Genomic DNA, 57,671 nt, shown 5'->3' with positions numbered 1-57,671 from the left:
CACGACAGGCCCAATCCGTTCACGTAACTTGAGCGATCGATGACTGATCCAAACGCAGTACAGGAACGAATCCGACAGCGGTGGATGTTCGATGAGCGAGACTAACGGGCAGCGGAGCGAGGGCGCGCCTGCCTCGACCGGTTCGGGAAGAGCCGATCTTCTATGGAGGCGGTTACCCTATGTCGTCGCACTCGTGCTCGCCATCGCAGGCGTCGCCTATACCAATATCTCGCATCAGCCGCTTGTAGGTTATTGGGAGTTCCTGGCGCTTGCCGTCGCTGTGGTCTGCGTCGTGACCAAATGGCCCGAGCTCGGCAGCAAGCAGGCTCAGTTTCGGTTGATCTGGACCCAGGCGCTTCATTGGGTGGCCGTCCTGGTGACGATGAACATCATGCTTGTCTCCGGCGTTCAACAGCTGCTCCCCACGCCGGCTACCAGCCTGGTGCTTCTGACCCTATTGGCGCTCGGCACCTTCCTCGCCGGCCTTAGCCTTTTGTCCCCGCAGATCTGCTTCCTCGGCATCGCCATGGGTGCCGCAGTTCTGGCGCTCTCCTGGCTGAAGCAGTCGGTGATCTTCTTCCTGCTTGCGGCCGTATTCCTGGTCGGCATCGGCATGACGTTCTGGCTTAGCTATGGCCGCGCGGCCGCACCTCACAACACCGAAGATCAAGTCGAGGCCTGAGATGCAGACGATACGGTTGCTTGGCGCCTTGTGCGTTTTCGCTTCAATTTCCACCCTCGCAACGCCGGCGCAAGGCGAGATATTCAGGGTCGGTCGGCTGTTGTGTTCGAGCAGCCCGCGGATTGGATTCCTTGTGGGATCGACGCAATCACTACGTTGCGTATTCTACCGGCGAGGTTCGTCGCAACGCTACATTTACGCAGGACGGATAAGGCGTGTCGGCCTTGACCTCGGCGTCACCGGAAGTGGCGTTCTATCCTGGGCCGTCTTTGCCAAGAACTCGCGGATTGGTCCCGGCACCATGCGCGGCAGCTATGTGGGAGCCAGCGCCAATGTTGCGCTGGGACCCAGCTTTGGCGCCAACGCGCTGATCGGCGGCTCGCGCCGAAGCGTCGTCCTGCAGCCGCTTTCCGTCGAGCGTGCGATCGGCGTCAATCTCGCGGCGACGGTGACCCATTTGACCCTTGGCGAAAGAGGGCTGCGATAGCGCAGCCGCGAAATCTTCCTATCGAAGCAATTCGGAACATTGCTGAGCTTTGGCTCAGGGTTTTGTCGGATGTCGGTGTTGGCGGATGGGAGCTACGATCAGTCTTGATACGGTTCCCAATGGCGGCCGGGTGAACAACGGCTCGGCGCGCGCGACCTCTTAGCGCGCCGGCAATGGACCATGTGTCCAGATGTAATGGATGAGGTCCGTCGGCAATGAGAAAAGGCCGAAACCGCTGGCTGATCATCCTGCTCGCCGTACTTTTGGCCGCAGGTGGCTACTACGCCTGGCAGAGGCTCGCGAGCGACAATCTCCCGCCGGGAATCGCCAGCGGTAACGGCCGCATCGAAGCGGTCGAAATCGATATTGCCACCAAGACGCCGGGGCGCATCCAGGAGATCCTGGTCAGAGAGGGCGATTTTGTCACAGTCGGACAAGTGCTCGCGCGCATGGACACGACGCAGCTCCACGCCCAGCTCCGTCAAGCCGAAGCGCAATTGCGCCGCGCGATCATCGGTGTCGATACCGCCAAGAGTCTCGTCGCCCAGCGAGAAGCCGAGCGAAAAGCCGCCACCGCAGTGATTGCGCAGCGCAACGCCGAGCTGGATACGGCCGACCGAAGGCTGCGGCGATCCGAGCAATTGATCAGAACCAACGCCGTGCCTCAACAGACGCTCGACGACGATCGTGCGGCCGCCGAGGGGGCGAAGGCTGCGGTGGCCGCGGCCGAGGCTCAGCGTGCGGCGGCGGAGGCCGCCATCAGTTCTACCCAGGCGCAAGTGGTCGACGCCGAAGCATCAATCGACGCGGCAAAGGCGGCCATCGAGAGTATCAAGGCCGACATCAACGACAGCACCTTGATAGCACCGCGCGACGGGCGCGTGCAGTTTCGCGTGGCGCAGCCGGGCGAAGTCCTTGCCGCCGGCGGTCGCGTGCTCAATCTCGTCGATCTCGGCGACGTCTACATGACCTTCTTCCTGCCCACCGCGCAGGCCGGGCGCGTCGCAATTGGTGCAGATGTCCGCATCGTGCTGGATGCCGCGCCCCAACATGTCATTCCCGCCAAGGCGAGCTTCGTCGCCAACGTTGCGCAGTTCACGCCCAAGACGGTGGAAACGGAGGAGGAGCGTCAAAAGCTCATGTTCCGCATCAGGGCGCATATCTCGCCGGACTTGCTGCGCAGAAACATCGAACAGGTCAAGACCGGGCTTCCAGGCAGGGCCTTTGTCCAGCTTGACCCCAAAGCCGAGTGGCCGGCGCGGCTTACTGAGAGACTCGTCCAATGAGCGATCCGTCGACCGCAGGGGAGACCCGCCCGTCGCCAGTGATACGCCTGGATGCGGTCGAACTGTCCTACGGCAAGACGCGCGCACTTGCTGGCATCACGCTCGATATTCCTGCCGCGCGCATGGTTGGCTTGATCGGACCCGATGGCGTGGGCAAGTCCAGCCTGCTGTCTCTTGTCGCCGGGGCTCGCGCGGTGCAGCAAGGGCGTGTAGATGTGCTCGGCGGAGACATGAGCGATGCCGCGCACCGGATGCTGACGTGCCCCCAGATCGCCTACATGCCGCAGGGTCTCGGCAAGAACCTTTATCCGACGCTGTCGGTGTTCGAGAATGTCGACTTCTTCGGCCGCCTGTTCGGCCACGGCAAAAGCGAACGCGAGGAGAGGATCGATCAGCTTCTGAAAGGAACGGGGCTTGCTCCTTTCGCGGATCGGCCAGCAGGCAAGCTGTCGGGCGGCATGAAGCAAAAGCTCGGCCTTTGCTGCGCGCTGATCCATGATCCCGACCTCCTGATCCTGGATGAGCCGACCACCGGCGTCGATCCGCTCTCGCGCCGCCAGTTCTGGGAGCTGATCGATGAGATCCGCAAGAGCCACCCGGGCATGAGCGTCGTTGTCGCGACCGCCTATATGGAGGAGGCGGCGCGTTTTGACTGGCTGGTTGCAATGAACGAAGGCCGCGTGCTCGCTACCGGCGCGCCCGCCGACCTGCTGCGGCAGACCGGTGCTGATAATCTCGATGCCGCCTTCATTGCGCTGCTTCCGGAGGAGCAGCGGCGGGATCACACGGAAGTGGTGATTCCGCCTCGATCAAGCGAACACGCGGACGACATCGCGATCGAGGCCGAGCAGCTTACCGTGAAGTTCGGCGATTTCACCGCCGTCGACAATGTGAGCTTCCGCATTCCCCGCGGCGAAATCTTCGGCTTTCTCGGCTCAAACGGTTGCGGCAAGACCACGACCATGAAGGTGTTGACCGGACTGTTGCCCGCCAGCGAAGGCACCGCAAAATTATTCCGCCATGAGGTCGACACCAACGACATGGATGTCCGGCGCCGCGTCGGCTACATGTCGCAGGCCTTCTCGCTCTATTCCGAACTGACGATCCGGCAGAACCTTGAGCTACATGCGCGACTGTTCCGGCTTGCCCCTGACACGATCGAGGGACGTGTCCAGGAGATGACGCGGCGGTTCGACCTCGTCGACGTCATCGACGCATTGCCCGATGCGTTGCCCCTTGGTGTCCGCCAGCGCCTCTCACTTGCAGTGGCGATGATCCATGCACCCGACATCCTGATTCTAGACGAGCCGACATCCGGCGTCGATCCGGTGGCGCGCGACGGCTTTTGGCAAATCCTGTCGGATCTATCCCGCAAGGACGACGTCACGATCTTCGTCTCGACCCATTTCATGAACGAGGCCGAGCGCTGTGACCGCATCTCTCTGATGCACGCGGGCAGGGTGCTGGTCAGCGACACGCCGGCCAGGCTTGCCGAGCAGCGCGGCGGCGGCAGTCTCGAAGAGGCTTTCGTCGCCTATCTGCAGGACGCGATCGGCAGGACGGATGCCAGGCTGCAGGTCGCCGCACCGGCCGCGGCTTTGCCGGGCGACCAAACCGGTGCGGCACACCACCGGCTTATGCGCTTCTTCGACCTGCGGCGCGTGTTCGCCTACACCCATCGGGAGGCGCTCGAACTGCGGCGCGACCCGATCCGCGCCACGCTGGCCATTCTCGGCAGCCTCATTCTGATGTTCGTGATGGGCTACGGCATCAACATGGATGTCGAGAACCTGTCCTTCGCCGTCATGGACCGCGACGAAAGCGGGATCAGCCGTGATTATGTCCTGCAGATTTCCGGATCGCGCTTTTTCACCGAATTGCCAGCGATCACCGACTACGACGATCTCGACCGCCGCATGCGCAGCGGTGAGCTGAGCCTGGCGCTCGAGATCCCGCCGGGGTTCGGGCGCGACGTGGCGCGCGGCAGCAACGTTCAGATCGGCGCGTGGATTGACGGCGCCATGCCTTCGCGGGCGGAGACGGTGAGGGGCTATGTGCAGGCGATGCATGCCCAATGGCTGACGGAACGGGCCCGGCTGCTATACGGCAACGCCGCGGCGTCCGGCAATTTCCAGATCGAGACACGTTTTCGGTACAACCCCGACCTCAAGAGCATTGTGGCGATGGCTCCCGCCGTGATCCCGATCCTCCTGCTGATCATACCTGCGATATTGGCGACGCTAAGCGTCGTGCGCGAGAAGGAGCTTGGATCGATCATCAATTTCTATGTGACGCCAGTGACACGGCTGGAGTTTCTCGTCGGCAAGCAGCTTCCCTATGTGGCGCTCGCCATGCTGAATTTCTTCCTGTTGACCGCCTTTGCCGTGTTCGTCTTTCGCGTTCCATTCACGGGCAGTTTCCCGGCGTTCACCGTCGCGGCGCTTCTCTACGTGACTATTACGACGGCGATGGGGCTTGCGATATCGGCGTTCATGACCAGCCAGATCGCCGCGATCTTCGCGACTGCGCTGCTCACCATGATTCCTGCCACCCAGTATTCGGGCCTGGTCGATCCGGTGTCGTCCCTCCAGGGCGCTGGCGCCGTCATCGGGCGGATCTACCCGACCGCGCACTTCGTCACCATCACGCGCGGCACTTTCTCGAAAGGGCTCGATTTCGGCGACCTGTCGGCCGAGTTCATTGCGTTGCTCATAACCATCCCGGTGCTGCTTGGTGTCGGCGTGGTGCTCTTGAAGAAGCAGGCGAGCTAGACATGGATATCGCCAACGTCGTCCAGCTCGGCATCAAGGAATTGCGGGGTCTTCTGCGCGACCCGATGCTGATGATCCTGATCGTCTATGCCTTCACGATCTCCATCTATACCGCTTCCAGGTCGCAGCCTGAGACCTTGAACCAGGCTGCGCTCGCCATCGTCGACGAGGACAACTCGCCGGCATCGACGCGCATCATCACGGCGTTCAATCCACCCTATTTCACGATACCGCGCCTGATTCCGCAGTCGGACGTGAACATCCGCATGGATGCGGGTCTCGACACTTTCGCGCTCAACATTCCGCCGAACTTCCAGCGCGATCTACTGGCCCAGCGATCGCCGGCCATCCAGCTCAACGTGGATGCGACCCGCATGTCGCAGGCCTTTACCGGGAGCGGCTACATCCAGACCATCGTGAACGAGGAGGTCAGCGAGTTTCTGGCCCGCTATCGCTCGGCCGCGCCTCTGCCAATCGAGCTCGCCCTGCGCGCGCGTTTCAACCCGGAGCTCAACAAAGGCTGGTTCGGCGCCATCAACAACGTCATCTCCTCCATCACCATGCTGTCGATCATTCTGACCGGAGCCGCGCTGATCCGCGAGCGCGAGCACGGGACCATCGAGCACCTGCTCGTCATGCCGGTGACGCCATTCGAGATCATGGCGAGCAAGATCTGGTCGATGGGACTCGTCGTGCTTCTGGCCTCCAGCGTTGCGCTCGTGTTGGTGGTGCAGGGATTGCTGTCGGTCCGGATCGGAGGCTCGATTCCGCTTTTCCTGTTCGGCACCGCGCTCTACATCTTCGCCATGACCAGCCTGGGCATCTTTCTGGCGACGGTCGGCGGAACCATGCCGCAGTTCGGCCTGCTGATGATGCTGGTGCTGATGCCGCTGCAGATGTTGTCAGGCGCAACGACGCCGCGCGAGAGCATGCCCGAGATCATCCAGAACATCATGCTCGCCGCGCCCAACACTCACTTCGTCATTCTCGCCCAGGCCGTGCTGTTCCGCGGCGCCGGATTCGACGTCGTCTGGCCGCAGATCGCCGCGCTGCTGGCCATCGGAGCGATTTTGTTCGGGTTCTCCCTCTGGCGATTCAGACAGTTCTTGCGATAGCGAAGCAGCTTCGTTGCCACGCGGTGGCTGGAATAGGCCGGGCTGAGGCCTGCCAAGCAGGGCGGATCGTAATTTGTTCTGAGTGGCGCGCCAAATTGCCATCATTCTAGTAAGAATTGCAGAGCCGGACTCGCGTGGATCTTCTTGGGTTCCGAGATTCGGGGGAGAAGCCGAGGCGTACGGTGAATCCGCTGGAGTTCGAAAATGAATGCGCGCTACTCCACCCGATCATGTCGTCGGCTTGGGCAGGAAGCGTCGCTGCCGTGGTGAACGTGAAGAGCGGCGACATCGGCACCCTCAAGGCGAACCAGTGATTTTGTCGCTTCGATCGGTTCTGACATGTCTCTTACCGCTGGCGATCCTTGCGCTCGTCTGCAGCGCGGTCCGCGCGCAGGGCATAGCCCCTGACAAAGAATTGGTGGTGGCGACCAAGGAAGCCCCGCCTTTCGCGATGAAGCAGCCGGACGGGACTTGGGGCGGTATCAGCATTGAGCTCTGGAGACGAATCGCTGATCGGGCGCATCTTAAGTTTCGCCTGGTTGAGACGCAGAGTGTGCAGGATCTGTTGGATGGCGTCGCGAAAGGCACCTTCGACGCCGGCGTCGCGGCCGTAACCGTGACCGCTGCACGTGCACGCGATGTCGATTTCACCCAACCTTTCTACAACACCGGACTCGGGATTGCGGTGGCTCTCAACGAGAGCCCCTGGGTCTCGATCGGACGGGCGCTTCTCTCTTTCGGCTTCTTCCAGGCTGTCGGTCTGCTGCTTTGTTTTGCGATGGCGGTGGGCTTCATCATTTGGCTGCTGGAGCGGCGGAAGACGGAACATTTCGGCGGGGGCGCCAAGGGGCTCGGCTCCAGCTTCTGGTGGTCGACCATTGCCATGACGCAGGCCGGAGCCGCAGCGAATGCACCGGCAACGCTTCCCGGGCGGATCGTCGCGACCGGGTGGATGATCGCTTCCGTGATCGCGATAGCCGTGTTCACCGCCGGCATCACCTCCACCCTCACGCGCAGGGAACTGCAAGGCGCAGTCCACAGCTTCAACGACCTGCGATCCGTGCGCGTCGGCGCCGTCGCGAACTCTCCGACAAGCGACTACCTCACGCGCCAGCAGCTTTCGTTCCGAGCATTTCCCGACGCTCAAAGCGGCCTGTCCGCACTGAGCCGCGGTCAGATCGATGCCTTCGTGCATGACAAGCCGCTGCTGGCCTGGATCGTTCGTAACGACTTCTCAGGCTCGATCCGAGTCGTCGATACCAGCTTCAGCAGCGAGCGATATGCGATCGTGCTGCCGAAAGGCAGTGCCTTGCGGCCGATGCTCGATCTTGCCGTGCTCGATCAAATCGAAAGCGATCGGTGGCAACAGACGCTGTTCCTGGCTCTTGGAAACGCGCGATCGCCCTGACTCTCGCGTCGGCTCAGCCGGCGCTCGTCAGCGCTTGGCGCGATGAATGCTGCGCCGCTTTGAGGAAGATCAAGAAGCGATCCAGATGACGTCCGCTATGCGCAGGGGCGGTCGGCTTGGCGTGCAGAGGGTGACGTGCTCCCAATTGCGCTCGTCGGAAGTCGCCAGAGCATGATCCGGAAAAGTGGGCAGCGTGAGACGATTCGAAGAAACGTCATCACGCTCTAAGTAGGTCGCGGTTTCCGCTCAGACGGCAGTCCCTGTTCGATGCTTTGAAACCGCAGCGGTGCGAGGGCGACGGCGCGTTGCCACCAGTCCGTCACGCGTTCGTCGAGCGCGGTTCCGCCTCGGCCTTTGCCCGGGATGATCCTGATGCCCCTGACGACTTCGGCCTGATAGCAGCGGGCGAGGCGGGTGATCTTGATGACGATGCCGGCCCGGCCCCGCTTGGTCAGCGGGACCAGCAGGCGGCCGTTGCGGCGGAGCGATTCGATCCACAGCGGATGCGGATGATTGAAGCCGGCATGGACGACGATCACATCGGCCGGGCCGCCGACGTCGTTGCAGCCGTCGCCGTGGATCACCTCGACATTGCTGTATCGCCTCAGATTGGCGGCGGCACGGCTGGCCAATGTCTTGTTACAGTCGATGGCAAGGACCATGCCTTGCGCGCCGACGATCCTGGACAGGATCGCCGAATAATAGCCGAGCCCGCAGCCGATCTGCACCACGCGCTCGTTCGCCTTGATGTCGAGAACATCGAAGAAATGCGCCCACAAGCTCGGCAGTCCGGTGTCGAGCTTGCGCCGTTCATCGATCGCCACCAGCGCGTCGTCGTAGAGATGAACGGGATCGGCGTCGGCGGTGGAGCTGTAGCCGCGTCCGACCTCGCGCCGGATGCGCCAAGGGCCATCGCCCGCAAAGTGCTCGCGCGGCACCGTGGCGAAAGCCCGCAGCAGGCGCGCCGACGAAATCTGCTCGCGTTGCCGGATCGCTTGCGCGTAGCGTCGTCTTGCCGCCGCCAGATCGCTCATCCGGCCTGGTGTAGCCCTGTCTGGTTGGCCCATGGATGCTGCCTTGACGGATTCGCGCCGAGTTCCTCCATCAGATTCCACGCGTCCTTCAGGTCCGGCGTAAGGAAGCCTTCCGCGAACTGCGCTGTAACAGGCACGAGCAGTTCAACGGCCTGCTCGCGCCTGCCGGCATCGCGCCAAAGGCGTGCCAGGCTGACGACCGATCGCAATTCCCATGCAAGCGCGCTCTGCTCGCGGGCCAGCTCGATCGAACGGCGGAACAGCTCCTCGACGTCGTCGGCCACAGCGAGCCCGCCTTGAGCAAAGGTCGTTTCACCCTGCAGGCGATAGACCTCGGCGAGGAAGAAATGGTCACCGGTGCGCCTCGCAACCGCGAGTGCGCCGTCCAGCGTCCGCAGTGCCGCTTCCAGGCGGCCGACTTTCGCATAGGCAGTCGCGAGCAGGCTCCTGAACCAGCAGGTCGCCAGCCAGGCCTCCATGGCTTCATAGCCCTCCAGTCCCACCCGCATCTGCTTCAGCCCTTCGTCGATATCGCCGAGTTCGACCATCGCCCATGCGCGCAGAATGCCTGCCTGCTGCTTCCAATGCTGGAAGCCATGATCCGACGAGACCACCATGGCGCGGTCGGAATAGTTCATGGTGCCCTCGACATCGCGCAGGTGCTGGCAAAGATAGGCGCCGAACTCGAGGGCAAAGGCGAGCGTGAACGGATGACGCAGCTGTTCGGCGTTGACGATCGCATCCTCGGTGTGCTGGCGCGCCGCATCGGGACGGCCGAGAAACCACTGGAGATATCCGAGATAGGACAGCGACACGACGCCAGGATCGATACCGTGCCGCTCGGTCAGTTCGCCGTGCCATTCGGGCGTGTAGAGCCCGATGCAGCGCTGCAGATGATAGTGCGAAGCCGCAAATCGCCCGCGATAGAGCATGGTCATGGCGATCGACCTGTGGGCCTCGATCAGATATCCGGCATGCTGCTGCATCGATTGCGCGGTTGCGTTCGGGCGTACGCGCTTCGCGAATTGCAGGAGTTCGACGCTGAGATCATGGGCGCGCTTCAGATCGGCGCGGATGAAATGGTACACCCAAAGCCCGCGGGTCGCCGCGAACACATTTGCCTCATCGTCAAGCTGACGGCCGAGCTCGAGCGCCTGGGCGTAGTTTTCCTCGACCTCCTGCGCGGCGTAGCCCTTGGCGGCGATCAAGGCGTTGCCCAGCGCGGTGCGAAGCTCCAGCTCCATTTCGTCGCGTCGCATCATCTTGGGATGGCTTTGGGTGACGCCGAGGCCGCGCCGGAGATGGCTGATCGCTTCCAGATTGGCGCCCGCCTTTGCGGACTGCCTGCCCGCCTTCAGCCAGAAACCAACGGCAGGTTCGGCCTGGCCGGATTCGGTCAGGTGATAGGCGAAAAGCTCGGGCTCGCGCTCGGTACGTTCGGGATAGAGATCCGCAATCACCTCAGCGATCCGCGAATGCAGCCTTCGTCTTTCGCTGTGCAGGAGGCTCGAATGCGCCGCGTCCTGGATCATCACATGCTTGAAGGCATAGATCGCATCCGGCGGATGACCGCGGCAAACGATCAGTCCCGCTTGCTCGAGATGATCAAGCGCTGCCTCGATCTGCTCCGCCGGAGCTTCGGCGACCGCGCGAAGGATCTCGTAGGAGAACTCGCGGCCGATCGTGGCTCCGATCTGGGCGATCTTCTTGAACGGCCCCATGCGATCGAGGCGCGCCATCAGCGAGTCGGTCAGGGTGGCCGGGATCGAGAGCTGGCGCCATGGTCCGGTGAAGACGTAGCGCCCATGCCGCTCGGTGAGCAGGTTGGATTCGATGACGGCCTTGGTCAGCTCTTCCAGGAATAGCGGCACGCCATCGGTCCTGACGATGATCTCCTCGACCACTTCCCTCGGCAGTTCCCGCCGGCCTGCGACCCGCTCGACCAACGTCGTCCGCAGTTGCCGGCTGAGCCGGTTGAGCGTCAATGCCGTGATGTGGCGATGCGCATTCCAGCTCGGCTTGAATTCCGGGCGGCAGGTGACGATCACGAGGATGGCTGCGTTCTGAGCCCGCTCCACCAAGAGATCAAGCACTTCCCGCGAGGTCGGATCGATCCAGTGGGCATCCTCCAAGGCGATCATCAATGGCTGGTCGCGCGCGAGCCCGACCAGATGGTTCACCAGCGCGGCGACCGTCACATCCTTGTGCTGCTGCGGCGAAAGCTCCGGCAGCGCATGCCGATCGCCGGTCGAGATCGACAATAGCGCAGCAAAGATCGGCACCACCTGCTGCACATTGCCCTTTGCGGCGATCACGGCCGCTTCGAGGCTTGAAAGCGCCAGCACCGAAGAGCCTTCGCGATCGAGTCCGATCGCGAATTTGAACTGCTCGATAAACGGATAGAACGCGGTGCCGGTGTAATAAGGAGAACACTGGAACGACAATTGCCCGTGATGCTCGCCCGCGATCCGCTCGTGAATCTCCTGGAAAACGCGCGACTTGCCGATTCCGGGCTCGCCCGACAGCAGCACGACCTGGCCATGACCCCGCTTGGCCTGTTGCCAGCGTCGCATCAGCAGGGCGATTTCTTCCTCCCGGTTGACCAGCGGCGTCAATCTAGGACCCATTGCCGCGGCGAAGCGTGTTTCCGTGCGCGCGCGGCGGACCACGCGCCAGGCCTGGACTTTTTCGGATATCCCCTTGAGCGCGTGAATGCCGAGGTTCTGGTAGTCGAACTTTCCCCTCAACAGCGATTGCGTCGAGGACGCGATGACCACCCCATTGACGGGGGCAAGCGGCTGCAGCCGGGCGGCAAGGTTCAGCGTTTCGCCGACGGCGGAATCGCGCTCCTCGGTGCTCTGCCCGATCAGGTCTCCGACGACGGCAAGGCCGGTCGCAATTCCGATCCGAACCGCAGGCGTATAGCTGGACGCCGCTCGCTGCTCGCCGCCCTGCGCCGATGACAGCGCCTCGACGATCTCAAGCCCGGCGCGCACCGCACGCTCGGCGTCGTCTTCATGCGCGTGCGGGTAGCCAAAATAGATCAGGATGGCGTCGCCGATATAGCGTGCGGCGAAGCCGTCATAGTGCTTCACGATCCGGACGCAGGTCTCCCTGAAACGGCCGATGATGTCGCGCACATCCTCGGGATCGAACTGCTCGGAGAGCGAGGTGGAGCCGACCATGTCGCAGAACATGGCGGTGAGCTGGCGCCGCTCGGCGGCGTTGCCCGTTCTCGGCGGGACGCTGCGATCCGCTACCGGATTGCTCGGTGCGATCGGGACGAGCGAGCCTATCGCGCGCTGCAGGCGCCTGCGATCGCCCATCGGCAGACCAAGCTTCGCCAGATCTTCTTCGGTCAGATCGGGGATGACATCGAGGCCGATGCGGTGCTGGATGAAAAGATCGGCGTATTGGCCGAGGCCGGCCTCCTCGAGCCAGTGCTTCAAGCCATCTGTCGTTTCAGAACCCGGCTTATTCTCCGGCATGATTATCCGTCGAGCTGCATCTCAGGAGAAAGGACGTGTCTCCGTTCGGTTGCGCACATTTTGGGGACTTTTGCCCGACCTCGGTCTGGACGGATCTGCGAAGTTCGAGAACAATAGCTCAACTCGAGCAAAAAGGCACGAGCTTGTCGGACATCGCAGCCACACCGTCGCAAGGATCGGCCGGCCGCAGCACCGGAGGCCAAGCCGTTTCGTGCATCCAGGCCTTTTCGAGCATCGGCGATATGCTGGATTTTTATTCCCGCAATGCGCCCGATCGGCCTGCGGTGCTTGCTCCCGGGCGGGACGCGGTGACCTATGCCGGGCTTGCCGCGCGCACCAGTGAGACCGTCCATCAATTGCGCAGGCTCGGCATCGCTCAGGCCGATCGCGTCGCCGTGGTATTGCCGCGGGGCGTCGATAACGCGCTGGCCCTCATTGCGGTCGCAACAGCAGCCGTCTGCATCCCGGTCAATCCGGACCTGACCGGGGATGAATTTCAGCGCTATTTCAGCGAGCTGGAGCTTGCCGCTCTCGTCACGTCTACGGAAGCGGGGTCTGCAAGCCGGGCCGCCGCGCACGCGCTGGGGGTTGCTGTGATCGATCTGTCGCCCCGGGGCGGCCAGGGTCTTGGCGCCTTCGAATTGGCAGGCCCGTCGGTTGGGCCTGCCGTTGTGGGCGGGGCTGCGCGCGGAGAGGATGATGCCTTTATCCTGCTGACCTCGGGCACGGCGTCTCGCCCTAAGATGGTGCCGCTGACACATGCGAGCGTGTGTCTTTCGGCCTACAATGCTGCGGTGGTCTTCGCGCTCGGGCCGCAGGATCGCCTGCTCAACATGCTGCCGCTGTTTCATGCGCATGCCCTGATATCCGGCCTGCTCACGGCGCTCGCGGCCGGATCGAGCGTTATCTGCACCGCGGGCTTCGACCCCGTTTCCTTCTTCGCCTGCCTGAAGGAGTTGAAGCCGACCTGGTATACTGCGGTGCCGACCATCCACCGCGCGCTGCTATCCGCTTCAGAGCATGACACAGAGATGACGCGGGGCTCTTCGCTGCGCGTGATCCGCTCGGCATCGGCTTCGCTGACCCCCGACATTCTCCAAGGGCTGGAAGCGCGGTTCGGCGTGCCCGTGATCGAGATCTACGGCATGACGGAAGGCGCATCCCAGATCGCCGCCAACCCTCGCCACCGGCGCAAGCCGGGCTCGGTCGGCCTGCCCGCCGGCCCCGAGATCGCGATCATGGATAATGAAGGCCGGCGGCTGCCGGCCGGCGAGCACGGCGAGATCGTGCTGCGCGGCCCGACCATCAGCCGGGGCTATTACAACGATCCCGAGGCGACCAGAGCCGCCTTCCGGGATGGCTGGTTCAGGACCGGCGACCTCGGCTATTTCGACCCCGACGGTTATCTGTTCATCGTCGGCCGCATCAAGGACGTCATCAACCGCGGCGGGCAGAAGATCTCGCCGTTGGAAGTGGAAGAGGCGTTGTTGGGCCACCCCGATGTGCTCGAGGCCGGCGTCTTCGGCATTCCGCACCAGAAGCTCGGCGAGACCGTCGGCGCAGCGATCGTGCTGCGGCCGCAGTCCGGCGCGACAGCGCATCAGCTTCGGCAATTCGCGCGGCAGCGGCTCGCCGCCTATAAGGTGCCTGGCCTGATCCGGATGGTTCAGGCGTTGCCGAAAGGGGCGAGCGGCAAACTCAAGCGAAGCGCGCTTGTCGAATTGGTGTCGGCCGGACCGGCAAGCGAGGACACCGAACACAAGCGTTTGCCTCGCTCCGAATTGGAGCGGCAATTGGCCGAGATCTGGGCGAGGCTCCTGGAGGTGGAGCGGGTCGGCGTCGATCAGGACGTCTTCGCGCTGGGCGCGGATTCGCTCGGCGTGACGCAAATGCTGTCGCGCCTGCGCGAACAATTCGGCGCTGATCTGTCGTTCAAGGAGATTTTCGAGGCGCCGACGGTCGCTGAGCTTGCCGGGCGACTGCAATCGGGCGCGGCGGGCCGCGACCTCGTGATGCCGGGATGGCGCAAGACCGCAACAGAGTCAGGCCGCGCGCCGCTCTCGTTCCAGCAGCAGCGGATGTACGTCCTCAGCCGGCTGGATAAGACCAAGTACAATTACAATGTCGTCGAAGTGGCGCGCCTGTCCGGCCGGCTCGACGTCGCCGCGTTCGAGGCTGGTATCGCAGCGCTTTGCGAGCGGCACGAGGTCTTGCGTTCGACCTTCTCCGAATGGCTGGGCGAGCCGGTGCAACGCGTCGATGCGGCGATGCCACGGCTCGAACACGTGGACTTGAAGGGATGCGCCAAGGGCGAGCGCGAAAGGGCGATCCGGCGGGAAGCCCTGAGATTGGCGCATCACCAATTCGATCTCGAACATGAACCGCCGCTCAAAGCCAGGCTGCTGCGCTTTGGTGCGACCGATCATGCGCTGCTGATCAACATCCATCACCTCGTCACCGACGGTTGGTCACAGCGGTTGTTCTGGCAGGAGCTTCAAGCGCATTATGCGGCAAGCCGCGCGGCCGCGTTGCCTCCGCTCGCGTTCCAATACCGCGACTTTGCCGCGTGGCAGCAGGATTGGGCGGCGACGTCGGCGGCAAAGGAGCAGTTGAGCTACTGGCGCAGGCAGCTTGATGGCGTCACCACGCTGCCGCTGCGCACCGATCGCCCACGCCCACAGATCTGGAGCGGGCGCGGCGCCCGGCATTACATCGAACTGCCGCAAGGCTTGTCGGCGCGGCTGAGGGCGCTGAGCCAGGCCAAGGGCGTCACGCCGTTCATGACGCTGCTCGCGGCGTTTCAATGCCTTCTCCATCGCTACACCGGCCACGACGATGTCGCGATCGGCTCGCTGATCGCGAACCGCAATCAGATCCAGACCGAACGCCTGATCGGGCTGTTCGCCAACACCGTGATCCTGCGAACCGACTGCTCCGGCGATCCGACCTTCGGCGAGCTATTGCGGCGGGTGCGGCATGTCACGCTCGACGCCTATCGCAACCAGGATCTGCCGATCGAGGAGGTGTTGCGGGCGCTGCAGGTGTCGCGCAGCCGCGACGGCAACCCGCTATTTCCGGTGATGTTCATCCTGCAAAGCGCTTCGATCGAGGCGGCGACGTTTCCGGACTTGTCGACGCAGCGCCTCGAGATCGATCCCCAGATTTCGCGCTTCGACGTCACGCTCGAGCTGGTCGAGGCCGATGGCCGTTTTTCGGGTTTCTTCGAATACAGCACCGACCTGTTCGACGCTTCGACGATTGCGGGAATGGCTGTGCATTTCGAGCGGCTCCTGAAAGCGGTCATTGCCGATCCCGAGGAGCGAATTTCGCGCCTGCCGCTGCTGTCGCCGGCAGAGCGCCGCCGCGCGCTGGCGGCTTGCAATGGGGTCGAAGCCGATTTCAGCGCCTTCGATCTCTGCGAGCGGTTCGACCAGCAGGTCGCGCGTGCGCCGGCAGCGGTCGCGGTCTCCGCAGGCGAGGTGCGTGTGAGCTACCGCGAGCTCGCCAGCCGCAGCGCGGCAATCGCCGCGCGGCTCGCGCAGGAGGATATCGGCGACGAGACGGTGGTCGCGCTATTCGCCGAGCGAAGCCCGGATCTGCTGGCTGCGATGCTCGCGGTACAGCGCGTCGGGGCGGCCTTTCTCTGCCTGGACCCGACCCAACCCGCTGCACGGCTGGCCGCGATTCTCGCATCCAGCGGGGCACACTTGATATTGGTCGGAGCAAGCAGCTCCTCGGCCTTGCAGGAAGTGCTTTCCAGCTCGCTTATTCAGCGCTCGATGCCCATCGTCCAGCTTGAGGGCCTGACCGCTGCCAATCCGGTAAAGCCGGCGCGGCGCACGCCATCGAATCTCGCCTATGTCATCTACACCTCCGGCTCGTCGGGGACGCCCAAGGGCGTGATGATCGAGCAGCGGGGATTGTCCAATCATCTCGCGTCCCTGATCTCCGAGCTTGGCCTGTCGTCCGCGGACGTCATCGCGCAGACCGCGCCGCAGAGTTTCGTGATCTCGGTCTGGCAATTTCTCGCCGGTATCGTCGCCGGCGCACGCGTCCACATTTGTGCCGACGAGATCGTGCGCGATCCCGAACGGCTGGCGCAAGAAATCGAGCGGGCAGGGGTCACGGTGCTGCAGATCGTGCCGTCGCTGCTGCGGGTTATCCTTGAACAAGCCGACGAAGCGCCGGTGCGGCGCGCCTTCTCCCGACTGCGCCTCCTGATCTCGACCGGCGAGCCGCTCGCCGTCGATCTCTGCCGCGCCTGGTTTCGGCGGTTTCCCGAGGTGCCGTTGGTCGACGCCTACGGCGCATCGGAATGCTCCGATGACGTCGCGCTCTATCGCCTTACTGCGCCGCCGGCGCTCGCGACCAGCGTTCCGATCGGCCGCCCCTTGCCAAATACGCGCCTTTACGTGCTCGATCCGCATCTGCAGCCGGTGCCGGCCGGGATGGTGGGGGAGCTCTGCGTCGGCGGCGCCGGGGTCGGGCGCGGCTACATCAATGATCCCGGGCAGACGAATGCACGTTTCCTGTGCGACCCCTTTTCGCAAGATGCCGACGCGCGTTTGTATCGGACCGGCGATCTCGCCCGGCGCCGCTGCGACGGCACGATCGAATGCATGGAGCGCATCGACGATCAGGTCAAGATCCGCGGCTATCGGATCGAGCTGAAGGAGATCGAGCATGTTCTGCTTGATCATCCGGATATCCGTGCTGCCATCGTCGAGCCGCGCGACGCCGGCGGCGAGACCCGGCTGGTCGCGCACATCGTCGCGGCTCCGGGCAGCCGGCCGGATGCCGGTGCGCTACGCGATTTCCTCAAGAGCAGGCTGCCGGGCCACATGGTGCCCGCAGCCCTCCTGTTCCTTGAACGCATTCCGCTCAACAGTCACGGCAAGGTCGACCGTGCCGCGCTGAGGGGGGTACATCAATCCGAACCGAAGGCCAGCGGCGTGACGGCGCCGGCGCGACGCGGCACCGAGAAGACGCTGACCGATATCTGGATCGATCTGCTGAAAGTCCCCAGCATCGGCATCGCCGACAATTTCTTCGACCTTGGCGGCCATTCATTGTTGGCGGGCCAGGCGATGGCGCGTCTCGCGCGGGCGTTCGGGGTGTCGTTGCCGATCAAGACGATCTTCGAGGCGCCGACCGTAGAAGAACTCGCGCAGCGCATCGACGATGCGTTGGCAAGGAAACCGCAGCAGGTTCTGCCGATCATTCCGGATCTCGTGGAAACGGGCCCGCGCCTGCCGTCCATCGCGCAGGCCCAGATGCTCGGCATCGAGAGCGCGCTTCCGGGGCTTCCCCTGTTCAACCTGCCCTTTGCACTGCGGCTGCAGGGGCTGCTCGATCTCGCCGCACTAAAGAAAAGTCTTGGTGAGGTGATGCGCCGTCACGAGTCGCTGCGCACCGCCTTTGGCTGGGATGGCGACGAGCCTGCGCTCGTGATCACGCCGCCCGGCAAGCGCGCCGCGCCATTGAACGTTGAAGATCTGACGGTTCGGGCGCCGTCGGGCGACAGGCGCGCCAGCCAACTGCAATTAAGGAAGGCCATGCTTCGCGCCGAGCAGGAAGCCCGGACGCCATTTGAACTGACACGCGCGCCGTTATGGCGGGCGCGCCTGTTGCGATTGGGGCCGGACGACCATGTGCTGCTGCTCACGATTCACCACGCCATCGCCGATGGCTGGTCAATCGGAATCCTCTTTGACGAGATCTCGCAACGCTATGCGTCGCTCGTCGCTCGTCGTTCGGGACCGGCGCTGCAACCGGCGTTGCCGTTCTCCGATGCGGCGCGTCGTCAGCGCGGATGGTGTGCGACCGACGCTGCGGCGCAGCAGGCCAGTTATTGGAAGGAGAATTTGCGCGGCGCCACTCCGGTCTTTGGTGACATTGCCGGCGTCGCGCCGGCCCCACCTAGCGATCATCAGCCGGTGCGCCTGTCGGGCGATCTGGTCGCAGCGGCGACCGCCTTTGCAAGCCGAGAGAATGGCACGCTGTTCATGGCGCTGTTGGCCGGTCTGAAGACACTGCTCGCGATACAAACCGGCCGCGATGACATTTGCGTGGCCACTGCGATGGCCAATCGTTCCCGGCCTGACACCGAGCAAGTGATCGGACCGTTCGAGAACACCGTAATCGTCCGCACCCGCATCGATCCCGGCCTTTCGTTTCGACAGGCATTCGCCCGCGTGCGCGACAGCGTTCTCGAAGCCCATGCCCGACAGGAATTGCCCTTCAACATTCTCGCCGCGCGGCTCGCAGAAACGGGCATCGATCCAGCCTCCCTGATCCAGGTCTACTTCACCTTGCAGAATCCGCTGCGCCAGCCGCTGAAGTTTTCGGATGTGAAGATACGCACGCTTGGAAGCGCCTACCGCGAAGGACAGCCCGTGCTGCCGGTCAATCAGACCTGGCTCTCGCTGATGCTGAAGGAGCGGCAGACTGGCATCACCGGCTCGTGCAGTTACAAGCGCGAGCTGTTCGGACACCATGTGATTCCACAATGGATGGAGGATCTTGTTGTGATCCTCACGCGTGCTGCAGCGCAGCCTGATGCGCCGTTGCAACGTTTGCTCCGTCGCCGCGCCGCATGAGATGCGCAGGCGTCGATTACTCCAGGCTGTAACGAGTGAGAAAACTACCTTGATTATTTGTCGCTTCGCGAGCAACATCGTTCCCGCGCCTGGCAAGGGGCGGCGGGAAACCCGGGGTATTTACTATGGGATTTGTTCCGTATCTTGATTTCGATAAGCTGACACCCGACGAAAAGAAAAGTCTGAGGGATCTGCTCAAGCGCGAGCGGGATCAGCTCAGAGATGCGTTGGCCCTCACGGAAAAGGGCTTGGCGAAGTTAGGCAAGGCCGCCAAAGCCAAGAAGGCCAAAAAGAAGAAAAAGAAGAGCAGGTAGAAGCTGCGCGACATCGATGCCATGCGCGTCAGCGCGAGAGGCCGCCTTGCCATCCTGCATCGCGCCTGGCCGCTCGTGCGTGGCATTGGCGCGGCATTTTGGCGAACAAGCGCAGATCCCGATCGTCGGAGCTATCGGCGATGAAAGCCAGGCTCCGCGTATTCCCTGCCGTTTCGCGCAACCGCGATCCTGCAAAATATGCCGACGAGCTGATGCGGGTCGCGCATTTCGCCGACCGCAACGGCTTCGAAGGGATCTTGCTGTTTGCCGGCAATGACGTGTTCATCGAGCCGTGGTCGATGGCCCAGCATATCCTCGCGCGCACGCAACATTGTGCGCCGCTGATCGCGGTCAATCCGGTCTATCTGCATCCGTTCACCGCGGCAAAACTGATCTCCTCCTTTGCGCTGCTCTACGGCCGGAAAGTCTACCTCAACATGATCACGGGGACTGCGCTGAGCGATCTGCAGGGCCTGGGCGACGAGCAGTCCCACGCCGAGCGATATGCAAGGCTAGGCGAGTTCATCGCTGTGGTACGCCAATTGTTCGCGAGCACGCGGCCCGTTAGTTTCCGGGGCAGGTTCTACACCACGAATAACCTGCAGATCTGGCCGCGCCTGCCGAAGGAATTGATCCCGGAATTTCTGATCGCCGGCCAATCGGACGATGCCCGCCGCGTGGCGACGGAGATGCAATGTCTGATGATGCAGATGCTCCCGCCCGATCTCGAGCAGGGAATAAAGGCTCCCGGATTGAATTTTGGGATCTTTGCGAGGGAAAGCCGCGCGGAGGCGAGGCGGGCCGCAAAGCGTCGATTTCAGGACAGCGACGACAATCGCGAATTATTCAAGCTGACCATGGGGAACACCGATTCCGTCTGGAAGCGGCGGCTTGGCAACGATGAGCAGGACGGCGCGATCCGCGACAACGGCTATTGGCTGCTTCCATTCCTGACCTTCCAGGCGGATTGCCCGTATCTCGTGGGCAGCTATGCTGAGATCGGAGCGAAACTGCGCAGCTTCGCCGAGTTGGGCGTCGGCAATATCATCCTCGACGTGGTCGCGGACGAGCAGGAACTCGATCACGTCCGCAAGGCGCTTGCGCGCAGCGGGGTGTTCTGAATAACGGCGCCGATAAGGTGCAAATGAGTCGACGACTTCGCGAAGTCGAGCACCAGCGGCTTGCCGAGGCCGAGTCTGCGCTCGTCTGGAATCAATATCACCCCCGGAAACATCACTCGGTCGGGCGGCGTCCGGTACGCGGGTTGAGCGGGGCGGTCGCCGGTCGCCGCAGCGCCTCGGGAAGAAACGGTTCGTCCGGCGCGGGTGAGGGATCGGCCCGGACGTCGGCCGCAGTTTGCGCCCGTTCGTGGGGGCTTTGATTGTCCCTGAACTTCCGCTTCACGTCGACGCCGCTGACGGGATCGTTGACGCCATGCTGGATGTCCCTGGTGTCCGTCATGATGTGTCTCCTGGAAGATCGGCGCCTCCAGTTGAGAACGCCCGCGCTGGTCCGCTGTTCCCCTGGTTTCCGAGTCGGGAACACGCATCGTCGCAGGAACCTCTCGCCGGGCGCTTGCTTGATATCGAACAATCGATGACTCGGGAGCTGCAACCATGCACGACAGCACCGTCAAGAAAGTATCGGAAAAGACCTCGCCAAAGGGTGCGATGGGACAGACCTATCTGGTCTCGGGCAAGCGCGTCGCCATGCGGATGTGGAACAATGAGCGGCCGCAAACCGACCTGCCGCATCGACGCGATTACGAGACGGTTGGCTATGTGATCTCCGGCCACGCCGAACTGCTGTTGGAGGGGCAGACCATCAAGCTCGGCCCGGGCGACTCCTGGCTGGTGCCGGCCGACGCCGAGCACTGCTATCACATCATCGAGCCCTTCACTGCGATCGAGGCGACCTCGCCGCCGGCGCAGGTACATGGCCGCGATGAGATGATGCGATAGGCCGCAAGGCGGCGACGCGATCGGGGTCTCTGCACCTCTAGACCCCGATCGCGTTTTTTGCCACCACGTCGCGATAGAATTCCGCGCTCAGTTTCGGCACCCGCGCTTGCGTCTCGAAGTCCACCCGGTAGAGACCGAAGCGCTTCTCGTAGCCGAAGATCCACTCGAAATTGTCCATCAGGCTCCAAAGGAAATAGCCGCGCACCGGGACGCCCTCCGATGTCGCGCGCTGGAGCTGGGTCAGATAGTTGCGCAGATACATGATGCGGTCGAGATCGTAGACTTTGCCCTCGGCCGTAAGCTTGTCCTCGGATGAGGTGCCGTTCTCGCTGATATAGATGTTCTCGATGTTCCAGATCTTCGCCGCGAGCCTCGGCGCCCAATAGATCGTCTCGGGGCCGACCCGCAGCCATTCCGAATTCATGTGCGGGAACGAGGCCGGGAACGGCAGCACGTTGAAATGCGGCTTGCGGTCCGAGGCCGTGATGTAGAACTGCGGTGCGTAGATATTGAGCCCGACGAAATCGGTCGGCGAAGCGATGATCTTCAATTCCTCGGGCGTGAATTTGGGCGCATCGGCGCCGGCATATTCGAGGAAGCCCTCGGTATATTTGCCCTCCAGGATGACGCCGAGGAAGCCCGCGTTCAATTCGCGCGTGGCAATCTCGGCGGCGCGGATGTTCTCCGGTGTAGCGATCGCGGGCACGCAGGCGGCTATATTCTCGGCGACGCCGACCCTGGTGCCAGCGCGTCCCTTGGCGCGGATCGCCTGCACCGCAAGCCCATGGCCGAGCGCGACGTGATGGCGAACCTGGTTCAATTGCGCCGTCGGCAGTTTGAGCCCGGGCGCGTCGATGCCCCAGCCATAGCCGAAGTTGACGAAGCGGCCGGCCTCGTTGACGGTGAAGATGTTCTTCACCCGGTCGGTGATGCGCTCGGCTACATAAGCGGCGTAGTCGCCGAACGCCTTTGACGTCTCGCTCGATTGCCAACCACCGACGCGGTCCTCCAGCGCTTGCGGCAGGTCCCAATGGTAGAGCGTGGCATAGGGCTCGATGCCGTTCGCGAGCAATTCGTCGATCAGGCGGTTGTAGAAGTCGAGTCCTTTCGGGTTCGGCGCACCTGCACCTTCCGGAAACACCCGCGGCCAGGCGATCGAGAAGCGATAGGCCTTGACGCCGAGATCCCTGATCAGGGCCACGTCCTGCTTGTAGCGGTGATAGTGCTCGTTGGCGCGGTCGCCGTTGCTGTTGTCCTCGATCTTGCCGGGCGTGTGGCTGAATGTGTCCCAGATCGAGCGGCCGCGGCCGTCCTCGTTGACCGCGCCCTCGATCTGGTAGGACGAGGTCGCGGTGCCCCAGACAAAGCCGGCGGGAAACGGGCCGGGCGCGTGCGGGTTGGCGGCAGCGGCCCGAGTCACGTTGCTCTCTGCGGCAGCGGCCGGCGCCGCCGCGACGCCGAGCGCGGACATGCCCGCAAGCTTGGCGAAATGCCGGCGCGAAAATCTACCGAACATCGGTCACTCCGGTGGGGTTGGCGTCGATCTGATAGACCGAGATCCGGTCGATCTCGAAGGCGATCCTCGTGGGCGAACTGGCATCGACGAAGCCGACGCCGAGAAAGAATTTCGATCCCATCGCAAGATTGACGATCATGTACATGGGATCGTCGTATCCGATGGGGACCCCGATGTCGGACACCGGCTTGCGGTCGATGAAGTAGATCAGCCGATCTTCTTCCCACAGCACACCGTAATTGTGGAAGTCGGAGTCCGCGCCGGGCACGGTGAAATCAAACCCGCAGGACTGGATGCGCTGGGTCGACGGAAGCCGCCAATGCGTCGTCATCACGATGTCGCCGGGCCGCTCGCCTCGTCCTTCCACGACGTCGATTTCCGGAGGCCAGCCACCGTCGTCGGCGAGCATCCAGAACGCCGGCCACACGCCGCGGCCCAGTGGGATCTTCGCGCGAATTTCGAAGTAGCCGTATTTCTGCGAGAACTTGCCCTGCGTCGTCAGGATGCCCGAGATGTATTCATTGTCGAATAGCGCCGGCTTCAGATCGGGCGGCGTGCGGCTGGCGACGATCGACAGCACGCCATTGTGAACCCCGAACGGGTCAAGTCCCAGCGGGGTGTTCATTCGGCCGCCATAGCGGGGATCGACATAGATCTGCTGCTCGCCATTGGCGCTGGTCTTGCGTTTGAAATCGGAGCCGTCGCCGCCCCAATAGCGGGCCTCCGGCCACGCCGCCCCGCCGGCATAATGCGGCACCCACCTTCCGTCCGCCAGCGGATGTTCGTTGAAGTCGTCGCTGAACGTCCGGTGCAGCGACCGGAAGGTCAGCGACATCGGCGGTTGATCTTCGACGCGGCGGCACTCAATGGTCGTGGGATCGGTCGTCACCTGCAAAGTGAGCGCCGCCGGCGCTGCTGCGAGATCGTCCTGGGCGAGGGCGGGCGCCGTCATGGCGATGTAACCGATCGCGAGCAGAACTCTCGGGGTCAATTCGCCGATCATCTCCGGCCTGCAAAGGGTAGGTTAATCCACGTTAACCTTTCGCGCGGCCGCCGGGCAAGTCCGCGTGTGGGTGCGGGCCACCGTACTGGACTGTAACGCAGCGGTGATCGTGGCAGCGGTTCCCGTTAACCTGATGTCAACGATCCAAGCAAGCGGCGCTTCAACCGAATCTTAGCGGTTTCTACTCGTATAGTGTGTCGATCGTCCCGGGGTGTGTGCGTGCGTTCATGATGCGGCGATGGCCCTATCTGGCCAGGAGTGCGCTGGTCGCGGCCAGCGTGGCTGCCTTTGCGGTGGGCGGACATTTTGTCGCGACCACTGCGATCGACACGCAGCAAGCCAAGCAGCTTGAGGAATTGGCCAATATCGCGCTGCGACGCTCCGAAGTCGCGGTGGATTTCAGCGTTGCCACGCTCAATGACGTCATGCAGCGCGGTCCGATGACCTGCGATGCCGCTTCCCTCCAGGCCGTCCGCCTCAAGGTCTATCAGCGCTCCCAGGTCAAGGACATCCGCCTCGTCAACCGGGAAGGATCGGTGATCTGCTCCGCTTATTCGGAGACGCTCGAGTTCGACAATGAATGGGTCACGCGGCCGCGCATGCTGCAGACCGCCGATCACAGCCTCCTGCTGTTTCGGGTCGACCAGATCAATGGCGTCGCGCTCGGCGTGTTGAAGGACATCGACGCGCGGACGTCACTGGTCGCCATCCTCGGTGTCAGCGCTATCCTGTTCGACATCCTGCCCACGGAATTGCGCGACCACGGCGAGGTGATCGCCCAGCTCGACAACGGCGCCGATATCGGGCGATTTGCCGCCTCGCAGGTGTTGGATGCGACCGACGCCGTGACCTTCAGCAGCGCATCGCACCGCTATCCTTTGCGCGCACTGGTCCGGGTCGCGCCCGAAGCCCTGCGACGCTGGAACAGGGACGGCTATTGGCCGTCGATGCTGCTCGCCGCCGTGCTCGGCCTCGCTTTCGGCCTGTTGCTGACGCGGGCGGTGGCGCGCCTGGAAGGGCCGATTGCCGATATCGACCGCGCCCTGGCGCGGCACGAATTCAAGCCGTACTTCCAGCCGACCTTCGATCTGCGCACCGGCGCGATCGGGGGGTGCGAGGTACTGGCGCGTTGGGTGCACCGGGACGGCAGCGTCACGTCGCCGATGAATTTCATTCCGCTTGCCGAATCCAGTGGCCGCATCGAGGCGATCACCTGGCAGATCCTCGCACTGGCCTTGAAGGAGATGCGCCCGCGGCTCGCGGCGGACAAATATTTCAAGATGTCGGTCAACATCACCCCGCGCCATTTGCTCAGCGATGCCTTTGTCAACCGGCTGCGCCGCGAGGTCAGGGAAAGCGGCGTCTCGGCGCGCCAGATCGTGATCGAGGTGACCGAGCGCGAAGCATTTCCGGACCTCGAGAAGGCCGCCGCCGTCATCGAAGCGTTGCGTGAGCATGGTTTCAAGGTCGCGCTGGACGATGTCGGAGTCGGCCACAGCGGCCTGTCCCAGATCAAGCGGCTCGGGGTCAACACCATGAAGATCGACAAGTTCTTCGTCGATACCATCGTGCAGGATGGCTCGGCCGCGACCATCGTCGAGATGCTGGTACGGCTAGCGGCGAAGCTCAGGATGAACGTGATCGCCGAGGGCATCGAGACGGTCGAGCAGCGCCAGGCGCTGCTCCGTTGCGGCGTTGAGTGCGGCCAGGGCTACCTGGTGTCGCCGCCATTGCCCTATGCAAAGTTCGACGAATTCCTCGTCGCATATGAGGCCCGGATAGAGGCCGAGGCGGTCGTTCGGCAAGCCTCCGTCGCTTAGCGCCCGCCGCGCGTCGCATAACGCTTTGCCTGCAACCGGCTCGCGCCTATAGTGATGTCTCGAAGACAGCATTGGTCCTGAGAGGTCACGTGACTGCACCAAATCCTGCAGCAGGCAAGCCGGTCGATCCCGCTTCGCTTGCAAACCTCCCGCGGCTCGTCACGGCGTATTTTGCATCGAAGCCCGATCCGGCTGACGCCGCGCAACGCGTTTCCTTCGGAACCTCGGGACATCGCGGTTCCTCGCTGCGGAATTCCTTCAACGAGGATCATATCCTCGCGACCACGCAGGCAATCTGCGACTATCGCCGCGAGGCCGGGCTGACCGGGCCGCTGTTCATCGGTATCGACACCCACGCCCTGGCGGAACCGGCGCTGGCGAGCGCGGTCGAGGTGTTCGCCGCCAACGGCATCGAGATCATGGTCGACGAGCACGGCGGCTATACGCCGACGCCGGTCATCTCGCACGCGATCCTCACTTACAACAAGGGCAAGAGCTCCGGCTTAGCCGATGGCGTTGTCATCACGCCGTCACACAATCCGCCGGAAGACGGCGGCTACAAATACAACCCGCCGCATGGCGGGCCCGCGGATACCGACGTCACCGGCATCGTCGAGAAGAACGCCAACCGCTATCTGGAGGCCGGGCTGAAAGGCGTCGCGCGGATGACTTACGACCGCGCACGAAAGGCGCCATCGACGCATCTCTATGATTACGTGACGCCATATGTCGCCGATCTCGGCAACACGGTCGACCTCGCCCTGGTCAAATCCGCCGGCGTCAGGATCGGCATCGATCCGCTCGGCGGCGCGGCGGTGCATTTCTGGCAGCCGATCATCGAGCGTTATGGAATCGATGCGAGCGTGGTGAACGACGCGGTCGATCCGACCTTCCGCTTCATGACCGCGGACTGGGACGGCAAGATCCGCATGGATTGCTCTTCGCCTTACGCGATGGCGAGCCTGATCCAGATGCGCGAGAAGTTCGATGTCGCGTTCGCCAACGACACCGATGCTGATAGACATGGCATCGTGACGCGCTCGAACGGCTTGATGAACCCCAACCACTTCCTTGCGGTGTCGATCGCCTATCTGTTCGGTCACCGCCCGCAATGGAACGCGAACGCCGCGATCGGCAAGACCATCGTCTCCTCCTCGATCATCGATCGTGTGGCGAAGAAATTGAACCGCAAGCTGGTGGAGACGCCGGTCGGCTTCAAATGGTTCGTCGAGGGGCTTGGCACCGGCGCGTTCGGCTTCGCGGGCGAGGAGAGCGCCGGCGCCTCGTTCCTGAAGCGCGACGGCTCCGTGTGGACCACGGACAAGGACGGCATCATCTTAGGCTTGCTTGCGGCGGAAATGATCGCCAAAACCGGTCGCGACCCGAGCCAGCTCTTCGCCGATCTCACCGCCGAGCTCGGCGTGCCCTTCTATGAGCGCATCGACGTTGCGGCGACGCCGAAGCAGAAGAGCGCGCTCAAGGCCGTGGGTCCCGAGCAGTTCAACATGAAGGAGCTTGCGGGCGAGCCGGTGCGCACGGTCAGGACCAAAGCGCCGGGCAACGATCAGTCGTTCGGCGGCATCAAGGTCGAGACCGAGTCCGGGTGGTTCGCGGCGCGGCCCTCGGGTACCGAGGACGTCTACAAGATCTACGCCGAGAGCTTCCGCGGGGAGGATCACCTGAAGCGGATCCAGGACGACGCGCAGGCGGCAATCGCGAAAGTTTTCGGATAGGGGCCTGCCGTCATCGCCATGCGTATTCTGCTCACCGGTTCCTCCGGCTGGCTGGGGCGCTTCCTTGCGCCGAGACTGCGGCAAGCCGGCCATCACGTGATCGGCCTCGATATCGTCGCGGGCGAAGCGACCGATGTGATCGGCTCGGTTGCCGACCGCGCGGTCGTCGAGCGGGTGTTCGCCGATCACGCCATCGGGGCCGTGATCCATGCGGGCGCGCTGCACAAGCCCGATATCGCCCGCTTTTCTCCGCAAGCCTTTGTTGACGTCAACGTGTCGGGCACGCTGAATTTGCTGCAAGCGGCGGTCGCCGCGCGCCATGACCGCTTCATCTTCACCTCGACGACATCGTTGATGATCTCGCAGGCGATCAGGGAAGGCGAGGGGCATGCCGCGGTCTGGCTCGACGAGACTGCGGGCCCGCTCGAGCCGCGCAACATCTACGGCGTGACCAAGCTCGCCGCCGAGGGGCTATGCCGCATCTATAGCCGCGAGCACGGGCTGAACTGCGCCGTGCTGCGCACCAGCCGCTTCTTTCCGGAGGAGGACGACACCGAGCGCGGATTTTCCGGCGAGAATCTCAAGGCGAACGAATTCTTGCACCGCCGCCTCACCGTCGAGGACGCTGCGGACGCGCATCTGGCAGCGCTCGATAGGGCCAAGGGCTTCGAGATCTTCATCGTTAGTGCGCCGCCGCCTTTTGCGCCTACCGAGGTCGAAGCGCTGAAATCGGATGCAGCAAGCGTGATCGCGCGCCATTTCCCTGATGCGGCCGCGCTCTACGCCAAGCGGAATTGGCGCTTGCCGCGCAGCATCGGCCGCATTTACGATCCCGCCAAGGCCGAACGTCTGCTCGGCTTCCGAGCTCGAACCGGTTTCGCCGAGGTCCTCGACGCGCTGCGCCGCGGCGCGCCGCTTCCCTTCGCGCACGATCCCGACTATGTCTCGCCGTCCACGAGGTTGCAGCATGGCTGATTTCCACGGCGTCTTTCCCTATCTGGTCTCGCCGCTCGATCCTGCCGGCCATATACGCAGCGAGGTGCTGGGCCGGCTGTGCGATGATCTGATCAAAGCGGGCGTGCATGGACTGACGCCGCTCGGCTCGACCGGCGAATTCGCCTATCTCAACAATGCGCAACGCGCGCAGGTGGTGCAGACGACGATCGAGGCCGCTGACGGACGCGTGCCGGTCGTGGCCGGCGTGGCCTCGACCTCGACGGCGGATGCAGTCGCGCAGGCCAAGTCCTACCAGAAGCGCGGCGCCAGCGGCATTCTCGCGATTCTCGAAGCCTATTTTCCGCTGCCGGACGCGCAGGTCGAGTCGTACTTCCGCGCCATTGCCGACGCGGTCGACATTCCCGTCGTGATCTACACCAATCCGCAATTCCAGCGCTCGGACCTCACGCTCGACGTCATCGAGCGCCTCGCCGCCCATCCGCGCATCGGCTACATCAAGGATGCCTCGACCAACACCGGCCGGCTGTTGTCGATCATGAACCGCTGCGGCGACAACATCAAAGTGTTCTCGGCCTCCGCCCATATTCCCGCGGCCGTGATGCTGATTGGTGGCCTCGGCTGGATGGCGGGCCCCGCCTGCATCATCCCGCGGCAGAGCGTCGAGCTCTACAATCTCTGCCGCCGCAGCCGCTGGGACGAAGCGATGGCGCTGCAACGAAAGCTCTGGCGCATCAACGAGGCCTTTGCCCGTTTCAACCTCGCCGCCTGCATCAAGGCCGGCCTCTCGATCCAGGGCTACGACATCGGCGATCCCATCCCGCCCCAAGCGCCGCTGACGGATCAGCAGCGCAAAGTGGTGGAAGCTGCGCTGCAGGAACTTGGCTCTTAAGCGCCGCTCGCTCCACGTCATTGCGAGCGCAGCGAAGCAAACCACGTCTCGGCACGTGGTGAGATGGATTGCTTCGCTCCGCTCGCAATGACGAGTGGAGGTGCCGTAGGAGCATTCCCGATCGCGCTGGATTGAAGGAGCGTGATGAGAACGTTCGTTTTAAGGAGTCAACCAGCTCCCCACGTTTGCTGTGAAATAGAGGAATACAACCAGAAAGGATCCAGCCATGAAACTCGCAGCAATCATGCTGGCAGGTGCACTTGCTCTCTCGAGCACGGCAGCGCTGGCGCAGACAGCCGGAACTGCCGGCTACGGGTCGGTCGTCGGCCCATCAGTCGGATCGTACTATTGGCCATCGGTAGGTTCGACAAATGCAGTTCCCACTTGGAGGAACACGACAAACGCCGGGCCTCTGCCCGGTCGTCCGCAGTCGGATGGCGCACCGTTCGGTGCTTCCGCCGTTCGCAGGTAGCTACCTACGACTGCTACGTCGTCGCGATGCCGGTTGATGCGCCCTCTCCCTTTGTGGGAGAGGGGTGCTCCGGCGTCGGCAACGAACCCAACTGGGTGAGAGGTTCTCTCCATGCACACCTTCGCTCGGGGAGACAACCCCTCATCCGCCGCGCATTGCATGCGCGCCACCACAAGGGGAGAAGGACAGCACATCTCACACCGCCCTCAACGCTTCCTTCGGCGTCTCGCGGACCAGCGCTTCCAGGTCGCTCTGCTCCAGCGTCTCCTTCTCCAAGAGCTTCTTCGCTGCCCGATCGAGGATAGCACGCCGCGCGCTCAGGATGCCCTGCGTGCGCTGGAACACGCGCTCGACGATGTCGCGCACCTCGTGGTCGACCACAGCCGCAGTCTCTTCCGCATAGTCGCGTTCCGGCATGGGATAGGGCCGGTCGGCGCCGGCCAGGAAATTGCCGGGCTCGCGGTCATAGGCGATGCTGCCGAGCTTTTCCGACATGCCGTAGCGGGTCACCATGCTGCGGGCGATGTCGGTCACCCGGCGCAAATCGTCGGCAGCTCCAGTGGAGAGATGGTCGAACACGATCAGCTCGGCAACGCGGCCGCCGAGCAGCACCGCCATCTTGTTCTCCAGTTCCTCCTTCGTCATCAGGAAACGATCCTCGATCGGACGTTGAATGGTATAGCCGAGCGCACCGACGCCGCGCGGAATGATCGAGACCTTGTGCACGGGATCGACACCCGGCAGCGACAGCGCCACCAGCGCATGGCCCATCTCGTGATAGGCGACGATCTCGCGCTCCTTCGGATTGAGCAGCCGGTTGCGCTTTTCGAGCCCGGCCACCATGCGCTCGATCGCATTGGTGAAGTCGCTCATGGTGACGGCATCGCCGCCGCGGCGCGTCGCCAGCAGCGCGGCCTCGTTGACGAGGTTGGCGAGATCGGCGCCGGTGAATCCCGGCGTCAGCGCTGCGACCGCCTCGGGGTCGACGCCGGGGGCAAGTTTCACCTTCTTGATGTGGACCTTGAGGATGTCGATGCGTCCCTTCTTGTCGGGGCGGTCGACCAGCACCTGGCGGTCGAAGCGGCCGGCGCGGAGCAGCGCCGGGTCGAGGATTTCCGGCCGGTTGGTGGCGGCGAGGATCACGAGGCCGGAGCGTGAATCGAAGCCATCAAGCTCAACCAGGAGCTGGTTCAGCGTCTGCTCCTTTTCGTCATGGCCGCCGGCGAACGGGCCGATGCCGCGGGCGCGGCCGAGCGCATCGAGCTCGTCGATGAAGATGATCGCGGGCGCCTTCTGGTGCGCCTGCTGGAACAGGTCGCGCACGCGCGCCGCACCGACGCCGACGAACATCTCAACGAATTCGGAGCCGGAGATCGAGAAGAACGGCACCTTGGCCTCGCCGGCGACCGCCTTGGCGAGCAGCGTCTTGCCGGTGCCGGGCGGGCCGACCAGCAGCACGCCCTTGGGCATGCGCCCGCCGAGCCGGCCGTACTCGGTCGGATTCTTCAGGAAGTCGACCACCTCGCGCAGTTCGTCCTTGGCTTCGTCGACGCCGGCGACATCGCTGAAATTCACGCCGGTATCGGCTTCGACATAGATCTTGGCCTTGCTCTTTCCGATCGACATCAGCCCGCCGCCGAGGCCTCCGCCTTGCGCGGCGCGCCTGGCGATGAACCACCACAGGCCGAAGAACAACAGCACCGGCATGATCCACGAGAGCAGATCGCGCAGGAAGGTGCTCTCGATCTGTCCGGTGAAGCGGACGTTATATTTCTCGAGTTGTTGCGCGACCTCCGGATCGACGCGCGTGGTGATGAACTGCTTCTGTCCGCCGGGCAGCGGCTCCTTCAAGGTGCCCTGAAGTGTGCGGTCGGAGATGCCGACGCTCTCGATTTTTCCCTCGCGCAGCAATTGCTGATATTCGCTGTAGGGGATGGCAGCGATCTTGCTGGCGCTGATATAGACGTACTGAACAAGCAGGATACCGAATATCGCCGCAATTGCGTATCCGATATTGAAACGCATCTTGTTGTTGTTCATGACCGCCCTCCGATCAACACCGATATGGGCCGCTCCAAGCGTCGGTCCCGATAGCCTTGGATGTGGGCCCTGGACGTGCCCGAGCGGGCGGCCGACACTCTAACATAATGGAACAACTAGCGCTCGGCGGCCGGGTTTCAACCCTCAGCGCGACAAATGGCGCTAGGTCGGGAAGGGTGAAGACGCGCTAATGCGACGTTGTGGTAACTTCAAGCACTAGAAACCTCCGGACAATTATCGCGTTTGGTTGCCGGGGAGATCAGATGCCGATGAATCGTCGCTATGTTGTTGTTCTCGCTGTAGTCGCGGCCATCCTGGCGGCTTTGACCCTCAGCAATATTCGCAATGCGCCGTGGACGAGTTCGGCCGCCCGCTCGGTCGAGCAGCGTGGCCCGCTCTCCGATGCCGAGCGCGCCAATATCGAGATCTTCGAGCGGGTCTCGCCTTCGGTCGTGCAGGTGGCGGCGCAGTCCGCCGCCAATCCGCTCAGTGAGGAGGCTGAAGGCGGCGGATCATCCGGAACCGGATTTGTCTGGGACAATGACGGTCATGTCGTCACCAATAACCACGTCGTGCAGGAGGCGAGCGCGCTCGCGATCCGCTTTGCCTCGGGCGAGGTGGCGCGCGCCGAGCTTGTCGGCACCGCGCCGAATTATGATCTGGCGGTGCTGCGGATCAGGGGCGCGCGCACGCTGCCGCCGCCGGTTGCGCTCGGCAGTTCGGCCGAGCTTAAGGTCGGGCAATTTGCGTTTGCGATCGGCAATCCGTTCGGCCTCGATCAATCCCTGACCAGCGGCATCATCAGCGCGCTCAAGCGCCGGCTTCCGACCTCCACCGGGCGCGAGATCGCCAACGTGATCCAGACCGATACCGCGATCAATCCTGGCAATTCGGGCGGGCCGCTGCTGGATTCTGCCGGAAGGCTGATCGGCGTGACGACGGCGATCCTCTCGCCGTCGGGATCGAACGCCGGCATCGGCTTTGCCGTTCCGGTCGATATCGTCAACCGCGTGGTCCCCGAACTGATCCGCAACGGTCGCGTGCCGACGCCGGGCATCGGCATTGTCGCCGCCAGCGAGGCGGTTGCCACTCGGCTGGGCACCGAGGGCGTGATCGTTGTGCGCACCGCGCCCGGTTCTCCGGCAGAGCGTGCCGGAATTCGCGGCGTCGATCTTTCTTCCGGCAATTTGGGCGACGTCATCACGGCGGCCGACGGCAAGCCGGTCCACCGCCTCTCCGACCTGACCGATCAACTCGAGCAGATCGGTGCCGGGAAGCCGGTGCGGCTCAGCCTGAAGCGCGGCTCGGAGACGCGCGATATCAATGTCGACATCGTCGACATCGGCCGCACGCAATAAAATTCCTGTCATTGGTCTGCGAGGGGGCATCCATGCTTCTCATGCGCCGGCGGGATGGCGCGTCTGCTCTCGTTCGCCGTCGGTTGTGTCGCGGCAAAAATCCGGTAAAACGCCCACCATCTTAAGAAGACTTGAAGGACGAACTGATGAACATTCTTCCCGGTAATTTGCGTTTCGGTGCGGGCCAGCCGGTCAAGCGTTTGGAGGACCAACGGCTGCTCACCGGGAAGGGACAGTTCATCGACGACAGGCCGGAAGAGGGCGCGTTGTGGCTGCATGTGCTGCGCTCGCCGCATGCCCATGCCAGGATCGTTTCGATCGATGCCAAGGCGGCCGCCGAAATGCCTGATGTCGTGGCGGTCTATACCGGCGCCGATCTCGTGGCAGATAACATCGGCACCATTCCGACGCTTGCGATCTTCAAGCGGCCGGACGGCTCGCCGATGACGGTGCCGCCGCGTCGCCTGCTCGCGCATGAAGTGGTGCGCTTTGCCGGTGAGCCGGTTGCGGTCGTGGTCGCAACCTCGCGCGTGCTGGCGCAGACCGCATCCGAAGCGATCGTGGTCGATTACGACGTGCTGCCCTCGGTGGTCGATCCGGTCGAGGCGATCAAGCCTGGTGCGCCTCTGGTGTGGCCGGATGCGCCCGACAATATCGTCGCCGCCATGAGCTATGGCGATGCCGCCAAGGTCGAGGAAGCCTTCGCGAAGGCAGACCATGTCGTCTCGCTCGATCTCGTCAGCCAGCGCCTGGTGCCATCGGCGATGGAGCCGCGCTCGACCATTGCCGAGATCGAGAAGAAGACCGGCCGCCTGATCCTGCATGTCCAATCGCAAACTCCGGGCTCGACCCGCGACGTGCTGGCGGAAGCGATTCTGAAGCGGCCGAAGGAAAGCGTCCGCGTGCTGGTCGGCGATATCGGCGGCGGCTTTGGGCAGAAGACCAATCTCTATCCGGAAGACGGCATCGTCGCCTATGCCGCCACCAAGCTGAACAAGAAGATCCGCTGGCGCGGCGACCGCACCGACGATTTCGTCGGCGGCACCCATGGCCGCGACCTCACCTCGACCGGCGAGTTCGCGCTCGATGCCAAGGGCCGCGTGCTTGCCTATCGCGTCCGCTCGATCGGCGGCACCGGCGCCTATTCCACGGGCGCGGGCAACATCATTCCGCTGGTGCTCGGGCCGTTCGTGCAGACCGGCGTCTACGATCTGCCGCTGGTGCATTTCGAGGTGAAGTCGGTGATGACCCACACCGCGCCGGTCGGCGCCTATCGCGGCGCGGGCCGGCCGGAAGCGGTGTTCATCGTTGAGCGTCTGTTCGACGCCGCCGCGCGCCAGATCGGCATGGACCCGCGCACCATCCGCAAAGTCAACTACATCAAGCCGGCGCAACTGCCCTACACCAATGCGGTCGGCCAGGTCTATGACTCCGGCGCGTTCGCACACATGCTGGAGCGCGCCTCCGATCTCGCCGATTGGAACGGCTTTACCGCGCGCAAGAAGGCCGCCAAGAAGAAGGGCTTGCTCTACGGCCGCGGCTTGACCAGCTACATCGAGTGGACGGGCGGCCGCGCGCACACCGAAAAGGTCAGCCTGCATGCGACCGCGGAGGGGCGCATCATCCTGCATTCCGGCACCATGGCGATGGGGCAGGGCCTGCAGACCACCTATACCCAGATGATCTCGGATACGCTCGGCATTCCCCTGGACAAGATCGACGTCGTGCAGGGCGACACGGATCTGGCCACCGGTTTCGGCAGCGTCGGCTCGCGCTCGCTGTTCGTCGGCGGCACGGCCGTGGCTGTCTCGACCAACGACATGATCAACAAGGCGCGTGAGAAGGCGTCCAACGCGCTCGAAGCCTCCGTCGAGGATATCGAATACCGCGACGGTTTCCTCACCGTGGTCGGCACCGACAAGCGCGTCAGCCTGTTCGAAATCGCCAAGAAGGAAGACGGCGCGCGGCTCTCGGTCGACAGCCAGGGCGAGGTTGACGGCCCGAGCTGGCCGAACGGCACGCATATCTGTGAGGTCGAGATCGATCCGGAAACCGGCGTCACGCGTGTGGTGCGCTACACCACGGTCGACGACGTCGGCATCGCCGTCAATCCGATGCTGGTCACAGGCCAGATTCATGGCGGCGTCGCGCAGGGCATCGGGCAGGCGCTCTATGAGGGCGTCGCCTATAGCGAGGAAGGCCAGCTCCTGACTGCGACCTATCAGGATTATTGCGTGCCGCGCGCAGCCGATGTGCCGCCGATCGTGGTCACGCTCGATCCGTCCGCGCCGTGCAAGACCAATCCGCTCGGCGCCAAGGGCTGCGGCGAATCCGGCGCGATCGGCGGGCCGCCCTGTATCGCCAACGGCGTGATGGACGCGCTGAGCGAGCTTGGCATCACGAAGCTCAACACTCCGCTGACGCCGGCAAAGATCTGGCAAGCGATCCGGGACGCGAAGGCGACGTCTTAAGCTCCGCTCGGTCCGCTTGTCATTCCGGGGCGCGCGCAGCGCGAACCCGGAATCCATCATGCCGCACTAGCGGTGAAATGGATTCTCTGATGTGCAATTGCACATCATAGCTCGCGACTTCGTCGCGCCCCGTAATGACGAAACCACGAATGACGAAAAAACTGCAGTTACGACCCCGATCTGCTACTCTGGCGCGAACGCAGACCGGGGAGAGTTGCGATGCGGAAATTTTGGAGCGTGCTGGCGGCGCTGGCGACATTGAGCCTGACCAATTGCGGTTACAACGCGATCCAGTCCAATGACGAGCAGGTCAAGTCGAGCTGGTCGGAAGTGGTCAACCAGTATCAGCGCCGCGCCGATCTCGTGCCCAATCTCGTCAACACGGTGAAGGGTTTTGCGCAGCAGGAGAAGGACGTGCTGCTCGGCGTCACCAATGCGCGTGCCAAGGTCGGCAGCATCCAGGCGACGCCGGAAGTGCTGAACGATCCCGCCGCGTTCCAGAAGTTCACGCAGGCGCAGGGTGAACTCACGGGCGCGCTGTCACGGCTTCTAGTCGTGACCGAGAACTATCCCCAGCTCAAGTCGGACGCGCTGTTCCGCGATCTGGTGTCGCAGCTCGAAGGCACCGAGAACCGCATCACGGTGGCGCGCAACCGCTACATCAAGGCGGTGCAGGAATATAACGTCGGCATCCGCACCTTCCCGACCAACCTCACCGCGATGCTGTTCGGCTACAAGGAGAGGCCGAACTTTACGGTCGAAAACGAGAGAGAGATTTCGGTGGCGCCGAAGGTCGACTTCAATCCATCGCCTTCGCCGGCGCCAGCGAAATAATTCAACGCGATCCGCTTCCGATGAATGCTGCACGCGCCATCCTGCTTGCGCTGCTGGTGGGCTGGATTTTTCCAGCCTTCGCCGAAATCGCGGTGCCGCCGCTTACCGGCCGCGTCGTCGACACGACTGGCACGCTGTCATCGGGCGACATCGCCTCGCTGACGCAGACGCTCGAGGATCTCGAGAAACGCAAGGGCAGCCAGATCGCGGTGCTGATCGTGCCGACCACGGGCGAAGAGACCATCGAGCAGTTCTCGATCCGCGTTGCTGAAGCCTGGAAGATCGGCCGCAGGAAAATCGACGACGGCGCGTTGCTCGTCATCGCCAAGAACGACCGCCATCTGCGCATCGAGGTCGGCTATGGCCTTGAAGGCGTGCTCACGGATGCGACCACAAGGCGCATCATCGACGAAGTCATCACGCCGAAATTCAAGACCGGCGACTTCGCTGGCGGCATCGCAGCCGGCATCAACCGGATGATCCGCCTTATCGACGGCGAACAGTTACCCGCGCCCGAGCCCGAACATTGGCAGGCGCCTAACCTCTTCGACCAGATCGATCCGTTCAATCCCTTCGTCATCGTCGGAATCTTCGTGCTGGGCTCCTTTCTGCGCACGATGCTCGGGCGGCTACTCGGCGCCGCCGCCACCGGCGGCATCGTCGGCTTTTTCGCCTGGATGCTTGCAGGCTCAGTTGCCGCCGCGGTGCTGCTTGCCATCATCGCTGTGGTCGTCACCTTAGTCGCCGGTAGCTGGGGTTGGGGCGGTCCGGGCGGTTATCAGCGCGGCGGTTGGCCGGGCGGCGGCTATGGCGGCTCCTGGCCCGGCGGCGGCCGCGGCTCCCGCGACAATGGGGACGGCGGCTTCAGCGGCAGGGGCGGCAGCTTTGGCGGCGGCGGTGCATCGGGGAGCTGGTAGCATGGACATCCGGCGCATCGGCAGGCACCTCGTCGAACACCGCTGGCGGACGCGGCGTCTGTTTCCGCCGCGCGTGCTCGACGCAATCGAACAGGCGATCAAGGCGGGCGAAGCCACCCATTCCGGCCAGATCCGTTTCGTCGTTGAAGGTGCGCTCGACGGCGTGCCGTTGTTGCGCAATCAGTTGGCGCGCGAGCGCGCACTCGATGTGTTCGCGCATCTGCGCATCTGGGACACCGCACACAATAACGGCGTGTTGATCTACCTCCTGCTCGCCGACCGCGACGTCGAGATCGTCGCGGACCGCGGCATCCACGCCAAGGTGGGCGCGGACGGCTGGGAGGCGATTTGTCGCATAATGGAAGAAGATTTCCGTGCCGGCCATTTCGAGCGCGGCACGATCAAGGGCATCGAAGCCGTCTCACGCGAACTCGCCAGGCATTTCCCGCCGCAGGGCCGCGGCCCCAACGAACTGCCGGATGCGCCGGTGGTGATGTAAGTGGCGGTCATTCCGGGGCGCGAAGCGAACCCGGAATCCATTTCGCCACAGGTGTATGCGGCCTGATGGATTCCGGGCCTGCGCCCAAGGGGGCGCATCCCGGAATGACAGTGCAGCGACAATCGGCGTCTCGATACCGCCACAGTTCCAGTCATGTCCGGTTCATCCGGACTTCCTCAAAATTGACGTCATCTGCTTCACAGTCAGTGATGCACGTCGTGATGGCCCGGAAAGTTCCTTAAATTTCAGTAAGACCTCCAGCCAGTAACGATTTCGCAAGCAATAAAAGTTACCAAATTGTCAACCTAATCTGGAGACTTTGAACGTGAGTGAGCAAGAGCGCGCCCCGATCCAAGCTGAAGCCGGCGCCAGCGGCGCCGGGCCGGCCGCTCCGTCCGCCGCAAGTGAGCCGGTGTCGGCGTCCGCGTCTTCGGAAATCGCAGCCAACCAGGAAGAGACGGCGCCCAAAGCGGACGCTCCCAAGTTCGAGGCGCCCAACTTTGAAGCGCCCAAATCCGACGCTCCCAAGTTCGAAGCCGTCAAGGCAGAAGCGCCTAAGGTCGAGCCGACCCGGATCGAGCCGGCCGCAGCAGAAGCACCGCGGACCCCCGGCAAGCTCATGATCATGTCGCCGGGCGAACGCATCTGGGACGACGAAGGCGTGGCCGCCAAGCCCGTCAATGACGAACAGCCGGCATCGTCGGGCAAGCGCCGTTTCGCCGCAATGGCGGCAGTCGTCGCACTCGCGACCGCGGCAGGCGCCATTGGCGGCGCGCTCGCCACTGCAGGCCTCGGCTATTACACCAAGCCCGCGACGGCAGCAGTGGTAGTGCCGCCGAAGGACACCGCGCTCGAAGCCTCGCTCGCGCGCATCGATGCCGATGTCACCGCACTGAAAGCCGGGCTCGAGCACGCCTCCAAGACCGGAACGAGCCAGTTCAGCAAGACCAATGATCGCCTCGACAAGCTCGAGAAGGCGCAAGGAGAGCCGGCCGCGAAAATCGCCAAGCTCAGCGAGACCGTCGAGAAGCTGAAGGCTGCTTCAGCCGCGCCGGCCCCGGTTGCCGCGGCTCAGCCCGCTGCGGCCAAGGACGTGACCGGGAGTGTGACGCCGCCGGCGACCACGGCGGCTGCCGCGGCTCCGAAGCCCGAAGTCGGCCGGCTGCCGACCGTGGACGGTTGGGTGCTGCGCGATGTCAGCAATGGCGGCGCACTGATCGAAGGCCGCCGCGGCCTCTACGAGGTCTATGCCGGCGATCCCATCCCCGGCCTCGGCCGCGTCGACGCGATCCGCCGACAGGACGGCCGCTGGGTGGTCGTCACCAGCAAGGGCCTGATCGTCGCGCGCTAGTTTGCAGCTCTCGTAGCCCGGGTGGCGCGCAGCGCAACCCGGGACGCCTGCATCAACGAGTGGTCCCGGGTTACGCTATCGCTCCACCCGGGCTACGTCCTCACCGCGATGTGAGCCGGGTTTTGACTTGAATACGCCCCTCAGCGCGGTGTTAGTGGGGCATGAGCCGTGCGCTGCGTTTCCTCACGATCCTGCTCGCCCTGTTGTGCGGCGCCTTGGCGCGCGCCGCGCAGGACGAGGCGCTGGAACGCGGCACCGCAATCACCGACCCATCAGTGCTCCGTGATCTCGATCACGGCAGGTTCGGTCTCGCCCACATGCTGTCGCCGCAGCGACCTGTCGATCTTCCACTCGACAACGCCGAACTGTTCGCGCTGCCGTCGATGGCGTCGATCCGCGCCGCGCTCGACCGCGAGTTCGATCGCTACATCGCAAAGCACAAGCAAGATCTTCCGAACGAAACCATCGGGGTCGGCGACGGCTTCGCGTTCCAGCTGTTCGATCGCGCGCAGCTTTACTCAGCCACGACGCGCTTCGTGCTGGCCGGCATCGTCAACCGCATGGACCGCGCCTATGTCTCACCCGAAAGCTGCGGCGAAATCCGCCTGATCTATCGATTGACACGCGTGGATGCGCCTGTGATCGGCGAGAACGCGGTCTCGCAGCGCCTGCCGATGACGCTCAATCTGGTCTTGAGAGCGAAGGGCGAAGGCGCGCGCGATCGAAACGGTACTGCGATCACTTGCCGCGAGATTGCGCGCCGCTGGCTTGCCATTATCGACGTTTCGTCGGCGGAGGAGGGCGGACTTGAAATGCTCGCCGGCAAGGATGGTCCTCTCGACTTGATTGGGTATGAGAATATCAAGCAGATCGAGACCAATCTGCAGATCGCCCATGCGCCGAAATCGCCAACCCGCGATTTCCGCACCGACTATCTCTTGAAAGTGTTCAACTATGTCAGCGACACTGGCCGCTTCGAGGAAGCGCCGCTGGAGAACCAGATCGATCGCGACCGCATCCTCGCCGATGAAAACCTGACGCAGGAATTCAAGAGCTGGCTGCTCGATCCCAGGCATTTCGCCGAGCTCGACCGCGGCACGATCCTGATCCCGGAGAAATTCCTCGCCAGGGCTGCGATCGCGCCGACACCTGTTGGCTTCGACCTTTCGGAACTGCTGCCCGAATATGGGATGATGCGGGCTGAAAGCAGCTCGGCTGCATTTGATGACAATGACGTTGTCGGTGCGCTGAAGAAGGCGGCGCAAGACGGCACCAGGTTGCAGAACATCGGCTCGGTCGCGGGCTTCGAACGCCGGCTCAACGATATCACCTGCGCCGGATGCCACCAGACCCGCGGCATCGGCGGCTTCCATTTCCCCGGTGTCGACTGGATGGCGGCCAAGCCGTCGAACACGACGGTGGTGCCGGCCTCGCCGCATTTCTTCGGCGACCAAATCCGCCGCCGCGACATCCTTTCTGCATTTGCCCGCGGCGCGCAGCCGGACTTCTCCCGTGGCTTCTCCAACCGCCCGCAGCTACGCGGCAGCACCGAGCTTGCCGGCACCGAATATGAAGACGGCTGGGGCGCCCATTGCTATCAGCAAAGCGCGAAGCCGGCCGACAACGACCCGAGTTTTCAGAGCTGGACCTGCGCCGAGGGGCTCGCCTGCCAGGCCGCCGGCAAGACCTCGCGCATCGGCATGTGCTTCATCAAAAGCCCGTAAAGCCATGCTATGTTGACACTCGGAGGCCGCCCATGAGCGCATCCGACGACAAAGAGCGCAACCGCGAGATCGCCGAGAACGAGGCCGAGCGGCAGATGATCGGCGCCGTCCGCGTCAGCACCTGGGCTATCGCCGTCACCATCATCATCGCCGCGATTGCCGCCGGCATCGTCTGGGCGTGGCTCAGCCGCTAGAGTCCTGTAGCCCGGGTAGCTCTGCGGACGCCCGTTGATGCGCCCTCTCCCTTGTGGGAGAGGGCAGCCCTGAGATCGGCAACGAACTCACTCGGGTGAGGGGTTCCCTCCACGCGCACAGTGCCCGCGGGGACAACCCTTCATCCGGCGCTTCGCGCCACCTTCTCCTACAAGGGGAGAAGGGTCTCACGCGTAGTGCTTCAATCGCTTCCCCGGCAACAGATCGTAAGCCGACTTCCAACCCGGAAGCGCCGCGATGCGGCCTAGCCACGCATGAATGGCCGGATGGCTCTTGGCGAACTCATAGCCGGTCTCGTCGCTCGGATAATGCAGATAGGCCATCATCGAGAAATCGGTCACCGTCGGCCGCTCGCCGAGCACGAAGGCTTTGTCCTGCAGATGCCGCTCGAGGATGCCGAGATAATCGTCGATCCGCCCGCGCAGAAACTTCAGCACATCCGGATTCGGCGACGGCATGAAGGCGCGCTGGAAGCGGTAGGTCGCCATGTAGCCGGTGAGCTTGTGATTGTCCCAGAACAGCCAACGCAGCAGCTCGAACTGTTCCTGCGCATTGCCGGCGCCGAACCGGCCATATTGCTCGGCGAGCTTCAACAGGATCGGCGCGGTCTGGGTCAGGCGCACGCCGTCCTCCTCCAGCACCGGGATCTCGCCCATCGGGTTGACGTTGGCGCGCCATTCCGCAGTCCGCGTCACGCCGCCGCCGAAATCGGTCCACACGCCCTCGAACGTCTCGCCGCACAATGTCAGCATCAGCGCGAGCTTGTAGCTGTTCCCGGACTCCGGGAAGTAGTGTAGCCGGTAGGCAGGCATAGGGCGCTCCTGTTCGTTGGTCCGACTTGCCAGCACAGGCTACGATACGTACAATTCGAAAAACAGAACATTTGTTCTGTAGGCGGTGCAGGGCAGCAATGCAACAGGAGTCACATTGGCGAGAGAGGCCGACCAGGAGATAAGCGCGCGCGAGCGTCCGCTGATGGAAGCGACCCTGCGTATCATCGGCCGTTCCGGCATCGATCGCGTGACCCATCGCGCGGTCGCGGCCGAAGCCGGCATGTCGCTCGGCGCCGTAACGCATCATTTTGCCACGCGCGATATTTTGGTCGACGCAGCGCTGCGCTTTGCATTGACGCGCGAGGTCGGCCGGCTGCAGGCCTTGGCGCTCAGCTTGCAAAGCAAGGCGTTCGATGCCGAAGCCTGGATCGAAGAACTCGTCGGCTGGTACGGGCAGGAACTGAAGACGCAAGCGGACATTCACATTGCCTGCTATGAGGTGTTCCTGGCCGCCGCACGCAGCGAGCGCTACCGGCCCATCGTGGCTGAATGGTTCGATACCTGGCGGCAAAGCTCCGAGCTCGCGCTGCGCGCAGCCGGCTCGATGAGCCCACGCGCGCATGCCGAGCTGTTCGTTGCCGCGCTGATCGGAATCCTGCTGCAGCAACTCGCCATCCCGCGCCGCAACTTCCGGCAGGAGACCAGAGCGGCGCTGCTCGAGTTGGTCGAGGGACTGATCGGGAAGGAGTAGGGCCCGGCACTCTCCTGTCATTGCGAGGAGCGACAGCGACGAAGCAATCCATATCTCCGCGAGTGGAGAAGTGGATTGCTTCGCGGAGCCTGTCATCGGGCGGCGCTACGCGCCGATCCGATGGCTCGCAATGACGGGGGTAAATGTCTCGCATGTCTCTCTCCGTCATGGCCGGGCTTGACCCGGCCATCCACGTTCTTCTCTCCCTGAGGAGCAAGGGCGTGGATGCCCGGGACGAGCCCGGGCATGACGACGTGGTAGGTTCGGGGGCTAATTCACGCCACCGCGCCGCTCGCGCGCAGCTTGCTGATATCAGCCTCGTCATAGCCCGCCTGGCGCAGGATCTCATCCGAGTGCTCGCCGACTTTCGGGGGCTTGCGCGGCTGCACCTTTTTCTCGCCGTCGATGAAGATCGGGCTGTTGACAGTCAGCATGGTGTCGTTCTCGAATCGCACCAGCACTTCGTTCTCGATCATCTGCTTGTCGGTTGGGATATCGTCGAGGATGCCGACCACGCCGAACACGAGACCACTGCCGTCGAGGATCTTGCGCCACTCGGCGAGGTCGCGGGTCGCGAAGACTTCGTCGAGGATCTTGATCAGTTCCACCGAGCGGGCATGGCGGCCGGCCTTGGTGGCGAAGCGTTCGTCGGCAACGAGGTCCTCGCGGCCCAGGCAGCGCGCCAGCGTCGGCCATTGCCGTTCCTCGTTGAGCAGCGACAGGATGATCCAGCGGCCGTCCTTGCACTTGTAGTGGTTGGTCACCGCGTTCAGCGCCTCTTCGCGCGGCTTGCGCTTGGAGAATTTCGCGCCGCAAAGCTTTGCCTGCGCCAGCACGCTGTTAGCCCAGACGCCGTTCGCCATCAGATTGGTCGAGACGTGCGAGCCCTTGCCGGTGCGTTCGCGCTTGAACAGCGCGGTGACGATCGCGCCGTAGAACGCCATCGCGCAGGGGTGGTCGCCCATGCCGGCGACTGAGCGCGCTGGCGTGGTGTCCTCATCTGCGCGCACTAGGTCCATCAGGCCGGAGCGCGCCCAATAGGCGTTGCTGTCGAAGCCCGGCTTGTTGGCTTCCTCGCCCTTTTCGCCATAGCCCGTGAAAGAGGCGTAGATCAGGCGGTCGTTGAGATGGGCGAGGTGGTCATGGGTGATGCCGAGCTTGGCCCGCACCTGCGGCGGCATGTTGGTGATGAAGACGTCGGCTTCAGTGACGAGCTTGTACAGCACCGCCTGCGCCTCCGGCTTGGTGAGGTCGAGCGCCAGGCTCTTCTTGTTGCGCGCTTCCAGGAGCCAGGCGAAATTGTGCTCGGTGTGGGGATAGCCGGGCAGGTTCGGCAGGTTGCGGTAGGGATCGCCGGCCCCGGGCGGCTCGATCTTGATCACATCGGCGCCGAAGTCGGACAGCACGGTCGCGGCCGCCGGGGCCGCGATGAAGCTCGCGCAGTCCAGAACCTTCAAGCCTTCAAAGATGCCTTTTTCCATCGTGCCGTCGCTCCCGTGACGTTTGTTGCTGTTGTTCATGAGGCGGAATTACCGCTGCCGATGATCCCGAGGAAGCGACATTTGACCTATCTGGGGTGGGGGATGCAACGGCTGTTTCGGCCGTCATTGCGAGGAGCGGAGCGACGAAGCAATCCATGCCTCCGCGAGCTTGGAGAGATGGATTGCTTCGCTTCGCTCGCAACGACGTGGAGAGAGCCGCGCATTCCAATCTATCCCCGAGAGCGCGGAGCGCTCGTCTCGAAGGGCAAGGGCCCCGGCGGGGCCTCATGGTTCGAGACGCGCTGCGCGCTCCTCACCATGAGGGGCGGACAGCGGTGCTAGCCCGTCATTGCGGCGTTGGCTTACTCCCCGCCCGCCAGCAGCGCCGCATTGCCGCCGGCTGCCGCCGTATTGATCGTCACGGTCTGCTCGGTCGCAAACCGCGCCAGATAATGCGGGCCGCCGGCCTTGGGCCCGGTGCCGGAGAGACCGCAGCCGCCGAACGGCTGCACGCCGACGACAGCGCCGATCATGTTGCGATTGACGTAGATGTTACCGACCGAAAGGCGCTCGACGATATCCTCGACGGCGTCGTCGATGCGCGAGTGGACGCCGAGCGTCAGCCCGTAGCCCGTCGCTTCGATCGCACGCAGCACGTCATCAAGATTTTCCGCGCGATAGCGCACCACGTGCAGGATCGGGCCGAACACCTCTTCGGTGAGCTGGCTAGCGCTCGCCAGTTCGAAGATATGCGGCGCGACGAAGTTGCCCTCCGGTGCAGTGCCGGCGAAATGCACGCGCGCCTCCCGCTTCATCCGCGCGATGTGCGCATCGAGCCGCTGTTTTGCCTCCGCATCGATCACCGGTCCGACATGGGTTGAGGGATCGGTGGGATCGCCAAGTTTCAATTCGCGCGCCGCGCCCGCGATCATCTCGATCGTGCGGTCGGCGACGTCGTCCTGGACGAACAGCAGCCGCAGCGCCGAGCAACGCTGTCCGGCGGAGCGGAACGCCGAGGTCACGACATCGTCGGCGACCTGCTCGGGGAGCGCGGTGGCATCGACGATCATCGCATTGATGCCGCCGGTCTCGGCGATCAGCGGCACGATCGGGCCGTCCTTGGCGGCCAGCGTGCGGTTGATCGATCGCGCGACTTCGGTCGAGCCGGTGAAGACGACGCCTGCGATGTCAGGATGCGCCACCAGGGCCGCGCCGATCCGGCCGTCGCCTTGCACGAGCTGCAGGGCGGAAGCAGGCACGCCCGCCTCGTGCAATAGCGCGACTGCCTCAGTTGCGATCAACGGCGTCTGCTCGGCCGGCTTTGCCGCCACCGAATTGCCTGCCATCAGCGCGGATGTCACCTGGCCGAGAAAGATCGCCAATGGAAAATTCCACGGCGAGATCGCGACGAAGACGCCGCGGCCGCGCAAGACGAGCATGTTGCTCTCGCCGGTCGGTCCCGGCATCGCCTCGCCGTCGCCGAACAGCTTGCGGCCCTGCGCGGCGTAGTAGCGGCAGAAATCGGTAGCCTCCCGCACCTCGGAGAGCGCGTCATCCAGCGTCTTGCCGCCTTCGCGCTGCAGCAGCGCGATGAAATGCGCGGCACGTTGCTGCAACAGCTCCGCGGCGCGTTCGAGGATTTGAGCGCGCGTCTCGGCCGGCGTCCGGCTCCAGCGGGCAAAACCGCCGCGCGCCGCGGCGACTGCGGCATTCGCTTGTTCGGGCGTGACCTCGCTGCTGGCAGCCGTCGGCACTGTTTCGGCGTCGACCGCCGTCAGCAGGCCATGCAGCGCAGCGCGTTCGCCGAACTCGATCCCGCGCGAATTCTGCCGCTCCGGCCGATAGAGATCCTGCGGCAGCGGGATGTTCGGATGGCGCGCATGCTCTGCCGTGCCGATGATGTCGGCCGGCCGGCGCAGCAATGTCTTCACGGGCACCGCTTCATCGGCCGCGAGCGCGACGAACGACGAATTGGCGCCGTTCTCGAGCAGCCGTCGCACCAGATAGGCGAGCAGGTCGCGATGGCTGCCGACCGGCGCGTAGGTGCGATAGGCGATATCGGGGCGATCCTTGGCAAGCTGCGCATAGAGCGCCTCGCCCATGCCATGCAGGCGCTGGAATTCGAAGCTGCTGCCGTCGCCGGCCAGCTCCAGAATGGTCGCGACGGTGAACGCATTGTGGGTCGCGAATTGCGGAAACAGCCGCGGCCGCAACGCCAACAGCTTCCTTGCGCAGGCGACGTAGTTCAGATCCGTCATCGCCTTGCGTGTGAACACCGGATAATCGTCGAGCCCGCGCTCCTGCGCGCGCTTGATCTCGGTGTCCCAATAGGCTCCCTTGACCAGCCGCACCATCATCCGGCGGTTCAGGCGTTGCGCAAGCTGACTGGCATAGTCGATCACCTCGCTGGCGCGCTTCTGATAGGCCTGGATCGCGAGGCCGAAGCCGTCCGAGCCGGCAAGCGCATCGTCGGCAAATGCCGCGGCGATCACGTCGAGCGACAATTCCAGCCGGTCGGCTTCTTCGGCGTCGACGGTGAAGTTCAGGTTGAACGCCTTGGCCTGCCGCGCGAGTTCGACCAGCCGCGGCACCAGCTCACCCATCACGCGGCCGCGGCTCACCGCCTCGAAACGCGGATGCAGCGCGGAGAGCTTGACGGAAATGCCGGGCCGGTCGGGCAGGGGACGGCTATCCGCCGCGCGCCCGATCGCCTCGATTGCACGCGCATAGGAATTGAAATAGCGCTCGGCGTCCTCGGCGGTGCGCGCGCCTTCGCCGAGCATGTCGAAGGAATAGCGCGGTTTCTCAGCCGACTGCGAATGCGCCCGCGACAGCGCCGCCTCGATGGTCTCGCCGAGAACGAAGTGGCTGCCCATCAGCCGCATCGCCTGCCGCGTGGCGGCACGCACCGCCGGCGCGCCAAGCCGTTTGGTCAGTCGCCCGATCGTGCCCTGCGGCGTTTCCCCGGGCTGGATCACGCGCGCAGACATGCCGAGCGCCCAGGCCGAGGCATTGACCAGGAACGCGCTCGATTTGGTCTCGTGATTGACGAAATCGCCTTGGCCCAGCTTGTCCTCGATAAACAGGTCGGCGGTCCGTGCATCCGGCACGCGCAGCAGGGCTTCCGCCAGCACCATCAGCGCCAGGCCCTCCTTCGTCGAGAGCGCGAATTCCCGCAGCATGTCCTCGATGCCGCCCAGCGGATCGTCATTGGTGCGGATCGCCTCGATCAGCCGCGTCGCGGTGGCATTGATCCGCGCTTCCTGCTCCGCGCCGAGCCGCGCATCGGGCAGCAGCCGCGCCGCGATCGCGACATCGTCCGGCGCATAGGTCGCGCTGAAAGGTGGAAGAGAAGCGTACTCGACTGGCATGGCGTTTTCCTCAGACATACCAAGACCGTACTTCCATCCGAACCGTATTTCGATAGACATATTCGTCCATATGCCTTAGAAAATAAGCAAATACGACTATTATGGTTGATATATGCCGGATTTAGACAAAATAGACCGCAAAATCCTCGAAATTCTGCAGGACGACGGCCGAATCGCCAATGTCGAGCTGGCGGAGCGCATCGGGCTGTCGCCGACGTCGGTCGGCGAACGGCTGAAGCGGCTGCAGCGCGAGGGATTTGTCGAGGGGTTCGGCGCCCGCCTCAATCCGCACCGGCTGGGCCTCGGGCTGCTCGTGTTCGTCGAGGTGATGCTCGACAAGACGACGCCCGATGTCTTCGAAAAGTTCGCGCACGCCGTGCGGGCCGCGCCTGAGGTCCTGGAGTGCCACATGGTCGCTGGCGGCTTCGATTATCTGGTGAAGGCGCGCGTCGCCGACATGACCGCCTATCGCCGCTTCCTCGGCGAGAGCCTGCTCGCGCTCCCCGGCGTGAAGGAGACGCGCACTTACGCCGTGATGGAAGAGGTCAAGCGCGACGCGCCGCTGCCGGTTGCGTAACGCGTTCGCTCGCAAGATGTGATCCACAGCTTCCCTGCTGCCATATTGGCAGGACGAAGAGGCCGCGCTAATCCTCAGGGCCTCTTTGGGGCAGGGCGCATGAGCAACAACAATCAGCTAGGAAAAGGCGGCACACGCGCAACGCTCGCAGGCGTCTGCGCCGGCCTGCTGGCACTCTTTGCGTATCCTGCGGCTTCCGCCGAGATGAGCGCGGCGGTCGAGGCGCTCTACACGTCGGTGTCGATCTATCCCCCGTCGGCGAACGCGATGACGGTCTGCTACGGCTTCGTCTGCCGGCGTCGCGAGACCCTGGATTTCAGCGCCGCCGACCGCGCCGCGCTGACGCAGATCATGAATGCGGGCCGCGCCTCCGCGGCGGCCGAGCGTGCTGCGGTGCAAAAAGCGGTGATGTGGTTCGACCGCCGCATGGGCCCGATCATCGGCACCGACAAACGCGTGGCGAAGGCCGATTTCCGCTATTTCGACGACAAGCACAATTACGATTGCTGGGACACCACCCGCAACACCACGAGCCTGCTGCTAGTCCTGCAGCAATGGAATCTATTGAAGCACCACATCGTCGGCGATCCGCATTACCGCGGCAACACGCTGGTGCTGCAGACGCCGCACAACACCGCGGTGCTGGTCGAACGCGCCACCAAGGTGGAATGGGCCGTCGATCTCTGGCCGCGTGGCTATCTGCAGCCGCCGGACGTCATGCCCGTCGCCCAATGGGTCACGGAGGACTGAAAGTGGCCGACGCGCGGATGCGCGCGCTCAGCTCCTTGTGAACGCTTCCCTCTGGTGGAATTTGTTTGGACGTCACCCCCAGACGCATCCCCGAGAGTGCGACCTTTGCTGGGTATCCTAGACTTTCAAATTCTCCGCCGATGTCCGGCCACGATTGGCGATCTCGTCGTACTCGACCGACTGCCCCTCATTGAGCGTCGTAAGCCCGGCCTTCTGAACCGCTGAGATATGAACGAATATGTCCTTGCCACCCGATGAGGGTTGAATGAATCCGTAGCCCTTGGTCGGGTTGAACCATTTTACAGTACCTTTAGCCATTCACGTCGTCTCCGGCGGAAAATCAAATAATTAAACGAAACGTGCCGGTCCCCGCACACCCCGGCACGTTCGCAAGGCGCAGGATAACGCAGATTGCGTCGCGCTTGGTAGGGCAAAGCTCACGCGTGATTTTGGCAGAAACACGCCGTTTCGCGGCGCTTTTGCGCCCTTTTGCCTATTTACCGTTCATTCCCGTGGAAAAGATCGGCCAATCGCGGCAAGTCTCGGGCATCTGGCGCGGCCGCAGCTTCGTGAGTCAGCGCTCACTATCTGTGCATGCCGACGTTGACGATGCGGCAGCGGCCGCCGCGATTAGCAGATGATAGTCAGGCCGCGACCACCTGATCGCCGCTCGCCACCGCGGATAGCGTGCGCGTGTCGTCGACCGTGCGCACGGTCATCGGCTCGTTGCGGCCGCGAATCGCGACTTCCTGTTGGGGCAGCGCATCGGCGGCCAGCCCTGCCATGATGCGCACCTCCTCCGAGAAGATGGCTTCGCAGCCGAGCAGCTTGGTCATGTCCTGCAATCGCGCCGCGACATTGACGGCGTCGCCGAGCGCGGTGAACACCATGTGGTCGCGATAGCCGATGTCGCCGACGATCACCTCGCCGCCATGGATGCCGATGCCGAAGCGGATCGGCTCGGGCAGGTCATGGCTCAGGAATTCGTTCAGCTCCTCAATGTTCTTGCCGATCTGCGCCGCCGCGCGCAGTGCCTGCCGGCAGGCCTGCTGCCGGCTGCTCGCGAGTCCGAACAGCGCCAGCATGCCGTCGCCGACGAACTGGTTGGGCTGGCCGCCGTTTTCGATCACCGCCTGCGACACCGCGCTGAGGAAGCGGTTGACGATGAAGACAGTGTCGAACGGCAGCCGCGTCTCCGCAAGTTGCGTCGAGCCGCGCATGTCGACGAACAGGCTGACGAGATAGCGCTCCTGCCCGATCCGCGTCGGGTTCGACGCATGCGCGTTGGCCGACATCGTGTGCGGGGTGAAGAGTTGGAAGAAGGAGAGGTCGGTGGTCGGCTTGAGCTGGCAGGCGAGCCGGACCGAGGGATCGGTCGATCCGACGCGGCCGAGCACGAAGGCCTCGCGCGGCGAAGGCTCGGGCAGCATGCTGCAGTCGCCGATGATGCGGATGCGGCAGGTCGAGCAGCGCGCGCGGCCACCACAGACCGAGGCATGCGGCACGTTGTGGCGCAGGCTCGCCTCCAGTACGCTCAATCCCTTGGGGACCCGGACGGTGCGGCCATTGCCGTAGGACAGGCTGATCATGCCGCCGCGCCGCTCAAGGATGGCGCGTCCGCCGCGCGCGAGCAGCACCAGGGCAAGCAGGCCGATATAACCGATCGTCATGCCATTGGTGATGCGGTCGAGCATGTCAGCCTGCTCCAGCGTACCGACATGTTGCGCTGACAGGTTGTCGTGCCGCCACGCGGGATCGGTGCTGTCGGCGATCACGATGCGTCCACCCTGGTAGACGCCCAGCAGCGCCAGTGTCGGGATCAGCACGGCGGCCGCCAGTAGAAACGGCGCCGCGCGTCTGAAGAAGCTCCGCATCCTCAGCCAGAAATATAGCCCGATGCAGCCGTGCACCCAGGCGATGACCAGCACCGCGAGCATCGGCCACAGCCTCTGTTTCGCGCCGACGAAGAATATATAGAGTTCCTGCGGATACAGCTTCTCGTGCCCGTACAGCGTATGGCTGAGCCGCACGCCCACGATATGGGCGATGATCAGGAAAGGGATGCTCAAGCCCAACAGCAGTTGCAGCGGCTCGATCGCCTTCCAGCCGAACTGGCGGCGCTGATACAGCGCCCAGATGCCGAGCCCGGAATGCACGAGGCAGGCGCTGTAGAAGATGAAGGCGATAGGTGGGAATTGCCAAAAGGCGGTGTGCCACTCGACGCCCCAGGCCAGTGCGTCCAGTGAGATATTGCCAAGCGCGTGATTAAGGAAATGGCTGACCAGATAAGCGAACAGAATGGTGCCGCAGGCGAGCCGAACCTGCCGCAAGCCGATGCCGCGGAAAAATTCTCGTAACTGCTGGCGCGCAGAGGTGGCCATGTGATCTGTAGCTACTATCGTCAAATCTAATGCCTTATTCCCTGCCAAATACCATCGCCGTCCCGACCTCGTGCCGTTCCATTATAGTCGTATAGCGTATAATGCCTCCGCGCTCTCAAGTCCGCCTCTCCCCTTGTGGGAGAGGCCGGATTGCATCGACAGATGCAATCCGGGTGAGGGGTCCCGGCCTCTCGAGGAACGTCCGCCCACAGATAGACCTGAACCCCTCACCCGGATTCCACGCGTGCCGCGTGAAATCCGACCTCTCCCAAGGGAGAGGTGGGAGCTCGCTGCTCCAGTCGCGCCCAAATTACACACCTGTCATGAGCCGGTCTTCCGGAACGCCCGCCTATCATTCTTTTCCCGCGACACGTTGACACCCCGCTGGGAGTCTAGGAAAAGCGCGGCCGTGACGAATATCCCGCTCAAAACCGGCCGCGCAACGCCGGACGACTATCCTTCCGCGCCCTCATGGCCCGTCGTGATCGCCCTGATCGCGGCGATGACGGTTCTGCGCCTGATCTATGCGGCCGCGCTCGACCTGCGCACGGACGAGGCCTATTACTGGACCTGGTCGAAGGAGAACGTGCTGTCGTTCCTCGATCATCCCCCCATGATCGCCTGGTTCATCCGCTTCGGCACCGCGATCTTCGGCGACACCAATCTCGGGGCGCGCTTTGCCGGCATTCTGGCGATGCTCGTGACCCAGCTCCTGCTCGCCGATATCGTCCGCCGCGTTACCCATGATTTCAGAGCGGTCGTGCTGGCGCTGCTGTTGCCGGAGGCCGCGCTCTATTACGGCCTCTTGATGGCGAAGGTCGCGCCCGACATCGCGATGATCCCGTTTGCGGTCGCGATGTTGTGGTCGCTGGTGCGGCTCACCCAAAGCGGCGAGCCGCGCTGGTGGCTCGCCGCCGGCCTGTTCGGTGGACTTGCGCTGCTCTCGAAATTCACCGCGATCATGCTGCTGCCGGCAGTCGTGGCGTTCATACTGGTGCCGTCCTGGCGGTGGCGCTGGCTCTCCAGCCCCTATCCTTATCTTGCCGTCGTGATCGCGATCCTCGTGTTCTCGCCGGTGCTGATCTGGAATTTCCAGCATGATTGGGCCTCGTTCCGCTTCCAGTCGGTCCGCGCCACCGCCGATCATCCGTTCTCGCTCGGCACCCTGGGTGAGTTTTTCGCGCTGCAGCTCGGCCTGGTCGGATTCGTGGTGCTGCCGGTGGTGCTGTCGGGCATCACGCTGACCGCATGGCGCGGCTATCGCACCGGCGAGCCGGTGGCGATCCTGCTCTCGACCGCGGTGATCGTGCCGTTCTTCTATTTCCTGTGGAAGTCGCTGACGCTGCGGGTCGGCGACACCTGGCCGATGTTCCTGTGGCCCGCCGGCTTTGCCGCCACCGCCATCAACATCGCCATGCTCCCGCGCGAAGGTTGGCCGAAATGGATGATCCGCGCGACCATCTCCTGGGCGCGGATCGCGGTGATCTCAGGCATCGCCTTCGTCATCTGCGTGTTCGTCTATTATGTCGCGACGCCCTTCAATTTCATCGGCCGCACCGATCCGATCGGCGGCGAAGCCGGTTACGAGCAGCTCGCCGCGCGGGTCGAAGATCAATTGCAGAAGCAGGGCGCGAGCTGGATCGCGACCACTGACTACCGCACCTATGCGATGCTGCGCTGGTTCTTCAATGGCCGCGTGTCCGTGGTCCAGCTCAACGAGCGCGGCCGCTTCCAGGGCTTCCGCGATCCCGGCATGGACCGCATCAGGGATCACGCCGGCATCTATGTCGTGCGCGAGCTCGACAGCCAGATGCCATTTTTGGATGCGGCAGGCGCCGTGCGCCAGCCGCTCGAACGCGTCGAGCGCGTCTGGCGGGGCATGGTGATGGACAGTTTTTTGCTTGAGAAGCTGACCGGCTACACCCCCGAACTCGCGCCGCCACCGGATTCGCCGCTCTTCCGCTGGCGCGTGCTGGCGATATTGCTCGCGCCGGACGCGACCTGCACCTTCTCCCCTTGTGGGAGAAGGTGGCAGCCGAAGGCTGCCGGATGAGGGGTTCTCTCCGCGAGCGCCCATGCATGTGGAGAGAGACCCCTCACCCGACCGAGTTCGTTGCTGGCGCCGGAGCAGCCCTCTCCCACAAGGGGGCGAGGGCACATCAACCCGCGCCACGCTCTTCGTCGTCGCGCTTGCGCAGCAAGTCTTTCGCCAGGTCGGCCAGCGCCGGCCTTGGCAATGCGGTGAACGGCAACGGCCGGGTCACCTCGATCGCGGCGAGGCCGAGGCGGGCGGTGAGGAGGCCGTTGAGGACGCCTTCGCCGAGGCGCTGCGAGAGCTTGGCGGCGATGCCGTGGCCGAGCATCTGTTGGATCACGCTGTCGCTGGCGGCCACGCCGCCGGTGATCGCCAGATGCGTGATCACGTGGCGCATCAGGCTGAACATGCCGAGCGCGCCGGGCCGGCCGCCATAGAGATAGGCCAATTGCCGGATCATGCGCAGCGCCGCCACGAACACGAACAGCACGTCGATCGCCGCACGCGGGCTCACGGCCGTGACGACCGAGACCCGCTGCGCCGCCGATGAGACCAGCCGGCGCGCTTCCTCATCGAGCGGCGTCATCAATTCGCGCTCGGCGAGCTTGATCATGTCGGCGCCGTCGATGATGTCATCGGCATGGCCTTGCAGCGTGGCGCGGGCGCGGGCGAGTTGCGGGTTCTCGTGCGCGAGCTTGAGCAGATCATTCACGATCACGCGGCTTGCAGCGCGGTCGTCGCTGAGCAGCACGTCAGCGGCGCGCAGATGGAGTTTCTCGATCGTCGCCAGCCGCGCCAGTCCAAAGGCCTCGCGGCCGATGACGACGAGCAACGCGACCGTCGCGACCACGGCCAATGCGAGTCCGACGAAACCGAGCCCTTGGTTGCGCGCAAACAGATCCTCGATCAGGTGGATGACGCCGAGGCCGGCGCCGAGCAGCATCAATCCACCGGCCGCGGCCCAGAACAGCGTGCCCCAGCGGAAGCCGCGGCGCGCCGGCGCAAGCGGCGCATCGACTGGCACCGGCAGCAGTGCCGGATCGGGCTCCGGCGTGATCTGGATGGTGCCGCGGGCAGGGCGGCTCCTCTCGTCCGCGTCGATCACGATCACGGAGGGGTCGTCGAGCTTGAAGGTCGCTGGCCGCCGGTGGGACGTTTTCTCGCTCATTGCAGTCGGTCTCCGATCAGGAACTGGAGCGCGCGGTCTAGACGGATATGGGGCAGGGCGGGTTCCTCGTCACCCTCCCGCACCAGCTTCGGAGGCCGAAATCGCAGGAAGCGGTAATCGGCCTTGTCGGCGGTCGCGCTGGACAGGCCGCGGAAGGTGCCCCTGAACAGTTCCTCGGGATCGGCGGGCAGGTCGCCCGGAAAGGTCGCGACCTCAGTCTCGCCGTCGAAGGCCTCGCCGTTGGCGGTCTCGCCCGGCGCCGGCGTGCCCAGGATCGACGGCAGCTTTTCGCGGCCGCGCGCCACCTGCGCTTCGCGGGTCGCGCGCACCGCGGCGAGCGCCACCACGTCGATTGCGGCGCCGGCAAATTCGGCGCGGTCGGCGGCCTTCGCCACCGTGCGCCGCAGGATCGCTTCCAGCCGGTCATGGCTCTGGTGATGCAGATGATCGGCCTTGGTTGCCGCAAATAAAATGCGGTCGATCCGCGGCCGGAACAGCGCGCTCAGGATCGTGCTGCGCCCGATGCGGAAGCAATCCAGGATGCCGGCCAGCGCGGCTTCGAGATCGTGCAGCGCCTCCGGCCCGGCATTGAAAGCGGCGAGCGCATCGACCAGCACGATCTGGCGATCGAGCCGTGCAAAATGATCGCGGAAGAACGGGCGCACCACGACGTCCTTGTAGGCCTCATAGCGTCGCCGCATCATTGCCCATAGCGAGCCGTCGGGCGCGCTGCCATCGATGGGAACCTCGAGCGGCGCGAAGGTCAGCGCCGGCGAGCCGGCGAGGTTGCCCGGCATGAGGAAGCGGCCGGGCGGCAACAGGCTCATGGCAAAGCGTTCGTCGCGGCAGGCACGAAGATAGTCGGTGAAGAGTTTCGCCGCCTTAAGCGCTGCCTGCTCGTCCTCGCGGCCTTCGGCATCAAGCGTCTTCAGATGCTCATGCCAGGGTGCGGCGAGTTCGGCGCGAAGCGGTTCGCGCGAGAGCGCAAGGCTCTCCGCCGACCATTGCTCGAAGCTCTTGCTCAGCAGCGGCAGGTCGAGCAGCCACTCGCCGGGATAGTCGACGATGTCGAGGGTGAGCGTGCGGTCCGCGCCATTTTGCCGCTGGTAGTCAATGACGAGGCGAAGCTCGCTGATGTCGGTGGTCGAGTTCGGCCAGCGCCGTTCCTCGACGAGGGTGCGGACATGGTTCTCATAGTCGAAGCGCGGCACCGCATCGTCGGGCTGCGGCTCCAGACGCGCCCGGGCGATCCGGCCCGAGGCATAGGCCTCGAACACCGGAAAGCGGCCGCCGCGGGTCAATCCATGGATCAGCGCCGTGATGAACACCGTCTTGCCGGCACGCGACAGCCCGGTGACGCCGAGCCGCACGGTCGGGTTGAAGAAGCTGTCGCCATAGTCCCAGAGCGCCCGCGCCGACAGGCGCGCTTCCTCGACGATATCGGTGAGATTGAGGGCCATGCAGGCGAGGAGCAACCCGGGCGGGAGGAGGGCAATTGGCGAACGATTATCCGCAAAATGGCAATTGATGGACCAAAATCAAGCACTTCGTCAGTCTGCCGCTGGCGGCCCCGTTCATCGCCGGTTCAAAAAACAGCCACGACGATAGGGTACTAGATCGGCTAACCTCCCAACGCCGATGTCCCCTCGCTTCTACCGTGCGCGCCGACTGGTCATGACGATATTCCGACTGAAGCAACTCGCCTCCAATTCGATCCACGCGGCTGGCGCCGTGATCTGGAACTATGACCGCGCCGAACTGATCGCCGACGGCATCGTCCATGTCGTCGGCATCTGTTTCGGCCTGATCGCCGCCACCGTGCTGATCGTGCTGACGGCTATCTACGCGACACCGGGCGATGTCGCGGTGGTCTCGGTCTACGTTGCGGGCCTCTTGGCGATGCTGGTGCTGTCGGCGACCTATAATCTCTGGCCGGTGTCGCGCGCCAAATGGGTGCTGCGCCGGTTCGACCATTCGGCGATCTATGTCCTGATCGCCGCGACCTATACGCCCTTCATCATGGAATTGAGGGAGAGCTATTTTGCCATCGCGCTCCTGATCGGGGTCTGGTGTGTGGCGATTGTCGGCATCGTGCTGAAATTGACGCTGCCGGGCCGCTTCGACCGGCTGTCGGTCGGGCTCTATCTCGCCATGGGCTGGAGCGGGGCGATGCTCTATGATGCGGTGGTGAAGGTGCTGCCGGCGATGGCACTGTGGTTCGTGGTCGCGGGCGGCGTCTTGTACAGTCTCGGCGTGGTATTCCACGCGTGGCAGCGGCTGCGCTTCCAGAACGCGATCTGGCACTGTTTTGTCTTGCTTGGCGCGGCCTGCCATTATACGGCGATCCTCGACCTCGTGCTCGCGAGTTGAGGCGCTGACAATTAAAAATCGGGAGGGGGCCATGCAGGTGGCAGAAAAAGTCGTGGTCGTCACCGGTGGCGGCAATGGCATCGGCAAGGCGCTGTGTGAAGTGTTCCACCGCGCGGGTGCCGCCAAGGTGGTGGTGGTCGATCTCGACCATGCGGCCGCGGAGAAGGTCGCAGCCTCTGTCGGCGGCGCGGCGTTCAAATGCGATGTCGGGCAGGAGAAGAATGTTCTGCACGTGATCGAGGCGACCGAGCGGATGTTCGGCCCGATCGCGCTGTTCTGTTCCAATGCCGGCATCGGCGGCGGCTTCGATCCGCTCTCCGTGAACGCCGGCGGCACCTCCGATGAGCCCTGGGCGCGAAGCTGGGCGATCCATGTGATGGCCCATGTCTATGCCGCGCGGCATCTGGTTCCACGCATGAAGGCGCGCGGCGAAGGCTATTTCCTCAACACCATTTCGGCGGCCGGCCTGTTGTCGCAGGTCGGCAGCCCGGCTTATTCCACCACCAAGCACGCCGCGGTCGGCTTTGCCGAGAACCTCGCGATCTCGCATCGCGCCGACGGCATCAAGGTTTCGATCCTCTGCCCGCAGGGCGTCGACACCAACATGCTGCGCTCGATCCCGAGGGGCCCGCAATCCGGCGACGGCGACCTGACGGCAGAACAGGTTGCGCAGGACGCGTTGCGCGGCATCGAGCAAGAAACCTTCCTGATCCTGCCGCACCCGCAGGTGCTCGGCTACATGCGCAAAAAGACCGAGAACTACGACCGCTGGATCGGCGGCATGGCCAAGATCCAGGCCAGGATGCGTGAAGAGCACGGGAAGTGATTAGCCCCTCATGGTGAGGAGCCGCGCAGCGGCGTCTCCGGACGATGCGGCGCATCGCCGGGAGAACCATGAGGCCCCAGGAGCGCCCCTGGGCCTTCGAGACGCGTGCAAGTGCGCTCCTAGCATTACAGTTGTCTTTTTGTTTTGAAGTGCGCGCGCTGGGCGGCGGCCTGGTGAGCTCTACGCCAAAGTGACCATGCGATGATGTGTGCGGGTTGGATTCGCTTTCGAGCGAGTCTGATGGCG

The 57,671-nt window shown here is 63.9% G+C and carries 43 protein-coding genes; 30 read left to right on the top strand and 13 right to left on the bottom strand.

Annotation, left to right across the window (positions count from 1 at the left end; translation table 11 throughout):
* Positions 1 to 91 precede the first annotated feature (91 nt).
* From ACZIRK_RS23210 to ACZIRK_RS23180, 7 genes are all read left to right on the top strand, one after another.
* The gene (locus ACZIRK_RS23210; RefSeq protein WP_463328156.1) at positions 92 to 682 is read left to right on the top strand and encodes a hypothetical protein; all 591 of its coding nucleotides are present in this window, start codon (positions 92 to 94) and stop codon (positions 680 to 682) included.
* Positions 633 to 1,169: a DUF992 domain-containing protein gene (locus tag ACZIRK_RS23205; RefSeq protein ID WP_463328155.1), complete on the top strand. Its 537-nt coding sequence runs from the start codon at positions 633 to 635 to the stop codon at positions 1,167 to 1,169. Before ACZIRK_RS23210 ends, ACZIRK_RS23205 begins: the two co-directional genes overlap by 50 nt.
* 215 nt (positions 1,170 to 1,384) lie before the next feature.
* Positions 1,385 to 2,455, top strand: a complete 1,071-nt coding sequence (locus ACZIRK_RS23200; protein ID WP_130222884.1) for an HlyD family secretion protein — start codon at positions 1,385 to 1,387, stop codon at positions 2,453 to 2,455.
* Positions 2,452 to 5,226, top strand: coding sequence for a ribosome-associated ATPase/putative transporter RbbA (gene rbbA / locus ACZIRK_RS23195; RefSeq protein WP_463328154.1), 2,775 nt, complete (start codon positions 2,452 to 2,454; stop codon positions 5,224 to 5,226). Before ACZIRK_RS23200 ends, rbbA begins: the two co-directional genes overlap by 4 nt.
* 2 nt (positions 5,227 to 5,228) lie before the next feature.
* Positions 5,229 to 6,341: an ABC transporter permease gene (locus ACZIRK_RS23190; protein WP_130222880.1), complete on the top strand. Its 1,113-nt coding sequence runs from the start codon at positions 5,229 to 5,231 to the stop codon at positions 6,339 to 6,341.
* A 182-nt stretch (positions 6,342 to 6,523) separates the two neighbouring features.
* On the top strand, positions 6,524 to 6,655 hold the full coding sequence (locus ACZIRK_RS23185; RefSeq protein ID WP_283813229.1) for a hypothetical protein: 132 nt from the start codon (positions 6,524 to 6,526) through the stop codon (positions 6,653 to 6,655).
* Positions 6,652 to 7,749, top strand: a complete 1,098-nt coding sequence (locus ACZIRK_RS23180; RefSeq protein WP_245474498.1) for a transporter substrate-binding domain-containing protein — start codon at positions 6,652 to 6,654, stop codon at positions 7,747 to 7,749. Before ACZIRK_RS23185 ends, ACZIRK_RS23180 begins: the two co-directional genes overlap by 4 nt.
* A gap of 224 nt (positions 7,750 to 7,973) precedes the next feature.
* Here the strand turns inward: ACZIRK_RS23180 and ACZIRK_RS23175 are convergent, their stop codons facing one another.
* Together ACZIRK_RS23175 and ACZIRK_RS23170 are read right to left on the bottom strand one after the other, a co-directional pair.
* A complete protein-coding gene (locus ACZIRK_RS23175) occupies positions 7,974 to 8,783 on the bottom strand; it encodes a protein-L-isoaspartate O-methyltransferase family protein (protein ID WP_130222876.1) in 810 nt (269 codons plus the stop codon).
* The gene (locus ACZIRK_RS23170; protein WP_130222874.1) at positions 8,780 to 12,271 is read right to left on the bottom strand and encodes an AAA family ATPase; all 3,492 of its coding nucleotides are present in this window, start codon (positions 12,269 to 12,271) and stop codon (positions 8,780 to 8,782) included. The genes ACZIRK_RS23175 and ACZIRK_RS23170 overlap by 4 nt, the downstream gene beginning before the upstream one ends.
* A 242-nt stretch (positions 12,272 to 12,513) precedes the next feature.
* On the opposite strand from ACZIRK_RS23170, the gene ACZIRK_RS23165 reads away from it, so the two are divergent.
* From ACZIRK_RS23165 to ACZIRK_RS23155, 3 genes are all read left to right on the top strand, one after another.
* Positions 12,514 to 18,870, top strand: a complete 6,357-nt coding sequence (locus ACZIRK_RS23165) for an amino acid adenylation domain-containing protein (RefSeq protein WP_463328153.1) — start codon at positions 12,514 to 12,516, stop codon at positions 18,868 to 18,870.
* A gap of 125 nt (positions 18,871 to 18,995) precedes the next feature.
* The gene (locus tag ACZIRK_RS23160) at positions 18,996 to 19,184 is read left to right on the top strand and encodes a hypothetical protein (RefSeq protein ID WP_035688766.1); all 189 of its coding nucleotides are present in this window, start codon (positions 18,996 to 18,998) and stop codon (positions 19,182 to 19,184) included.
* A gap of 140 nt (positions 19,185 to 19,324) precedes the next feature.
* Positions 19,325 to 20,305 (top strand): LLM class flavin-dependent oxidoreductase, encoded by a 981-nt coding sequence (locus ACZIRK_RS23155; protein ID WP_130222870.1) that lies wholly within the window; start codon positions 19,325 to 19,327, stop codon positions 20,303 to 20,305.
* Between the two features lie 112 nt (positions 20,306 to 20,417).
* Here ACZIRK_RS23155 and ACZIRK_RS23150 read toward each other — a convergent pair whose 3' ends face one another.
* A complete protein-coding gene (locus ACZIRK_RS23150; RefSeq protein ID WP_028161720.1) occupies positions 20,418 to 20,645 on the bottom strand; it encodes a hypothetical protein in 228 nt (75 codons plus the stop codon).
* A 155-nt stretch (positions 20,646 to 20,800) separates the two neighbouring features.
* Between ACZIRK_RS23150 and ACZIRK_RS23145 the strand changes: the two genes are divergently transcribed.
* Positions 20,801 to 21,145, top strand: a complete 345-nt coding sequence (locus tag ACZIRK_RS23145; protein WP_130222868.1) for a cupin domain-containing protein — start codon at positions 20,801 to 20,803, stop codon at positions 21,143 to 21,145.
* Positions 21,146 to 21,182: 37 nt separating this feature from the next.
* Here the strand turns inward: ACZIRK_RS23145 and ACZIRK_RS23140 are convergent, their stop codons facing one another.
* Both ACZIRK_RS23140 and ACZIRK_RS23135 read right to left on the bottom strand, forming a co-directional pair.
* Positions 21,183 to 22,661, bottom strand: coding sequence for a GH1 family beta-glucosidase (locus ACZIRK_RS23140; protein ID WP_130222866.1), 1,479 nt, complete (start codon positions 22,659 to 22,661; stop codon positions 21,183 to 21,185).
* Entirely contained in the window at positions 22,651 to 23,664 is a 1,014-nt protein-coding gene (locus ACZIRK_RS23135; RefSeq protein ID WP_130222864.1) for a glycoside hydrolase family 16 protein, read from the bottom strand. Before ACZIRK_RS23135 ends, ACZIRK_RS23140 begins: the two co-directional genes overlap by 11 nt.
* A 227-nt stretch (positions 23,665 to 23,891) precedes the next feature.
* On the opposite strand from ACZIRK_RS23135, the gene ACZIRK_RS23130 reads away from it, so the two are divergent.
* From ACZIRK_RS23130 to ACZIRK_RS23115, 4 genes are all read left to right on the top strand, one after another.
* Complete coding sequence (locus tag ACZIRK_RS23130) at positions 23,892 to 25,484, top strand: EAL domain-containing protein (protein ID WP_463328152.1); 1,593 nt, start codon at positions 23,892 to 23,894, stop codon at positions 25,482 to 25,484.
* An 89-nt stretch (positions 25,485 to 25,573) separates the two neighbouring features.
* A complete protein-coding gene (gene pgm / locus ACZIRK_RS23125; protein ID WP_130222860.1) occupies positions 25,574 to 27,217 on the top strand; it encodes a phosphoglucomutase (alpha-D-glucose-1,6-bisphosphate-dependent) in 1,644 nt (547 codons plus the stop codon).
* 18 nt (positions 27,218 to 27,235) lie between these two features.
* A complete protein-coding gene (locus ACZIRK_RS23120; RefSeq protein WP_130222858.1) occupies positions 27,236 to 28,192 on the top strand; it encodes an NAD-dependent epimerase/dehydratase family protein in 957 nt (318 codons plus the stop codon).
* Entirely contained in the window at positions 28,185 to 29,063 is an 879-nt protein-coding gene (locus tag ACZIRK_RS23115) for a dihydrodipicolinate synthase family protein (protein ID WP_130222856.1), read from the top strand. The genes ACZIRK_RS23120 and ACZIRK_RS23115 overlap by 8 nt, the downstream gene beginning before the upstream one ends.
* Before the next feature lie 667 nt (positions 29,064 to 29,730).
* On the opposite strand, the gene ftsH is transcribed toward ACZIRK_RS23115, so the two are convergent.
* On the bottom strand, positions 29,731 to 31,575 hold the full coding sequence (gene ftsH / locus ACZIRK_RS23110; RefSeq protein ID WP_130222852.1) for an ATP-dependent zinc metalloprotease FtsH: 1,845 nt from the start codon (positions 31,573 to 31,575) through the stop codon (positions 29,731 to 29,733).
* A gap of 269 nt (positions 31,576 to 31,844) precedes the next feature.
* On the opposite strand from ftsH, the gene ACZIRK_RS23105 reads away from it, so the two are divergent.
* From ACZIRK_RS23105 to ACZIRK_RS23070, 8 genes are all read left to right on the top strand, one after another.
* Positions 31,845 to 32,933 (top strand): S1C family serine protease, encoded by a 1,089-nt coding sequence (locus tag ACZIRK_RS23105; RefSeq protein ID WP_130223061.1) that lies wholly within the window; start codon positions 31,845 to 31,847, stop codon positions 32,931 to 32,933.
* A 146-nt stretch (positions 32,934 to 33,079) separates the two neighbouring features.
* Complete coding sequence (locus tag ACZIRK_RS23100; RefSeq protein ID WP_130222850.1) at positions 33,080 to 35,404, top strand: xanthine dehydrogenase family protein molybdopterin-binding subunit; 2,325 nt, start codon at positions 33,080 to 33,082, stop codon at positions 35,402 to 35,404.
* A 219-nt stretch (positions 35,405 to 35,623) separates the two neighbouring features.
* The gene (locus ACZIRK_RS23095) at positions 35,624 to 36,238 is read left to right on the top strand and encodes a LemA family protein (RefSeq protein ID WP_130222848.1); all 615 of its coding nucleotides are present in this window, start codon (positions 35,624 to 35,626) and stop codon (positions 36,236 to 36,238) included.
* A gap of 20 nt (positions 36,239 to 36,258) precedes the next feature.
* The gene (locus ACZIRK_RS23090) at positions 36,259 to 37,155 is read left to right on the top strand and encodes a TPM domain-containing protein (protein ID WP_130222846.1); all 897 of its coding nucleotides are present in this window, start codon (positions 36,259 to 36,261) and stop codon (positions 37,153 to 37,155) included.
* A gap of 1 nt (position 37,156) precedes the next feature.
* A complete protein-coding gene (locus tag ACZIRK_RS23085) occupies positions 37,157 to 37,654 on the top strand; it encodes a TPM domain-containing protein (RefSeq protein WP_130222844.1) in 498 nt (165 codons plus the stop codon).
* 325 nt (positions 37,655 to 37,979) lie between these two features.
* A complete protein-coding gene (locus ACZIRK_RS23080; protein ID WP_463328151.1) occupies positions 37,980 to 39,005 on the top strand; it encodes a hypothetical protein in 1,026 nt (341 codons plus the stop codon).
* 161 nt (positions 39,006 to 39,166) lie between these two features.
* Positions 39,167 to 40,729, top strand: a complete 1,563-nt coding sequence (locus tag ACZIRK_RS23075) for a hypothetical protein (protein WP_130222842.1) — start codon at positions 39,167 to 39,169, stop codon at positions 40,727 to 40,729.
* A 32-nt stretch (positions 40,730 to 40,761) separates the two neighbouring features.
* The gene (locus tag ACZIRK_RS23070) at positions 40,762 to 40,923 is read left to right on the top strand and encodes a hypothetical protein (RefSeq protein ID WP_165435030.1); all 162 of its coding nucleotides are present in this window, start codon (positions 40,762 to 40,764) and stop codon (positions 40,921 to 40,923) included.
* 186 nt (positions 40,924 to 41,109) lie between these two features.
* On the opposite strand, the gene ACZIRK_RS23065 is transcribed toward ACZIRK_RS23070, so the two are convergent.
* Positions 41,110 to 41,754 (bottom strand): glutathione S-transferase family protein, encoded by a 645-nt coding sequence (locus ACZIRK_RS23065; protein WP_130222840.1) that lies wholly within the window; start codon positions 41,752 to 41,754, stop codon positions 41,110 to 41,112.
* Positions 41,755 to 41,869: 115 nt separating this feature from the next.
* Here ACZIRK_RS23065 and ACZIRK_RS23060 point away from each other — a divergent pair, with 115 nt between their 5' ends.
* Positions 41,870 to 42,466, top strand: a complete 597-nt coding sequence (locus ACZIRK_RS23060) for a TetR/AcrR family transcriptional regulator (protein WP_245474497.1) — start codon at positions 41,870 to 41,872, stop codon at positions 42,464 to 42,466.
* Between the two features lie 275 nt (positions 42,467 to 42,741).
* Here the strand turns inward: ACZIRK_RS23060 and ACZIRK_RS23055 are convergent, their stop codons facing one another.
* The gene (locus tag ACZIRK_RS23055) at positions 42,742 to 43,947 is read right to left on the bottom strand and encodes a CaiB/BaiF CoA transferase family protein (protein WP_130222838.1); all 1,206 of its coding nucleotides are present in this window, start codon (positions 43,945 to 43,947) and stop codon (positions 42,742 to 42,744) included.
* Between the two features lie 362 nt (positions 43,948 to 44,309).
* Positions 44,310 to 47,318, bottom strand: a complete 3,009-nt coding sequence (putA, locus tag ACZIRK_RS23050; RefSeq protein ID WP_130222836.1) for a bifunctional proline dehydrogenase/L-glutamate gamma-semialdehyde dehydrogenase PutA — start codon at positions 47,316 to 47,318, stop codon at positions 44,310 to 44,312.
* 112 nt (positions 47,319 to 47,430) lie between these two features.
* On the opposite strand from putA, the gene ACZIRK_RS23045 reads away from it, so the two are divergent.
* Positions 47,431 to 47,895, top strand: coding sequence for an Lrp/AsnC ligand binding domain-containing protein (locus ACZIRK_RS23045; RefSeq protein WP_130222834.1), 465 nt, complete (start codon positions 47,431 to 47,433; stop codon positions 47,893 to 47,895).
* A 99-nt stretch (positions 47,896 to 47,994) separates the two neighbouring features.
* Positions 47,995 to 48,645, top strand: coding sequence for a hypothetical protein (locus ACZIRK_RS23040; protein WP_165435029.1), 651 nt, complete (start codon positions 47,995 to 47,997; stop codon positions 48,643 to 48,645).
* Between the two features lie 117 nt (positions 48,646 to 48,762).
* Here the strand turns inward: ACZIRK_RS23040 and ACZIRK_RS23035 are convergent, their stop codons facing one another.
* Complete coding sequence (locus tag ACZIRK_RS23035; RefSeq protein ID WP_028161742.1) at positions 48,763 to 48,963, bottom strand: cold-shock protein; 201 nt, start codon at positions 48,961 to 48,963, stop codon at positions 48,763 to 48,765.
* Between the two features lie 125 nt (positions 48,964 to 49,088).
* On the opposite strand from ACZIRK_RS23035, the gene ACZIRK_RS23030 reads away from it, so the two are divergent.
* Positions 49,089 to 49,286, top strand: a complete 198-nt coding sequence (locus ACZIRK_RS23030) for a hypothetical protein (RefSeq protein ID WP_130222832.1) — start codon at positions 49,089 to 49,091, stop codon at positions 49,284 to 49,286.
* A gap of 3 nt (positions 49,287 to 49,289) precedes the next feature.
* On the opposite strand, the gene ACZIRK_RS23025 is transcribed toward ACZIRK_RS23030, so the two are convergent.
* Positions 49,290 to 51,026 carry an adenylate/guanylate cyclase domain-containing protein gene (locus ACZIRK_RS23025; protein WP_463328150.1) on the bottom strand — a complete coding sequence of 579 codons (1,737 nt, stop codon included), beginning with the start codon at positions 51,024 to 51,026 and terminating at the stop codon, positions 49,290 to 49,292.
* Between the two features lie 502 nt (positions 51,027 to 51,528).
* Between ACZIRK_RS23025 and ACZIRK_RS23020 the strand changes: the two genes are divergently transcribed.
* Positions 51,529 to 53,079: a glycosyltransferase family 39 protein gene (locus ACZIRK_RS23020; RefSeq protein WP_463328192.1), complete on the top strand. Its 1,551-nt coding sequence runs from the start codon at positions 51,529 to 51,531 to the stop codon at positions 53,077 to 53,079.
* Positions 53,080 to 53,185: 106 nt separating this feature from the next.
* Here the strand turns inward: ACZIRK_RS23020 and ACZIRK_RS23015 are convergent, their stop codons facing one another.
* Together ACZIRK_RS23015 and ACZIRK_RS23010 are read right to left on the bottom strand one after the other, a co-directional pair.
* On the bottom strand, positions 53,186 to 54,229 hold the full coding sequence (locus ACZIRK_RS23015) for a YcjF family protein (protein WP_130222828.1): 1,044 nt from the start codon (positions 54,227 to 54,229) through the stop codon (positions 53,186 to 53,188).
* Positions 54,226 to 55,689: a YcjX family GTP-binding protein gene (locus ACZIRK_RS23010; protein WP_463328149.1), complete on the bottom strand. Its 1,464-nt coding sequence runs from the start codon at positions 55,687 to 55,689 to the stop codon at positions 54,226 to 54,228. The genes ACZIRK_RS23015 and ACZIRK_RS23010 overlap by 4 nt, the downstream gene beginning before the upstream one ends.
* A gap of 214 nt (positions 55,690 to 55,903) precedes the next feature.
* Here ACZIRK_RS23010 and trhA point away from each other — a divergent pair, with 214 nt between their 5' ends.
* A complete protein-coding gene (trhA, locus tag ACZIRK_RS23005; protein ID WP_028161747.1) occupies positions 55,904 to 56,599 on the top strand; it encodes a PAQR family membrane homeostasis protein TrhA in 696 nt (231 codons plus the stop codon).
* 31 nt (positions 56,600 to 56,630) lie between these two features.
* Positions 56,631 to 57,425 (top strand): SDR family oxidoreductase, encoded by a 795-nt coding sequence (locus ACZIRK_RS23000; RefSeq protein WP_130227274.1) that lies wholly within the window; start codon positions 56,631 to 56,633, stop codon positions 57,423 to 57,425.
* Positions 57,426 to 57,671 lie beyond the last annotated feature (246 nt).

It is taken from the genome of Bradyrhizobium sp. Leo114 (genome assembly GCF_055229415.2).
Note: the sequence above shows the minus strand (reverse complement) of the source record. Positions and strands in the feature narration are given on the sequence as shown.

What these genes read in the sequence shown, in the direction of transcription:
- ACZIRK_RS23210 (WP_463328156.1), top strand. Translation starts at nt 92, where the DNA reads ATGAGCGAGACTAACGGGCAGCGGAGCGAGGGCGCGCCTGCCTCGACC.
- ACZIRK_RS23205 (WP_463328155.1), top strand. Translation starts at nt 633, where the DNA reads ATGGCCGCGCGGCCGCACCTCACAACACCGAAGATCAAGTCGAGGCCT.
- ACZIRK_RS23200 (WP_130222884.1), top strand. Translation starts at nt 1,385, where the DNA reads ATGAGAAAAGGCCGAAACCGCTGGCTGATCATCCTGCTCGCCGTACTT.
- rbbA (WP_463328154.1), top strand. Translation starts at nt 2,452, where the DNA reads ATGAGCGATCCGTCGACCGCAGGGGAGACCCGCCCGTCGCCAGTGATA.
- ACZIRK_RS23190 (WP_130222880.1), top strand. Translation starts at nt 5,229, where the DNA reads ATGGATATCGCCAACGTCGTCCAGCTCGGCATCAAGGAATTGCGGGGT.
- ACZIRK_RS23175 (WP_130222876.1), bottom strand. Translation starts at nt 8,783, where the DNA reads ATGAGCGATCTGGCGGCGGCAAGACGACGCTACGCGCAAGCGATCCGG.
- ACZIRK_RS23170 (WP_130222874.1), bottom strand. Translation starts at nt 12,271, where the DNA reads ATGCCGGAGAATAAGCCGGGTTCTGAAACGACAGATGGCTTGAAGCAC.
- ACZIRK_RS23165 (WP_463328153.1), top strand. Translation starts at nt 12,514, where the DNA reads ATGCTGGATTTTTATTCCCGCAATGCGCCCGATCGGCCTGCGGTGCTT.
- ACZIRK_RS23160 (WP_035688766.1), top strand. Translation starts at nt 18,996, where the DNA reads ATGGGATTTGTTCCGTATCTTGATTTCGATAAGCTGACACCCGACGAA.
- ACZIRK_RS23155 (WP_130222870.1), top strand. Translation starts at nt 19,325, where the DNA reads ATGAAAGCCAGGCTCCGCGTATTCCCTGCCGTTTCGCGCAACCGCGAT.
- ACZIRK_RS23150 (WP_028161720.1), bottom strand. Translation starts at nt 20,645, where the DNA reads ATGACGGACACCAGGGACATCCAGCATGGCGTCAACGATCCCGTCAGC.
- ACZIRK_RS23145 (WP_130222868.1), top strand. Translation starts at nt 20,801, where the DNA reads ATGCACGACAGCACCGTCAAGAAAGTATCGGAAAAGACCTCGCCAAAG.
- ACZIRK_RS23140 (WP_130222866.1), bottom strand. Translation starts at nt 22,661, where the DNA reads ATGTTCGGTAGATTTTCGCGCCGGCATTTCGCCAAGCTTGCGGGCATG.
- ACZIRK_RS23135 (WP_130222864.1), bottom strand. Translation starts at nt 23,664, where the DNA reads ATGATCGGCGAATTGACCCCGAGAGTTCTGCTCGCGATCGGTTACATC.
- ACZIRK_RS23130 (WP_463328152.1), top strand. Translation starts at nt 23,892, where the DNA reads ATGATGCGGCGATGGCCCTATCTGGCCAGGAGTGCGCTGGTCGCGGCC.
- ACZIRK_RS23120 (WP_130222858.1), top strand. Translation starts at nt 27,236, where the DNA reads ATGCGTATTCTGCTCACCGGTTCCTCCGGCTGGCTGGGGCGCTTCCTT.
- ACZIRK_RS23115 (WP_130222856.1), top strand. Translation starts at nt 28,185, where the DNA reads ATGGCTGATTTCCACGGCGTCTTTCCCTATCTGGTCTCGCCGCTCGAT.
- ftsH (WP_130222852.1), bottom strand. Translation starts at nt 31,575, where the DNA reads ATGAACAACAACAAGATGCGTTTCAATATCGGATACGCAATTGCGGCG.
- ACZIRK_RS23105 (WP_130223061.1), top strand. Translation starts at nt 31,845, where the DNA reads ATGAATCGTCGCTATGTTGTTGTTCTCGCTGTAGTCGCGGCCATCCTG.
- ACZIRK_RS23100 (WP_130222850.1), top strand. Translation starts at nt 33,080, where the DNA reads ATGAACATTCTTCCCGGTAATTTGCGTTTCGGTGCGGGCCAGCCGGTC.
- ACZIRK_RS23095 (WP_130222848.1), top strand. Translation starts at nt 35,624, where the DNA reads ATGCGGAAATTTTGGAGCGTGCTGGCGGCGCTGGCGACATTGAGCCTG.
- ACZIRK_RS23090 (WP_130222846.1), top strand. Translation starts at nt 36,259, where the DNA reads ATGAATGCTGCACGCGCCATCCTGCTTGCGCTGCTGGTGGGCTGGATT.
- ACZIRK_RS23085 (WP_130222844.1), top strand. Translation starts at nt 37,157, where the DNA reads ATGGACATCCGGCGCATCGGCAGGCACCTCGTCGAACACCGCTGGCGG.
- ACZIRK_RS23075 (WP_130222842.1), top strand. Translation starts at nt 39,167, where the DNA reads ATGAGCCGTGCGCTGCGTTTCCTCACGATCCTGCTCGCCCTGTTGTGC.
- ACZIRK_RS23070 (WP_165435030.1), top strand. Translation starts at nt 40,762, where the DNA reads ATGAGCGCATCCGACGACAAAGAGCGCAACCGCGAGATCGCCGAGAAC.
- ACZIRK_RS23065 (WP_130222840.1), bottom strand. Translation starts at nt 41,754, where the DNA reads ATGCCTGCCTACCGGCTACACTACTTCCCGGAGTCCGGGAACAGCTAC.
- ACZIRK_RS23055 (WP_130222838.1), bottom strand. Translation starts at nt 43,947, where the DNA reads ATGGAAAAAGGCATCTTTGAAGGCTTGAAGGTTCTGGACTGCGCGAGC.
- putA (WP_130222836.1), bottom strand. Translation starts at nt 47,318, where the DNA reads ATGCCAGTCGAGTACGCTTCTCTTCCACCTTTCAGCGCGACCTATGCG.
- ACZIRK_RS23045 (WP_130222834.1), top strand. Translation starts at nt 47,431, where the DNA reads ATGCCGGATTTAGACAAAATAGACCGCAAAATCCTCGAAATTCTGCAG.
- ACZIRK_RS23040 (WP_165435029.1), top strand. Translation starts at nt 47,995, where the DNA reads ATGAGCAACAACAATCAGCTAGGAAAAGGCGGCACACGCGCAACGCTC.
- ACZIRK_RS23035 (WP_028161742.1), bottom strand. Translation starts at nt 48,963, where the DNA reads ATGGCTAAAGGTACTGTAAAATGGTTCAACCCGACCAAGGGCTACGGA.
- ACZIRK_RS23025 (WP_463328150.1), bottom strand. Translation starts at nt 51,026, where the DNA reads ATGGCCACCTCTGCGCGCCAGCAGTTACGAGAATTTTTCCGCGGCATC.
- ACZIRK_RS23020 (WP_463328192.1), top strand. Translation starts at nt 51,529, where the DNA reads ATGACGGTTCTGCGCCTGATCTATGCGGCCGCGCTCGACCTGCGCACG.
- ACZIRK_RS23015 (WP_130222828.1), bottom strand. Translation starts at nt 54,229, where the DNA reads ATGAGCGAGAAAACGTCCCACCGGCGGCCAGCGACCTTCAAGCTCGAC.
- ACZIRK_RS23010 (WP_463328149.1), bottom strand. Translation starts at nt 55,689, where the DNA reads ATGGCCCTCAATCTCACCGATATCGTCGAGGAAGCGCGCCTGTCGGCG.
- trhA (WP_028161747.1), top strand. Translation starts at nt 55,904, where the DNA reads ATGACGATATTCCGACTGAAGCAACTCGCCTCCAATTCGATCCACGCG.
- ACZIRK_RS23000 (WP_130227274.1), top strand. Translation starts at nt 56,631, where the DNA reads ATGCAGGTGGCAGAAAAAGTCGTGGTCGTCACCGGTGGCGGCAATGGC.